The following is a 57421-nucleotide window of genomic DNA, read 5'->3' on the forward strand; positions in this document are numbered from 1 at the left end:
ACGCAACAGGCCCACAAGGGGAGAGGTGGCAACGAACGCGCGACGTCTACGGTCAGCCCCGATAAAGCCCCTTGTCGCGGGCCTGACGGATGGCAAGCGCGGCCATCATGTCGAGCATCGGTGTCGACAATCCGGCTGATCGCGCGAAGGCGGCGGGGGCGCGGACCAGCACATCGATCTCCATCGCGCGGCCGAGTTCGTAGTCCTGCAACAGCGAAGGCTTGTGGTTGGGGGCCGGCCCGTTTCTGGGGACCCGCTTGATGTCAGGGAAACAACTGCGCGCGATGCTGTCGGCCTCGTCGAGCAGCCGCGGCACCACATCGGCCAAAGCAGGATCTTCCCGAACGGCGCGCGCGGTCTGGCCGGTCAACAGGCACAGCACCGACATCGACATGTTGGTCAGAAGCTTCGACCAGATCGCCTCCCGGATACGTGGTACCGGCGGCGACTGCAGCCCGGCTTCCTCAAGCGCCGCTCTTAGTCGGTCAATTCGCTCTGTCGTGCGGTCATCGCATTCGCCGACCTGCAATACGTTCCGATCCGGCGTCAGATTTGCGACGATGCCGGGCGCGACAACCTCGTTCGACGAGAAGATCACGCCGCCGATAATCCGGCCTTGCGACACCGCCGAACGCAACGCGCCGTTGGAATCGAGAAAGGCCAGGTCCGGCGGCCGCGGATGATCGGGCGACAATCCCATATCGTACCACCAGGGAATCCCGTTCTGCGCGAACACCACTGCGGTGTCATCGCGCATCAGGGGCTTCAGCCCGGTTGCGAGGCTGCCTAAGGCGGTTGCTTTCAACGTGCTGATGACGAGATCCTGCGGGCCTAATTTGGCGGGCTCGTCGGCCGCCGTCACATTGGCTGAAAACTCGGTGCTCCCGGCGCGCAGCGTCAGGCCCCGTGCCTTCACCGCCTCGAGATGCGGCCCGCGCATCACGCAGGAGACGTCATGTCCCGCCCGCGCCAGCCGTACCGCCAGATGACTGCCGACGGCGCCGGCGCCGAAGATACAAATGCGCATGAGGTGAGTCCTGTTTGGGGCGGAACGATCAGGACATCAGTTTCCACAAGCTTGCGCCATCGCGCAACCGTGGGGATTTCCGGATACTGCGGGTTTCCGCGGCGGGCACAATTGCCTGATCGACCTTTTGCGGGTGGCCGGAACGCTGTACCAGCGCCAACGTCGGAGCTAAAACCCAACGCCTGCTCGCCCGTACATGACCCTGGAACCCGCTTTGCCCTCTCGCACGATCGAAGAACCCGCACGTCAGGTGCCGCTCTACGGCGAGTATGAAGTCGCGGTGCTCGGCGGCGGGCCTGCGGGGATTGCGGCGGCGGTTGCTGCAGCGCGGGCGGGGCGGCGTGCGCTCCTGATCGAGCGATATGGGTTTCTCGGTGGCATGGGGACTGCCGCCGGGGTGACGAATTTTTGCGGGCTGCATGCCAACGTTCATGGCGAGATGCATCGGGTGGTGCAAGGCATCGCGTCCGAGTTGTTGGAGCGGATCGACCGGCTCGGCGGGCTCAACGCGCCGCATCTCATTCTCGGCAAAATCCTGGCGCAGGCCTATGACACCGCGGCCTACAAGATCGCAGCCGATGATCTCTTGGCGAGCCACAAGGTGGACGTGCTGTTTCACGCGCTCGGCGCCGGCGTGGTCATGCATGACGCGAGGCGCATCAACGCGCTGATGGTCGAGACCAAGGCTGGGCGTCAGGCGGTGCGCGCAGACATCTTCATCGATTGTTCCGGTGATGGCGATCTCGCGGCTTGGGCTGGCGCGCGCTATGAGGTCGGCGATAACAACGGCAGCATGCTCTATCCGTCGATGATGTTCCGGCTCAACGGCATCGATCCCGACAAGGCCGGCGATGCCTGGCGGACGATCCCGGCGCTGATGGAAGCGGCCGAGGCCACCGGCACGCATCGTTTTCCGCGCAAGGCTGCGATCGTGCGGCCGCAGCGCTCGCCGGTCGAGTGGCGGGTGAATTTCACGCAGTTGGCGCGTGAGGACGGCACCGCGATCAACGGACTTGAGCCTGACGATCTGACGCGAGGGGAGATCGAAGGCCGGCGCCAAGCCGTCAACGCCTTCAATTTCCTGCGTACCGTGCCGGGATTCGAGAAATCCTACATCGTCGACCTGCCGCCACAGCTTGGCATCCGTGAGACCCGGCGCATCGTCGGCGGGCATATGCTGTCAGGCGAGGATGTGCTCGGCTGTGCGTCGTTCGATGACAGTATCGGCGTCAATGGCTGGCCGATGGAATCGCATGTCGCGGGCGACGTGATCTTCAAGTTCCCGCCGATCCCGCAGTCGCGCGGGTTCAATCAGCTGCCTTATCGGATGCTGACGCCCGAGGGTCTCGACAATCTGCTGGTGGCCGGGCGCTGCGCCTCGATGACCCATGATGGCCAGTCCGCCGCGCGCGTCTCCGGCGCCTGCTTTGCAATGGGAGAGGCAGCCGGCACCGCCGCCGCCCTCGCGCTCGACGGCAACGCGACGCCGCGTGACATCGCCGTCGATAAATTGCAGAACCAGTTGAAACAACAGGGAGCCTTTATCGGGCGCGATCAGGCTGTTCCCGAGGGGCTTTGAAATCTGACCATGGATTTGAAAATCTTTCGTGTGCTCGGTGCACACCTCTCCCCTTGTGGGAGAGGTCGGATCGCATCGTCAGATGCGATCCGGGTGAGGGGTTTAGCTCCATCGATGGACCTGAACCCCTCACCCCAACCCTCTCCCACAAGGGGAGAGGGGGCTCACCGTCTTTGTTGAGAAACTGCACCTATGCATCAAATAAGAATAAGAAACGGAGAAACTGGATGAATTTGTGGTCTCGCGCCGGTGTGGTGCGGCTGGTGTTCGCGGGTCTATTGGCGATGGCGTCCTTGCACGTCCACGCCGACGAATTGTTAAAGGCAAAAGTCGGCGTGCTCCGGCTGTCGTCGTCGGCGCCGGTGTTCATCGCGCAGGAGAAGGGCTATTTCCGCGACGCCGGTCTCGATATCGATTTGAAGTTTTTTGACGCAGCGCAGCCGATCGCGGTCGCGACCACGTCGGGCGATGTCGATTTCGGGATCACCGCCTTCACCGCCGGACTTTATAATCTCGCCGGCAAGGGCACACTGAAAGTGATCGGCGGCATGAGCCGCGAGAAGGCCGGCTATCCGCTGATCGGCTATTTCGCCAGCAACAATGCCTATGCGGCCGGCCTCAAGACGCCCCGGGATCTCGCCGGCAAGCGCATCGCGGTGACGCAGGTCGGTTCCAGCTTTCACTATTCGCTCGGCCTGCTCGCCGACAGATACGGTTTCAAACTTGCCGAAATCAAATTGCTGCCGCTGCAATCGCTGTCGAACGCCGCCGCCGCGCTGAAAGGCGAGACCGTCGATGCGGCGCTGCTGCCGATCTCGAGCGCGCGCAAGCTGGTCGACGATGGCGGCGCCAAATTATTGGGTTGGGTCGGCGACGAGACGCCGTGGCAGCTCGGGGCAGTGTTCGCTTCGCCGAAAACCCTGACCAACAAGCCGCTGGTGACAAAACTTCTGGCCGCGCTGGAGCGGGCCGACCGCGAATATCACGATGTGATTCTGGCCGGCATCGCCGACGGCAAGGCGCCGATCAACGAAAAGACCAAACCGCTGCTGGAGATCATCGCGAAATACACCAATTTGCCGCTGGAGCAGGTGGTCGGCAATTGCGCCTATATCGATCCCGACGGCAAGCTTGATGTGAAGAACGTCGCCAACCAGATCGAGTGGCTGCAGGCGCAGGGGTTTGTCGACAAGGGATTCGGTGTCGATGCGATTTTGGCCAAGGATTACGTGAAGGTGGATTGAGGGCTTCATCCTTCGAGACGCGGCGAAGACGCCGCTCCTCAGGATGAGGTCGGAGAACCCTCATGGTGAGGAGCGCGAAGCGCGTCTCGAACCATGAGGCCACGGTGTATACGTTCGAGATTCGGCTTAGAGTGCCCCCATGGACCTGATCGCCGACCACATCACCCACCGCTTCGGCGCGCTCGACGTGCTCCACGACGTGTCGTTCACGGTCGGCGCGGGCGAAGTAGTCGCGATCGTTGGTCCCTCCGGCTGCGGCAAGAGCACGCTGCTGTCTATTCTCGGCGGCTTGCTGCAGCCAAGCTCAGGCTCGGCGCAATTGCGTGGCGCACCGCCGCCGGAAAGCTTGAACCCGCTGACCTTCGTGTTTCAGGATTTTGCGCTGTTGCCGTGGTGCACGGTCGAAGAGAATGTCGAATTCCCTCTGTTGCACACCGCTCTCACTTTAACCGCGCGCCAGTCGGTCGTCGCGGATGCGCTGCGTCGCACCAGTCTGACAGATTTTCGTTGCACCTATCCGAAGCAATTGTCCGGCGGCATGCGTCAGCGCGTCGGCATTGCGCGCGCACTCGCGGTGCGGCCGGCAATTCTCCTGATGGACGAGCCGCTGTCGGCGCTGGATTCGCAAACCCGCGAATTGCTGATGGAGGATTTTATCGGCCTGCTCGCCGATGGCTCGATGGGTGCGGTCTACGTGACGCATAATCTGGAAGAAGCGGTGCGGCTGGCGGACCGCATTGTGGTGCTGTCGCGGCGTCCCGGCCGGGTCCGTGAGGTCGTCACCATTCCGATGACGCGGGGCGAGCGTAGCGGCCTCCAGGCCCGCGAAAAGCTGCTCACGCTGCAGAACGATCTGTGGTCGCTGATCCGCGAAGAGGCTGTTGATGCCGAGCGCGAGGTCCAGCATGCTTGACCGCGCCGACGATTCTGCGGGCTCGCCGCCGACCGAAGAGACTGAATTGCGGCCGGTGGCTTTTCGCGGCGCGGGCTTCGCGCCGAAGACAGGCCGCTACGCGAGCTGGATCGCGCTGGTGCTGGCGCTCGGCGGGTGGCAGTTGGCCGGCAGCACCGGGCTTGTGAACTCACTGTTTCTGCCGACGCCGGTCGCGACCGTCAACGCGATCTATCAGCTCGCGCTGTCAGGCGCGCTTTGGCAGCATCTGTCCTGGTCGATCATGCGGATCGGCAGTGGATGGGTTCTCGGCACATTGGCCGGTGTGATCGTGGGCTTCGCGATCGGACTCTCGAGTTTGGCGCGCAGTGTCGGCATCACTTTCATCTCGGCGTTATTTCCGATTCCGAAAATCGCATTGCTGCCGTTGCTGATTCTGTGGCTCGGGATCGGCGAGGAGCCGAAGATCGCGACCATCGCGCTCGGCGTGTTCTTCTCGACCGCGATCTCGGTCTATAGCGGCGTCGATGCCGTGCCGCGCAATCTGATCCGGATGGCGCAGAGTTTTAACGTGCCGTTTCACTCTATTGTGCGCCGGGTGATCTGGCCGGGCGCGCTGCCGTCTATCCTCGCGGGCTTCCGCATCACGGCTTCGATCGCACTCCTGCTGGTGGTGAGTGCCGAAATGATCGGCGCTCAATTCGGCATCGGCGCGTTTGTGTTGCAGGCCGGCAATCTGATGCAGACCGATCAGCTATTGGCGGGAGTCGTGATCCTGTCGCTGTTCGGGTTGGCGGTGGGGCGGTTGATCAACTGGCTGGAGACGAGGCTGTTGCACTGGCGGTAGATAGCAATCGTCATTCCGGGATGGTGCGCCAGCACCAGACCCGGAATCTCGAGATTCCGGGTTCGATGCTTTGCATCGCCCCGGAATGACGGTTCTCACGCATTCCCGCGATCTTCGCGGAACAGATCGAGCTTCTGCTGCACCGGGCGATCCGAGAAGCTGAACAGCACCGCGTCTTCGTCGGCTTCATGGGTGACCCACTGCCAGCTCGGCACCACGAACAGGTCGCGCGGACCCCATTCGAACACCTTGTCGCCGATCCGCGAGCGGCCCTTGCCTTCGATCGCCGCGAATACCGTCGCGTCGGTGGAGCGATAGCGCGCGGTCTTGAAGCCCTTTGGCAGGAGCTGGATGAAAGTGCCGATGGTCGGCATCGCGAAATCGCCGGTCGCGGGATTGGTGTATTTCAGCTTCAGCCCATGGCAGGCATCCCATTCGTCGCTCCGCTTGGCCTTTTCCAGGGCCTCGCGGGTATAGGCGAAAGGATAGTTGAAGATCGGCGAGGTCTTTGACGCACGCTTGACGTCGACCGGCAGCAGATTGTGGCCGTAGCGCGCAAAGCTGTCGCCGGGCGGACGGCTGATCTTCTGCTGGTCTTCCTTGGAGGCTTCCGCAAAGGAGGCATCGAAGAACTGCACCATCGGAATATCCAGGCCGTCGAGCCAGAACATCGGCTCGTTGGTCTGGTTGGCGTGATCGTGCCAGGTCATCGACGGCGTGATCACGAAATCGCCGGGCTCCATCACGGTCTGCTCGCCATCGACTGATGTGGTCGAGCCTCTGCCTTCGAGCACGAAGCGCAGCGCGGACTGGCTATGGCGATGCGCGGGGGCGATGTCGCCGGGGATCACCATCTGCACGCCGGCAAACAGCGAGGTCGTGATTCTCGATTGGCCGCGCAGCCCCGGGTTTTCCAGGATCAGCACCCGCCGCTCGGCTTCCTTGGCCGTGATCAGCTTGCCGGCTTCGGTCATGTAGTCGCGGATCGCGTCGAACTTCCACAGATGCGGGCGGCAGGCGCTGCGCGGTTCCGGGGTGACGAGGTCACCCAGCACGTTCCACAGCGCGGAAAGATTTTCGCCGTCGATTTTCTTGTAGAACGCTTCGCGCTCCGGGGTCTTCTGTACGGCTTCCATGGCCAGCCTCCCGTTAATTTTGTGGTTTCGAATTATTGACAGCATACTTACAAAGTGGATAGCGTCAATGAAGAACACAAGAAAACAATGGCAAGTGAAGGGGAGGTTCCGATGAAGCTGCACGGCTATTTCCGCAGCAGCGCGTCCTATCGGGTCAGAATTGCGTTGAACCTGAAGGGCTTAAGCGCCGACCATCTGCCGCATCATCTGCGCAAGGGCGAACAATGCGCCCCGGCCTATCTGGCGATCAATCCGCAGGGGCTGGTGCCGACGCTGGAAAACGATGCCGGCGCGATCCTCACCCAGTCGCTCGCGATCATCGAATGGCTCGATGAAACCCATCCCGAACCGCCGCTGTTGCCAAAGGATTTGCTGCAGCGCGCAAAAGTTCGCGCCTTCGCGATGGCGCTCGCCTGTGACACTCATCCGGTGCAGAACCTCAAAGTGCTGGCGCGGCTGCGCGAGCTTGGCCTGCCGGAAGAGAAGGTCACGGGCTGGGCCGCGTGGGCGAACCGCGAGGGCCTTTCGGCGTGCGAGACTCTAATTGCGCATGAAGACGGCCCGTTTTGTTTCGGCTCAAAGCCGACGCTGGCCGATCTCTGTCTGGTGCCGCAACTGGCCAATGCGCGGCGCTTTGGCGTCGATCTCGCCGCCTATCCGCGCCTGCTCAGGGCCGAAGCTGCCGCGAAAAATCTCGCGGCGTTCGCGGACGCCGCACCGGAGCGCCAGCCCGATGCCGAGTAAACCGACAGCGATCACGATGGACGCGGTCTATACCGCGCCCGGTTATCTGTTTCGCCGGATGCAGCAGATCGCGGTCGCGATCTTCATGGAAGAGTGCAGGGCGTTCGATCTGACGCCGGTGCAATATGCCGCGCTGATCGCCATCCGCACCCATCCCGGTATCGACGCGACAAGGTTGTCTGCCGTGATCGCGTTCGACCGCTCCACGCTTGGCAGCGTGATTGAACGGCTGGAGGCCAAACAGTTGATCGAGCGCAAGCCTGCCTCCACCGACAAGCGGGTCAAGCTGCTGCATCTGACCAAGGCCGGTACCGCGCTGCTGCGCGAGATCATGTCGTCGGTCGAGCGCGCGCAGGCGCGGATGCTGCAGCCGTTGAAGGCCGCCGATCGCAAAATCCTGCTGGCGCTGATGACGCAACTGGTCGATCTCAACAATGAGGCGTCGCGGGTGCCGTTGCGTGCCGAAGACGCGCTCGAACATCTGGGGAAATCAATCTGATGGTTTTGTCAGTTGCACCGGTCTTGATCGCAGGCGGCGGCATCGGCGGCCTTGCGGCGGCGCTTGGCCTTGCGCAGAAAGGCATACCCTCGATCCTGCTGGAAAAGTCCGCGACGCTCGGCGAGATCGGCGCCGGCATCCAGCTTGGGCCCAATGCGTTTCATGCCTTCGATTATCTCGGGGTCGGAGAGGCCGCCCGCGGTATGGCTGTCTATGTCGACCAGTTGCGCTTCATGGATGCGATGTCGGCCGAGGAAATCTGCCATGTCGATCTGCGTGAGCCATTCCGCAAACGTTTCGGCAATCCCTATGCGGTGGTGCATCGAGGCGATCTGCATGGTGTCCTGTTGAAAGCGTGCCAGGATCATCCGCTGATCGAGTTGCGCGTAAGCTCCGAAGTGCTGAGCTACGACCAGGACGGCGCTTCGGTGACGGCGCGGCTTGCGTCCGGCGACGCCGTGACCGGCCGACTGTTGATCGGCGCCGACGGACTGTGGTCTAACATCCGCAAGAAAGTCGTCGGCGACGGGGCGCCGCGGGTGTCCGGGCACACTACCTATCGCTCGGTGATTCCGACCGAGGAGATGCCGGAAGATCTGCGCTGGAACGCCGCGACCTTGTGGGCCGGGCCGAAATGCCATCTCGTGCATTATCCGCTGTCGGGCTGGAAGGTGTTCAACCTCGCGATCACCTGCCATAACGATGCGCCCGAGCCGGTGGCCGGCAAGCCGGTTTCCGTCGAAGAGGTGATGCGCGGGTTTGCGCATATCCATCCGCATGCGCAGGAGATCATCCACCACGGCAAGAACTGGAAGTTGTGGGTGCTGTGCGACCGCGATCCGGTCGAGAACTGGGTCGATGGCCGCGTCGCGCTGCTCGGCGACGCCGCGCATCCGATGCTGCAATATTTCGCGCAAGGCGCCTGCATGGCGCTGGAAGATTCAGTTTGTCTCTCGCACATGCTGGGATCACATCCCGACGATCACGAGACAGCATTGGCGCAGTATCGCGCGCAGCGCTTTCCGCGCACCGCGCGGGTGCAGATGATGTCCCGCGCGATCGGTGAGCACATCTATCACCCCGACGGCGAGCACGCCCGCCTGCGCAACGCCATCATGGGCGCGAAGAGTTCAGAGGATTATTACCGCGATCTCGGGTGGCTGTATGGGGGCACGGGACTGGGGAGTTAGGTTTCTCCGTCGTCCCGGCTAGGCGAAGCGCGAGCCGGGACCCATACGCCGCGGCCACGCGTTTCGCGAGATGCTTGTTGGCTTTCTTTTTCCACGCAGGCTTCCCGGCGTATGGGTCCCGGCTCAAGGCCGGGACGACACCGAATGTTTGAGGCATTCCCGCGCTCGTCATTGCGAGGAGCGAAGCGACGAAGCAATCCATGGCTGCGTTGCTCAGAAGGTGGATTGCTTCGCTCATCCGGGCTACAGTACCAAAGCTCGTCATGCCCGGCCTTGAGCCGGGCATCCACGTCTTGGCGGCGTGACGACAGTAAGACGTGGATGGCCGGGATGAGCCCGGCCATGACGGGTCAGGGAATCTTTCTACACCCTCAACAACGCCTGCCGATCGATCTTGCCCGTACCGGTCTTCGGCAATTCACCCGCAAACCTGATCTCGCGCGGGTATTTGTAGGGCAAGAGTTTCGCTTTCACAAAATCCTGCAGCAGCTTGGTGGTGCCATCGGCGTCGAAACCGCTGCGGTTCATCACCACCACCGCTTTCAACGTCATGCGCCGGTCCGGCAACTCAGCGGCAAACACCGCACATTCGCGGACATCAGGATGTTCGGCGAGGCACAATTCAACTTCGAGCGGATAGACCCATTGACCGGAGATTTTAATGAGATCGTCGGCGCGGCCGCGGAAGAAATGAAAGCCTTCGCTGTCGCGCACGAAACGGTCGCCGGTATAGATCCATCCGCCGTCGCGGATGGTTTCGGCTGATTTGTCCGGCCGGTTCCAATACAAGGGCGTGTTGGAATCGCCGCGTACCCACAAAATGCCTTCCTCGTCGTCTGCGACGTCGCGGCCGTCCTTGTCTCGAAGCGCGATTTCATAGCCGGGCACGCGAAGGCCGGCGGCGCCGAGCTTTTTCTTCTCGGGCCGGTTGCACAGATAGATGTGCAGCACTTCCGTGGAACCGAGTCCTTCGACGATCTCAAGGCCGGTGAGCGCTTTCCAGCCGTTGAAGACCTCGACCGAGAGCACTTCGGCGGCGGAGAGCGCCAGGCGCAGCGAGGAAAAATCCGTCGCCGCGGCGCCGTCGGCTTTGGTCAGTGATGTATAGAGTGTCGGCAAGCCGAAGAACACGCTAGGCTTGAAGTGCGCGATCGCCTCGAAAATCGCCGACGGTTTCGGTTGGCCCGGCAGCAGCAATGTTGTTGCGCCGGCGGAGAAGGGAAAAGTGATCGAATTGCCAAACCCATAGGCGAAGAAGATTTTCGGCACCGAAAAGCAGATGTCGCCGGGCCTTAGTTTCAGCACATCGCGCGCGAATGCGGTTTCGCTATAGGCCATATCGTGCTGCAGATGGACGATGCCCTTGGGGCGTCCGGTCGAGCCCGAAGAGTACATCCAGAACGCCATCTCGTTGCGATGGGTGTCGGCTTCGGCTAGCTCGGGTGAGATATCCGGCAACCAATGCGCGGCCATCAATGCAGCCGGCACCGCGTGATCGCCGGTGTCGCCATTGACCACGATCAGCGTGCGCAGGGCTGTATCCTTGCAGGCGATGGCGTCGAAACGCGCGCCAAACTCCGCCTCAGTGACCGCGACGGTGGCGCCGGAATCGGCGAGATAAAACTGCAAGAGGTCCGGCGGCGTCAGCGTGTTGATCAATAGCGGCACGAAGCCGGCGCGGACCGCGCCGAAGAATGCCGCCGGATAGGCCGGCGTATCGTCGAGGAACATCAGGATGCGGTCGCCGCGCTTGAGGCCGAGCGACAGGAAGGCGTTGCCCCAGCGTGACGCCTCATCGCACAGCTCCTGATAGCTGCGCGTCCCGGCCGGCCCGGTTAGCGCCGTTCTGCCGCCGTGGCCCTTCGGCAGATTGTCGAACAGAACCCGGCTGGCATTGTAGCGCTCCGGCATCGCAAAGCCGATTTCCTGCGCGCCGGCGCAATTCAAGGGAACGCGATCGTCGATTTCAAGCGTCATGCATTGCGTCCGCGTTGGCGTTTCGACGCCTCATAGCGCGCCATGAAGGCCGGCGACATCGCGCGCAACCGTGCATCGTCGATCCGGCCGGAGCGGGTGATGTAGCTATAGGCGAAATCCATCAAATCGAGTTTCATATGATCCGGGAATGTCTCGTACCAATTGGCGCTGGTGCGCGCGGCCGTCACCAGCTTCTTCACGATCGGCTGGCGCTCGGCCTGATAGCGATGGAGCGCCGCGGCCATATCCGCTTCGGTCTCCAGCGCCTTCACCAGCGCAATCGCATCCTCGATCGCCAGCCGCGTTCCCGATCCGATCGAGAAGTGCGCCGAATGCAGGGCGTCGCCGATCAACACCATATTGCGGTGCGACCAGCGCTCGTTCCAGATCCACGGGAAATTGCGCCAGACCGATTTGTTGGACACCAGCGGATGTCCATCGAGCGTACCCGCAAACACCCGTTCGCATATGGCCTGCGATTGCTCGACTGTCTTGTCGGCAAAACCATAGGCCTGCCATGTCGCCGGGTCGCATTCGACCAAAAAAGTGCTCATCCCGGACGAATATCGATAGTGATGGGCGTTGAACGCGCCGAGTTCGGTGGCCACGAATGTCTGCGACAGCGTTTCGAACCGTTTGGTCGTGCCGTACCATGCAAATTTATTGGCCGAATGCGAGATCGATGCGCCGAATTCATGTTCGAAGCCGCGGCGCACCAGCGAGTTCAATCCATCCGCGGCGACGATCAGGTCGTAGCCGTTCAATTGATCAAGGGATTGAACCAGCGTGTCATATCGCGGCATCACGCCGGCCTCGCGAACGCGCTGCTGCAAGATTTTGAGCAGCTCAAGCCGTCCGATCGAGGAGAAGCCAACGCCGTCGATCGCGACGCTTTCGCCGCGCAGATGGAGCGTGATGTTCTTCCAGCTCTCCATCCGAGGCGCGATGGCGTCGACGGTGTCGGGATCATCGGCGCGCAGGAATTCCAGCGCCTGCTCCGAAAACACCACCCCGAATCCCCAGGTGGCGCCGGCCGCGTTCTGTTCAAACAGGTCGATCTCGGCGTCCGGGTGGCGCCGTTTCCAGAGATAAGCGAAATAGAGCCCGCCGGGGCCTCCGCCAATGACGGCGATACGCACGATGATCCTCCCAGATCGACAGTATGCTGACGAATTAGGCCGAGAATAATCTGCGCCGCGTGAGGGCGCCAGAGGAATTATGCCGCCGGTTTATTGACCGGCGAACTGGCTCAGGACACCTGAGCATGCCGGTGACAACGAAGCCGGCTGCCCGGCCAGACATTGCATGATGCGGCCGCCGCCGGGTGGAACATCGCTGCACAGTGCGCGCGCGTCCTCGCCGCATCCCGACCGCAGCACGAAAATTACTTCGCGAGGCCGCATCGGCCGTAACACCAGCGCCGCCGCTGGCGCAGCGGCAGGCATCGCCGCGGGATCGGCGGTTGCCGCATCCGCCGGTGCGCCGGAACTACCGACTGCATTAACGGCTTTCTGACAACTTGCCGACAGGTTCTCCTTGTTCTTTTGCAGGCAGCTCAATGCTGCAGCGCCTCCAGTCGGCACGCCGGCGCAGTTTTGCTGATAATCGCTGCGGCACGCACTTCGTATCGCGGCCACCTGCGCGCTGCTGGGCTTCTTGGCGGCAGGACTTGCCGCGGGCTTCGGGGCTGCAGCGGTTTTGGGAGTTGCGGAAGTCTCAGCCGCCGGCTTCGCTGGTGCAGTATCGGGAGCGGACTCGGCTTTAGAAGGAGCCGGAGCTTCGACGGCCCGCACGGCCGTCTGGCAACCCGATGAGAGGCTCGACATGTTTTTCTGCAAGCATTGCAGCGACGCCATGCCGCCGGGCGGAACGCTGGCGCAATGGGCCTCGTAGTCGGCACGGCATTGGGCCCGGATTGCGCTGCGCTGTGCATCGGTCGGCGCCTGCGAATGGGCCGATGGGGTCATCGCGAACAGCATGGCCGCGAGCGATGCACAAAATGTCGCACGTCTCAACACATTGATCATTTGAATAAATCCTTCCCGCTGACGCTGGAGCCGCCGCTTCAACCGAAGTGAAATTCAAAAAAAGATTGGTCACAAAACTTTCGCGGATGGATCATTTTCTCTTTCGAGTTCCACCGCAAGCGGATTGTTGCTATCCTCCGGTAAACGGAAAGCCTTCTCAAAAATCTTCCCGGTTCCGAGATGCAGTGGGGGACGGAAATGCAGCCGACGCGTTCCACCGGGTTGAAGGGTCGCGTGAGGCGAGGAGCCATTGCTGGCCGCCGTATTGTTTTCGTGATGCCGGCGTTGCTTGTGTTGGGCGCCTGCGAACAAAACAGTTTTGTCCCGCCGCCACCGCCGAAGGTCGAGGTCGGCGTGCCGGTCCAGCAGGGCATCACGCGTTTCCTTGAGGCTACCGGCAACGCCGCGCCGATTCAAACCGTCGATCTCGTGGCACGGGTGCAGGGTGTGCTGCAATCGATCAACTACAAGGACGGCAGCCTGGTCAAACAAAACACCACGCTGTTCACGATCGAGCCCGACACTTACAAGTTCAAACTGGAACAGGCGCAGGCCGCCGAAGCCGGTGCGCAGGCATCGTTGAAGCAGTCCGAAACCGACTACAAGCGTCAGGTCGATCTGGTGGCGAGGCAGGCCGTTTCGCAGGCGACCCTCGATACTGCGACCTCCACGCGTGACAACGCACAGGCCAATCTGCAACAGGCCCAGGCCAACACCAAGATCGCGGCGATCAATTACGGCTACACCAATGTGGCCGCGCCGTTCGACGGCATTGTCAGTGCGCATCTTGTCTCGGTCGGAGAACTGGTAGGTGCATCCTCGCCGACCCAGCTCGCGACGATCTTTCAGCTTGATCCGATCTATGTGAATTTCAACGTCAACGAACAGGATGTGCTGCGGATCCGCGCCGAAGCCAGGCGGCGAGGGATGACGACGAGCGAGCTCACGCAATTGCCGGTCGAGGTCGGGCTGCAAACCGAAACCGGGTATCCGCACAAGGGTCATCTCGACTATGCGGCGCCGACCATCAACCTGTCGACAGGCACGCTCGCGGTGCGCGGGATACTGCCAAACCCCGACCGTATCTTGCTACCCGGCTATTACGTTCGTGTTCGCGTGCCCTTCGACAAGGAGAATAATGCGTTGCTGGTGCCCGATGTGGCGTTGGGCAGCGATCAATCCGGCCGCTATCTCTTGGTTGTTAATGCCGACAACATCGTCGAACAGCGCAAGGTCCGTACCGGCCAGCTTGAGGGTGATCTGCGGGTCATCGAAGACGGTCTAAAACCCGACGACCGGGTCGTGATCGCCGGCTTGCTGCGCGCCATTCCGGGCCAGAAGGTCGATCCGCAACTGCAGAAAATCGAGCCGAGCCACGCGTCAGCGAATTAGGACCGAGCATGATTTCGAAATTTTTCATCGAACGGCCGGTTCTCTCCAATGTGATCGCGATCCTGATGATCCTGATCGGCGGCGTGGCGCTGTTCAGTTTGGCCGTCGCGCAATATCCCGACGTCGTGCCGCCGACCGTGCAGGTCACGACGCGCTATCCCGGCGCCAGCGCCAAGACCGTGATCGACACGGTGGCGCTGCCGATCGAGCAACAAGTCAATGGCGTCGAGGATATGCTTTACATGCAGTCCTACAGCGCATCCGACGGCACCTACACGCTCACGGTCACGTTCAAGATCGGTACCGATCTGAACTTCGCGCAGGTGCTGGTGCAGAACCGCGTCGCGAGCGCGCTGTCGTCGCTGCCGCAATCGGTCCAGAACCAGGGCGTCACGGTCCAAAAGAAATCGACGTCGATCCTGCTGTTCGTGACGCTGACATCGCCGAACGCGACCTATGACAGTCTGTTTCTCAGCAACTACGCCACCATCAACATACGGGACGAATTGTCGCGCTTGCCGGGCGTCGGCAATGTGACGGTGTTCGGCGCAGGTCAATATTCGATGCGGGTGTGGCTCGATCCGAACAAGCTGCAGGTCCGCGATCTGATGCCGCAGGATATCATTCAGGCGATCCAGCAACAGAGCCAGCAGGTCACGGCGGGGCAAGTCGGCATGCCGCCGACCCCCGCGGGACAGGCGTTTCAATATACGCTGAACGTCAACGGACGGCTCGATGACGCCAGTCAGTTCGAGGACATCATCGTCAAGACCGGCAACAATGGCGACGTGACCCGGGTGCGCGACGTCGGCCGGGTCGAGCTCGGCGCGCAGACCTATAGTCAGGTGTTCTCGCTCAACAAGAAGCCGGCGACCGGCATCGGTGTATTTCAATCGCCCGGCGCCAACGCGCTTCAGGTCCAGACCGCGGTCGAGAAGAAGATGGCGGCGCTGGCGAAGCAATTTCCGCAAGACATGAAATACGACACGCCGTTCGACACCACCAAATTCGTCTCGGCGTCGATCGACGAAGTTTACAAGACGCTGATCGAAGCCGGCCTGCTGGTGCTGGTCGTGATCCTGGTGTTCCTGCAGGACTGGCGCGCGATGCTGGTGCCGGCGACTACCGTGCCGGTGACGATCATCGGCGCATTCGCGGCGATGGCGGCGCTCGGCTTCACCATCAACCTGTCGACCTTATTCGCGATCGTGCTCGCGATCGGCATCGTGGTGGACGACGCCATCGTCGTGGTCGAGGGCGCCGCGCACAATATCGAAAAGGGCATGTCCGGCCATGACGCCGCGATCAAGGCGATGGATGAGCTGTTCGCGCCGATCATCGGAATCACGCTGGTATTGATCTCGGTGTTTCTGCCGGCGGCGTTTCTGCCGGGATTGACCGGCCGCATGTATGCGCAGTTCGCGCTGGTCATCGCAGCGACCGCGCTGTTGAGCGCGATCAACGCCGCGACGCTGAAGCCGACCCAATGCGCGCTATGGCTGCGCCCGTCCGTGCCGCCGGAGAAGCGCAACTGGTTCTATCGCGGTTTCAACTCGATATATAACCGGCTGGAGCGTGCTTATGCCGAATTGATCGGCCGCATGGTCGCGCACAGCAATGTGTCGGTGATCCTGGCCCTGATCCTGATCGGCATCGGCGGCTACGGCCTGTCGCGAGTGCCGACCGGCTTTATTCCGATCGAGGACCAGGGCTATCTCCTGGTCGCGGTGCAATTGCCCGACGGCGCGGCGCTCGATCGCACCCAGAACGTGCTGGATCAGGTCAGCGAAATAGCCGACAAGACCCCCGGTGTCGAACAGGTGGTCAGCATCGCCGGCATCTCCGCGCTCGATGCCAGTTCGAGCCTTGCCAATGCCGGAGTTGCCTATCTGATCCTGAAGGAATGGAGCGAGCGCGGGCCCGGGCAGGATCTGCGATCGCTGTTCGTCGGCCTGAACCAGAAGATGGCGGCGATTGAGGAAGCGCGGATCCTGGTGATTCCGCCGCCGCCCATTCAGGGCATCGGCAACGCTGCGGGTTTTGCGATGCAGGTTCAATTGCGCGACGGCAATTCCGATTTCGGAAAGCTGCAGGCCGTAACCGGCGCAATCGTTGCCAATGCGCAAACCCAAAGCGCGCTGCAGCGCGTCAGCTCGCCGTTCCGTGCGCAGGTTCCGCAGTTCGATGTCGAGGTCGACCGGATCAAGACGCAAACGCTGCATGTCACGACCGATCAGGTATTCTCGACGTTGGCCTCCTATCTGGGGTCGTCCTACGTCAACCAGTTCACCAAGTTCGGCCGCACCTTCCAGGTCTATACCCAGGCGGAATCGCAATTTCGCCTGACCCCGCGCGCCATTGAAAACCTGATGGTGCGCAATCAGCAGGGCGACATGGTGCCGTTGGGGACGCTCGCGACCATCACGCCGTCGGTCGGTCCTTCGCTGATCAGCCTGTATAATCTCTATCCGTCCGCAACCGTCATAGGCCTGCCGTCCCAGGGCTACAGCTCCGGGCAATCGATGGCGCTGATGGAGGAGATCGCGGCCAAGACCTTGCCACCGGGAGCCGGCTTTGAATGGACGGCGATGTCGTATCAGGAGAAGGAGGTCGGCAACCAGATCTACTACGTGTTCGGACTGGCGATGTTATTGGTCTATCTGGTGCTGGCCGGACAATATGAGAGCTGGTACGCGCCGATTTCGGTGATCCTGGCGGTGCCGCTGTCGCTGCTCGGCCCGATGGCTGTGCTGACAGGACTGCGGATCGAGAACAATCTCTATACCCAGATCGGGTTGATCCTGCTGATCGCGTTATCGGCCAAGAACGCGATCCTGATTGTCGAAGTAGCACTTGAACTGCATGGGCGCGACCGCAAGCCACTGCTCGAGGCGGCGGTCGGCGCTGCGCGGGCGCGCTTCCGGCCGATCCTGATGACGTCGTTTGCCTTTATCCTGGGCGTGCTGCCGCTGGTTGTCGCCACTGGGGCCGGCGCCAGCGCGCGCAAGTCGATCGGCATTACCGTGTTCTCGGGAATGATAGCGTCGACCTGCCTCGCGGTGTTGTTCGTTCCGACGTTCTTTGTCGTGGTGCAGCGGTTCGAGAACTGGCTGGCGGAGCGGAAGGCAAAATCAGCCGCTCAGGCAATTCCGTCGTAGGGTGGACAAAGCCACCGGGTCGCGCGAATGCGCGCCCGATGATAAACTCCGCGTGCCCACCACGGTGTATCCGTCGTATATGGTGGGCACGGCGCAAACGCGCCTTTGCCCACCCTACGCTTGCTGCGCTTACACCTTCACCATCCGCTTGCCGCGGTTTTCGCCCGCGAGCAATCCGATCAAGGCCTTCGGCGTATTCTCGAGGCCGTTGATGACGTCTTCCTGCACTTTCAGCTTGCCGGAAGCGACCCAGGACTGCAGGTCGCTCAATGCTTCGTCGCGCTGACCCATGAAGTCCGTCACAATGAAGCCCTGCATGACAAGGCGCTTGATCACGATCAGGCCGGGCACGCCGCGCGGCCCGGTGGCGGAGGGCGCGCCATCATATTGCGAGATCGCGCCGCAGCAGGCGACGCGGCCGCGATTGTTCATCTGCGCCAGGCAGGCCTCGAGAATGTCGCCGCCGACATTGTCGAAATAGACATCGATGCCCTTGGGCGCCGCGGTCCGCAGCGCCTTGAACACCGCGCCGTCCTTGTAATCGACCGCGGCATCGAAGCCGAGTTCCGAGGTCAGCCAGTTGCATTTGTCCTTGCCGCCGGCGATGCCGACGACATGGCATCCTTTTATTTTCGCGATCTGGCCGACGATCGATCCGACCGAACCGGCGGCAGCGGAAACCACGACGGTTTCGCCGGCTTTCGGCTTGCCGACATCGAGCAGTCCGAAATAGGCAGTGAGGCCGGCAATGCCATAGACGCTGAGCAGATGCGTCATCGGTTCGACCTTCGGCATTTTGCTCAGATGCTTTGCGGGCACTGCTGCGTAATCCTGCCAGCCGGTATCGCCGAACACGATGTCACCCGGCGCCAATCCCGGGGCTTTCGATGATATGACCTCCGCAATGCCACCGCCGGCCATTACCGTGTTGGGCTCGACCGCGGCGCGATAGGTTGCGCCGTGCATCCATGCGCGGTTGGCGGCGTCGAGCGAAATATAGCGCACCCGCAGCAAAGCCTCGCCGTCCCTGGCGTCTGGAATGCCAGCCTTGGACATCTTGAAATGCTCCGGCCCAAGTTTTCCGGTCGGCTTTTCCATCAGCAAAATCTGGCGATTGACACCGTCGCTCATGGCATTCCCTCCCATTGGATATGGCTGTTCTTGATGCAATCGGCGCGCACGAAACGCGCAACTGCTTGTATTGTGCATCGCGCGCGAGGCTAATCGGTGGGCGGCCATTCCACAACGAGAACATTGTGGCGTGCCGGCCGGCGGCGGAAGCGTGTTGCGTCGGCCCCGAAATCTGCCAAACTCATCGGCTGGTGGAACTTACGGGGGTAAGAAATGTCTAACAGGTTTACGCAGTACATCCTGATCGCGATGGCGCTTGGCATCGTGATGGGCACACTTGTCTTCAACTACATGCCCGATTCTCGAGTTGAGATCGCGGCAGACGTAAACCTGATTGCGATGCTGTTTTTGCGCCTGATCAAGATGATCATCGCGCCATTGGTGTTCGCAACCCTGGTCGGAGGCATCGCGCATATGGGAAGCGGCTCCAAACTGGGGCGGATTTTCGCCAAGACGATGGGCTGGTTCATCAGCGCCTCGTTCGTCTCGCTGCTGCTCGGACTGGTGATGGTCAATCTGCTGCAGCCGGGCGCCAATTTCCCGGGCGCCTTGCCGGACAAGGCGCAATCGACCGGCCTGCCGGTATCGGCGTTCTCGGTTGAGAAGTTCCTGACCCATCTGATTCCGACCTCGATCGCGGACGCGATGGCGCAGAACGAAATCCTGCAAATCGTGGTGTTCGCGGTGTTCTTCTCGGTGGCGCTCGGTGCTGCGCCGGAGCGCTCCAAGCAAATGCTGTCGCTGATCGATGACCTCGGCCACATCATGCTGAAGGTCACCGGCTATGTGATGAAGTTCGCGCCGATCGCGGTCTGGGCGGCGATCATGGCGACGGTGTCGAAGAACGGCCTCGGCGTATTGTGGAAGCTGATCGTTTTCATGGGCGGCTTCTATCTCTCGCTGATGATCCTGTGGGGCATCCTCGTCATCGTCGGCTTTATCGCCATCGGGCCCAGATACAGTCATCTGCTGCGGCTGATCCGCGAACCGCTGATGATCGCGTTCTCGACCGCGAGTTCGGAAGCCGCCTATCCCAAGACGCTGGAGGGCCTCAACCGCTTCGGCGCCTCGTCGCGGATATCGGCTTTCGTGCTGCCGCTCGGCTATTCGTTCAACCTCGACGGCACGATGATGTACTGCACCTTTGCCAGTATCTTCATCGCGCAGACCTACAAGATCGATATGTCGCTCGGCACCCAGCTGGCGATGTTGGCGACCCTGATGATCACCTCGAAAGGCGTCGCGGGCGTGCCCCGCGCCTCGCTGGTGGTGATCGCTTCGACACTGAGCCAGTTCGGCATTCCCGAAGCGGGTCTGTTGATGATCATGGGTATCGATACATTCCTCGACATGGGGCGCAGCGCCACGAACGTGATCGGCAACTCGCTGGCCACGGCGGTGGTGGCCAAGTGGGAAGGCGAACTGAAGGCCGAACATGAACTCGGCCCCGAGGATGCCGTTCCGTCCGACGCGATCGCCGGTGACGCCGTGCCGGCACATTAAGGGGAGGGATGCATGCATCAATTCCCGATCAGGCCGATCGCGGCCGGCGGCCTGTTGCTGGCCGCATGTCTGCTGGCAACGGCCGCAGGCGCCCAGAGCGGCGGCGAAGGGCTCAGCCCGACGCTCGCCGCGATCAAAAGCACGCATGTCGTGCATCTGGGTTATCGCGAGAGTTCGCCGCCATTCTCGTTTCTCGATCAGTCCAACCGGCCGATCGGTTATAGCCTCGAACTCTGCCAGGCCATCGTCGACGAAATAGGCGTCGAAGTCGACGATTCCGCGCTCAAGATCGACTACGTCAAGGTCACTTCGGATGATCGCATTCCGGCGGTGGTCCAGGGCAAGGTCGACCTCGAATGCGGATCGACCACCGCCAATGCGGAGCGCGCCAAGCAGGTCGCGTTCTCGCCTTTGATGTTCGTGGCCGGCACCAAATTGATGGTACCGAAGGATTCGACGATCTCGGCGCCGAAAGACCTGCAGGGCAAGACCGTCGTGGTGACCAAAGGCACCACCAACGAACAAGCCCTGCATGCGCTCGACAAGAAGTTCACGCTCGGTCTCAATATCGTGGTGTCACCGGATCACGAGCAGTCCTATCAGATGCTCGTGGACAAGAAGGCCGACGCCTTCGCGACCGACGATATTCTGCTGTACGGGCTGATCGCGCGGCACAAGTCGCAGGACAAATTTCGCGTCACTGGCGATTATCTGTCCTATGATCCCTACGGCATCATGTTTCGCAAGGGCGAGCCACAACTGGCCGCGGTGGTGGAGCGCGCGTTCCGCAAGCTCGGCACCAACCACGATCTGATCCCGCTCTATAACAAGTGGTTCACCGCCCGCCTGTCCACCGGCGAGAGGCTCAACGTGGCGATCTCGCCGCAGCTTGAGGACGCCTTTAAGGCGCTCGACGACAGCGAGGGCGCGGGGAATTAGGGATCGGGGAAACTCGCAACAGCGGCAGCGAGTTCTTCGTCATTGCCGGGCTTGACCCGGCAATCCATCTGCTTCGAAATACTTCTCAAGAAGATTGATGGATGCCCGGGTCAAGCCCGGGCATGACGAGCTTCATTCCCTACTTGATATGCAGCGCAGCCTTCGTCGCGTCGATCGTATTGTTGAAGGCGGCCTTGGTTTGGCCCGCGATGGTGTTGGCCTCGTAGGTCGGGCCGGCGGTAAAGCCCGTCTTGGGTTTGACCCCGACTGCGGTCTGGACCTTGTTGAGAGCGCTCGCGAAGCTTGCGGACGTCGCGCTTGCCGCCTTGTTCAGGTCGGAGACCTGCTTTCCGACCGCAGAAGCGGTGGACGATACGATCGAGGATAGTGATATGTCGCTCATGCAAGGCTCCCGGCTTTGCGGAAACCATCGATCCAGTATGGTTAATGACTGGTTAACGGCGATCGATGTGGCCCACTATGGGCTCAGAAAAAATTCAGGTTCTCCGCGCGGCCACCGCGGGCGACAACAGCGAATTCGATCGCGGTGAACAGCCCACCGGCCACATAGATTTTCCGGTCGAGCGAAGCCGCCAGCGTTTGGCTGAGGCTGACGGCTTCGGCGATGGTCGGGGCGACGTGGATGGCGGCTTTCGGATTGATCTTGCGCATCGCGGCGGCAAGGGTTTCAGCGTCCGCGCCCTTGTGACGCGCGCTGGTGCAGATGATCGTATCGAAGGACGGCGCCAGCGCGCCTGCGATCTCCTCCAGCTTCTTGTCGAAGGAAATGCCGGTCACGAGGATCCATTCCTGCGCGCCGTAAATCGCTGCGAGGCCGGCGAGCGATTGCCGGATGCCGTCGGGCGTGTGGCCGACGTCGACAATCGTGAGCGGTTTCTGCTTGATGATCTCAAGGCGGCCGGGCCAGTTGATCTCGCGCAGGCCGGTTCGTACGGCCGCATCAATCGCGCTGCGCGTTTCCGAGAGGTGCACGCGTTCCAGCCACAGCAGAAACAGGGTGACCGCGATCGCGGCGTTGTTGAATTGGAACGTGCCCAGCAAGCCGACATCGAGCGCTCTGAAATCATAGCCGCCCAGTCTGAAATCGAACTGCTGCGCCGAGGGCGAGATGGTTTCTCCGCCGACGCTGATCTGATCTCGCACGAAGAGCGAGGTAACGTCGCGATGACGGTTATATTCGGTCAGATGTGCTTTCAGGCCCAGGCAATTCTCGCCATAGACGATCGTGCCCCCGGCAGCGCAGGCGTCGCTCTTGTCGGAGGCGATCAATTCCAGCGAGTGACCGAGCAGGTCGACATGTTCGTAATCGACGGAAACCACGGTCGTTACGCGCGCGCCGACCAGACGCACCGGATCATAGCGGCCGCCGATACCGGCTTCGAACACCGCGAAAGCGCATTCGCTTTCCTGGAAATACAGGCAGGCCAGCGCGAACATCGCCTCAAAGGCCCCGAAAGTCTCGCCGCGGCGCTGCGAAACCTCGGCAATCGCGGCCGCGATGCGCGAAACCAGCCGTGCGAGATCGTCATCGCCGATATCTGCGCCGTCGACCTGGAAGCGCTCGTTGAAGCGATAGAGATGCGGCGAGGTGAATAATCCCGTCCGCATGCCGTAGGCGCGGCCAATCGCGGCGCAGAAGGCGGCTGTAGAACCCTTTCCGTTGGAGCCCGTCACCACCACCGAGTTGCGCTGCAGTCTGCCCTGATCAACCCCGAGGACATCCAGCGACTCCGCCAGCCGCGCCAGGCAGATGCCGCCGCCATATTTCGGAAGATCGAACACTACAGCAAGCCCATCGCGGAAAATGTGTGGCGCCAGATTTTCAGGATCAGGTCGCCGCGCCCGGAATCTTCCAACAGCCGGATCGACGGGTTGGAATTGACTTCGATGATCCGTATTGCGTCCTGTCCGCCGGTGACATCCGCGAACAGATCGATGGCGGCGACCCGCAGGCCGAGCGTCCGCGCGGCCTGCTTTGCTGTTGTGATCGCCGCCTCGGTGCGCGGTGCTTCAATCCGCATCGTGCCGCCTGCGCTCAGATTCATCCGGCCGGGAATGTCCCATCGCTCGCCCCGGGCGAGCACGGTGTCGAGCGAGGTGTCGCGTTTCGCAGAAGCCGGCGAAAGGCCACGGGCCTGCAGGGCGGCGTTATGCGCGACCAGGAGATCGCGGATCGAGCGCACGCCATCGCCCTCGATAGACGGTGGATATTTGCGCGCGGCATACACCACTTCGTCGTCCAGCAGGAAAATCCGGTATTCGTTTCCGGAGCTGATCGGTTGGATCAATATCGAGTCGTAATACCGTGCCACGTCCTGCAGATATCGGTCGAGTGCTGCCTCGCCATGAATGGCTTGCGCAAAGTCGCCGCGCGATCCCTGCAACGGTTTGACGAACGCCGCCGCGCCCAATTTATGGAAATATTCCGATGCGTCCTGGCGCTCATGGCCCGCGGGTCGGTGGGCGCGATGCCGGTCGTGCAGGAAGAAATATTCGCCGCCCAGCGTTGCGATGCCCTTATCTTCAAGGATTTTGTTGGTGAAATATTTGTCCGATGCCAGCGTCGCCGACGTGGAATTGTTTTGCGGATACCACGCGCATCGCCCGGCGCCGAAATGAATGGTTTTGATTGGCGAGGCGACGCTGAAGACAAGCCCGCTGCCGCCGTCGAGGTCCCGAAATGTCAGGCCGAATTCCGCACAGGCAAAGGCCGCATAGACCGATTGATCCGGATAAGAGCCCGGTCTTCCCGATCGAAATTCACGTAAGCTTCGCATGCATTATCCGGTGGGCAGGGTGGTCGAACGAATTGCTCTTATCCCTAACGATATTTCGGCAGGGTTCGGCAATTAATTGCCGGATCGACGTCGATTTCAGCAAGTTAATTGCGTGAGTGGCGGACTCGCGATGAAACGGCGCCAAACCATTTCGCCGCTTTAATCGACCAACATTTGAACCCTTCAATTCTGCGTCAGGTGCGGTTGACTATCTCCTGTTTTGGCGTAGGTCACGGTTGAAATCCTTGCAAAATCCCAGCGAAATCCGCGGGTATTGCGGGGATTTTTGCTTGTTTCCGGCCCTCGCAACTCAATCCTTCTACATTATCGCAAGCGGAAAAACCAAAACTCATGAGCGCCTTCCATCGAGAGAAAGTTCTTTCTGTCCGGCACTGGACCGATACGCTTTTCAGCTTCACCGCCACCCGCAATTCCGGGTTTCGATTCCTCAACGGACAGTTCGCGATGATCGGCCTTGAGGTCGATGGGCGTCCGCTATTGCGCGCCTACAGCATGGCGAGCGCCAATCACGAGGAAGCGCTGGAATTTTTCTCGATCAAGGTCGCGGACGGCCCGCTGACCTCAAAACTTCAGCAGATCAAGGAAGGCGATACCATCCTGGTCGGCCGCAAGGCGACGGGGACATTGATTGCCGACAATCTGTTTCCGGGCAAGCGCCTGCTGTTGCTGTCGACCGGTACAGGCCTCGCGCCGTTCGCGAGCCTGATCAAGGACCCCGACGTGTATGAGCGGTTTGAAACCATCGTGCTGGTTCATGGCTGCCGGCAGGTGTCGGAACTGGCTTACGGCGAAGAGCTGGTGTCGCGCTTGCGCGACGACGAATTGTTCGGACCGCTGCTCAGCGAAAAGCTTTTGTATTATCCGACCGTGACCCGCGAGCCGTTCCGTAACCGCGGCCGCATCACCGACCTCATCACGTCGGAACAATTGTTCAACGATCTCCATCTGTCTCCGCTGGATATCGAGACCGACCGTATCATGATGTGCGGCAGCCCCGGCATGCTGGAAGAATTGCGCCAGATGCTCGAGACCCGCGGCTTTCTCGAAGGCAACCACAGCGAGCCCGGTCACTTCGTGATCGAGAAGGCGTTCGTCGAGCGGTGACGTCCTGTCGTCCCGGCGCAGGCCGGGACCCATACGCCGCGGCTTCTCGTTGAGGCGAGCTAGCAGTCACTGTCCTCCATCACCAACATTGGTGGTTATGGGTCCCGGCCTTCGCCGGGACGACGGATGAGAGAGATCACTCCGTCTGATTGAGGCCCACTCAATCCACGATAAAAGGCTTCACGCCGGTCCTGGTCGATGACCGGTGGGCGGCGTCGCCGAAGTCAGACACCTGGTAGCTCATGCCATCGTCAACAACCAATGTTGATGGTGCCGTCCGCGCATCGCCTGCTATAAGGCCTGCGAACGCTGCGCGGCTTTTGTGACGCGGCGAGCCCGGGAGCGCTGAACGTTTTGTCCGTATCCAATCATGCCGGGCCTACGGCCTTTGTGTTCGCAGGCGGCGGCAGTTTCGGCGCCATCCAGGTGGGCATGATGCACTCGCTGGCCGCCCATGGCGTTTCAGCCGACATGGTGGTCGGCTCCAGCGTCGGTGCGCTTAATGGCGCCTATTATGCCGGCGATCCGACTTTAAAAGGCGTTCTGCAGTTAGAGACTATCTGGCGCGGATTACAGCGCCACGATGTTTTCCCGGTCACCTGGCGCACCATGCTGGGATTTCTCTGGCGCCGCGATTTCCTGATCCCGCATGACGGGATTCAAAAGCTGCTCGACGATCATCTGCCCTATCGGAATTTGCAGGATGCCAAACTGCCGGTTCATATCGTCACTACCGATATTGTAAGCGGCGACAGCGTCGTCTTGTCGGAAGGGGCGGCGGCGCAGGCGATCATCGCCTCCACCGCGATCCCCGGCGCTTTCGCGCCGGTGCCCTACAAGGATTTCTACCTCGCGGACGGCGCGATCTCTTCCAACACGCCGATCAAGGTCGCGGTGGAGAAGGGCGCGCGGCGCCTGATCATCCTGCCGACCGGCTATGCCTGCTCGGCCCACACGCCGCCGGTCGGCGCCGTGGCCAATGCGTTGCATGCGCTGACGCTGCTGATCGCGCGGCAATTGGTCAGTGAGCTGGAAGACCTCGCGCCCGACATCGAATATTTCGTGGTGCCGCCGCTGTGTCCGCTGGTGGGATCGCCCTATGACTTCTCGCGGACCTCGGAGCATATCGAGCGGGCCATCCAGAGCACCGATGCGTGGCTGGCGCAAAACGGCCTGGAGAAGAGCGGGATTCCCGAGGAGATGCGCCCGCACAGTCATTGAGCGGGCACGCGAAGTCCTCACCATGAGGGACCAGACTGGGCTACGCTGCACTGCAAAAGAGCCGATGGCGCGAGGCGGACTATCTCCATAGCGACAGATTGCTTCCCTGCCGGATGATCCGCTAGCCTTGCGGCCGCCGCTGTCATATCCCTGACTTGTTACGCTCGATATCGTGTAAAGGATTGTTCTGAAACTGGATTAGGCTGCGGCCGATAACAATAAGACTGGCGCAATCTGTCTGAGGGGTCCCATGGAAACGCTGATGATTCCGTTCTCGCCACGCTTCATCGTTCTGACGATTTGCGGCGTCGTCACGGCGTCGCTGATCGGCATCGGGATCGTCGATCACAAGGTGCTCGATCTGGTCGTGATCCCGATCCTGATTTTCGGCGCCCTTACGCTGCTCGGCTTTCGCGATCTCACGCAAAAGAGCCACGCGGTTTTGCGCAACTACCCGATCTCGGCGCATCTGCGCTTTTTGCTGGAAGAAATCCGTCCGGAGATGCGGCAGTATTTCTTCGAGAGCGAGAAGGACGGCATGCCGTTTTCCCGTGACACCCGCGCCGTGATCTATCAGCGCGCCAAGATGGTGTTGGACAAGCGGCCGTTCGGTACCCAGGAGGATGTCTATCGCGAGGGCTACGAATGGATGCATCATTCGGTGGCGCCGAAGGTTCACGCCGACGAGAAATTCCGGGTCACCATTGGCGGGCCTGACTGTGCCAAGCCCTATTCGGCCTCGGTGTTCAATATCTCGGCGATGAGTTTTGGCGCGCTCAGTCCCAACGCCGTGCGGGCGCTGAACGCGGGCGCGAAAAAGGGCGGCTTCGCGCATGACACCGGCGAAGGCGGTGTCAGCCCCTATCATCGCGAGAATGGCGGCGATCTGATCTGGGAAATCGGCTCGGGATATTTCGGCTGCCGCAACCTTGACGGCTCTTTCAATCCGGAAGAATTCGCACGCGTTGCCGCCGACGACCAGATCAAGATGGTCGAACTCAAGGTCAGCCAGGGCGCCAAGCCCGGGCATGGCGGGGTGCTTCCGGCGGCAAAAGTCTCCGAAGAGATCTCGAAGATCCGCGGTGTTGCGATGGACGAAGACTGCATTTCGCCGGCCTCGCACCGGGCATTTTCGACGCCGCTGGAAATGATGGCCTTCATCGGCGAGATGCGCCGCCTGTCCGGTGGCAAGCCCGCCGGTTTCAAGCTGTGCATCGGGCATCCCTGGGAATTCCTCGCGATCTGCAAGGCGATGCTGCAGACCGGAATCTATCCCGACTTCATCGTGGTTGACGGCAATGAAGGCGGCACCGGCGCCGCTCCGCTGGAATTCATGGACCATCTGGGCATGCCGATGCGCGAGGGCGTCAATTTCGTCCACAACGCGCTGGTCGGCATCAATGCGCGAGGTCGCATCCGCATCGGCGCCGCCGGCAAGATCGCAACGGCTTTCGACATGGCGCGTGCGATGGCGATCGGCGCCGACTGGTGCAATTCGGCGCGCGGGTTCATGTTTTCGCTGGGCTGCATCCAGTCGTTGAGCTGCCATACCGATCGATGCCCGACCGGCGTGACCACGCAGGACCCCTCGCGCAACCGGGCGCTGGTGGTGCCGCACAAGATCGAGCGGGTCTACAATTATCACCACGCCACGCTGCATGCGCTGGCCGAACTGATCGCGGCCGCCGGGCTCGACCATCCGCAGGACCTGCGGCCGATTCACTTCTCGCAGCGTTCGTCGACAACGGAGGTGCGAACTTTCGCGCAGCTCTATCCTTCGCTTCGTCCAGGCGAGTTGATCGACGGCACCAGCGACCCGCGTTTTCGCGACGCCTGGGCCATGGCGCGCGCGGATTCGTTTTCGCTGGCGGGGTGAGGGGCGGGCGCACACTCTATCAACACGTCGTCCCGGCGAACGCCGGGACCCATAGCCACCGTCGGTAATTGTTTTAAAAGGTCTCAGACGTCGTGTACAAACGCGGGGCCGCGGCGTATGGGTCCCGGCTCAAGGCCGGGACGACGGGGCAAGGTTCGTCGGATCAGTGCGGATTTTCGAGACTAAACAACTCCGACTGCTCGTCATAGGCGAACAGCTCCGCGTAGCGCCCCCATGAGACGATGGTCTTGAGCGTTTCGTCCGCATAATCCTCGGACATGTAGTCTTCAAGTTCGTTGCGGAAACGCGCGGCGGGCGCGGTGTGCGAGGGCCGCTCGTCCAGCACCCGGCGGATCAGGCCCATCACCGGAACGTAGTTGATCAGATGTTCGGCGAACAGTTTCTTGCGGGCGTCGGTTTCCAGATGGGCGAAGCGCTTGCCGGCATCGGTCAGCATCAAATCGCCTTCGCTCAATTGCGCGAACCGCAGCAATTGCAAGGCTTCGCCGAGATGAAAGATTTCGTCGGCTTCGAGCTGCAAATGGCCCGCGAGGATCGGCAAATCCGCGTGTCCATTGTACGGCGCCCCCGCCAGCGTCTCGATCAGGCCCGACAATACGTTGGACGAGACGTGGTTGAGAACCATGCCGACGCCGGTGCCGTGGATGCCTTCGATCGCCGGCGATTTCGGCTCTGCGCGCTGGGTCATGCGGGCGTAGATGCTGTCGACGAGCTGACGGAAGGTCGGATCGAGACGGTTGCGCGGATGCGGCAGATCGACCTTGATCTCGGCGGCGACGCGGCCGGGGTTGGATGAAAACACCAGGATACGGTCGCACATCAGCACCGCTTCCTCGATATTATGCGTCACCATCAGCACCGATTTGATCGGCAGCCGGCCTTCGATCCACAGATCGATCAGGTCGGTGCGCAGTGTTTCTGCAGTGAGTACATCGAGCGCGGAAAACGGCTCGTCCATCAACAGCAGGTCGGGATGCACGACGAGGGCGCGCGCAAATCCGACGCGCTGGCGCATCCCGCCCGACAATTCCTTGGGGTAGGCCGACTCGAACCCGTCGAGACCGATCAGGTCGATTGCCGCCAGCGCCCGGGTGCGGCGCTCGGTGCTTTCGACGCCCAGCGCCTCCAGCCCCAATTCGACATTCTGCAGCACCGTCAGCCAGGGAAACAGCGCAAAGGATTGAAACACCATGGAGACGCCGTTCGGCGGCCCCACGATGGTTTCGCCGCGGCATTTGGCGTCGCCCGAGGATGGCGAAATAAGACCGGCGATAATGCGCAACAGCGTCGATTTGCCCGATCCGGACCGGCCGAGCAGGCCGACGATCTCGCCGGCGCGCAGCGTCAGATCGACCTTTTCGAGCACCAGCAGATCCTCGCCGCTGCCTTTCGGAAACGACCGGCAAACGCCGCGGATATCGAGCAGGCTGTTCTGGACGGTTTGATCGAGCATGAATTTCTCCTGGTCAGCCGAGACGAAGACGGCGCTCGCCGAAGGCATAGAGCGGCCGCCACAGCAGCCGATTGAAGAGCGTCACCAGAATGCACATGATGGCGATACCGAGAACGACGCGCGGGAAATCGCCGGCCTCGGTCGCAGTAGCTATATAGGCGCCGATGCCCGTCGCCGTCAGATGGGCGTCGCCCCAGCTCGCCACTTCCGCAACGATGGACGCATTCCATGATCCGCCTGACGCGGTGATGGCACCCGTGATGTAATACGGGAAAATGCCGGGCAGAATGACTTTGACCCACCACCGCCATCCCCGCAGATGAAAGCTGCCGGCGGCTTCGCGCAAATCGGTCGGAAATGCGCTGGCGCCTGCGATGACGTTGAACAGGATGTACCACTGGGTGCCCAGGATCATCAGCGGGCTAAGCCAGATATTGGCGTTGAGCCCGTAGCGCACGATGATCACGACGAACACGGGAAACGCGAGATTCGCCGGAAATGCGGCCAGGAACTGCGCCAGCGGCTGGATCCGCTCGGCGAGTTTGGGCCGAAGCCCGATCCAGACTCCGACCGGCACCCAGATCAGCGTCGCAAAGAAAATCAGGACGATGACCCGCAGCAGCGTGATCAAGCCATATCCGATGGCGCTGAGGAAATCCAACGGTCCGAGCGTTGCCGATAGATACTGGTAGATTCGCCAGGCGGCATAGGAGGTGCTGACGACGATCAGCACCAGCCACAGCGCATCGATCACGCGCGATGGCGGACCATTCTTCGCGGGCCGCTTCAGGATGGCCGGGACGGCCAGGTGCCAGTTTGAAATCATCTTGTTCATCGCAGCGAACGGATAGGACAACGCGCGCAGCGCGCGGGTGCGCCGGAACAGATCGAGCATCCAGGAAGTCGGCGCGTTTCCCGACGCGGTCTGCTCGAAGCGGAATTTGTCGGCCCAGGCCACCACCGGGCGGAACAGCAATTGGTCATAAGCGATGATGACCAGCAGCATCGCCAGGATCGCGTAGCCGATCGCAGGCAGGTTCTGCTTTTGAATTCCCAAGGCGACATAGGAGCCGATCCCCGGCAGCGTGACGGTGGTGTTGCCGACCGTGATCGCCTCCGAGGCCACCACAAAGAACCAGCCGCCCGACATCGACATCATCGTATTCCAGATCAGGCCCGGCATCGCGAAGGGCACGTCAAGCCGCCAGAAATGCTGCCATCCCGACAGGTGAAAGCTTTGCGAGGCTTCTTCGAGATCCTTCGGCACATTGCGCATCGACTGGTACATGCTGAAAGTCATGTTCCAGGCCTGGCTGGTAAAGATCGCGAATACACAGGCGAGTTCGGCGCCGAACACGCTGCCCGGAAACAGGTTCATGAAGAACACGACCGTAAAGGTCAGAAAGCCCAGGATCGGAACCGATTGCAGGATATCGAGCAGCGGGATCAGCACCATCTCGGCACGGCGGCTTTTTGCGGCGAGTGCCGCATAGACGAAGGTGAAGATGATCGAGCAGACGATCGCCAGCAACATCCGCAGCGTCGTGCGCAACGCATAGGCGGGAAGATTGGACGGATCGAGCGATACCGGGGTGACATCAAGGGTCGACAGGGGCGCCGTGGTCTGCTCGCCGCCATAGACGATCAGGACCATCGCGCCGATCACCAGGATCAAGGCCACGACGTCCCAGATATTGGGCCGCATCGCCTGTCCCAGGGTCGGTATCCGAAGGTCCTGAAGCGCCATGGATCAGCCTTGTCTCGAGATCGCGGTCGTGCCGGTCCGGGACAATCGGAACGGTTGCGAAATCGCGTTATAGGGGCCGTTTATGATGGGTTGATAGTCGGTGGTTAAGCAGCTTGATCGCGAAGCGCGATCAACTCGTCAAGGATTTTGCGCGATCGCGGATCGTTCAGCCGCTGGCCGGCCGGGCGTGCTGAACTTCCACGGTGACATGCGACAGGTCGGCAAACCCGGCTAATCGCTGCCGATAATGCGCGGCCTCGTAGGGCTTTGTCGTGGCGACCGAGACGATGGCGCCGAGATGTCCCGGCCCCAGCCGCCACAGATGCAGATCGATGACCTGGTCGCCCTCGGTTTCAATGGTCTTGCGCATCTTCTCGGCCATCTGCGGATCGGGCGTGCGATCGAGCAGGATACCGCCGGTGTCGCGGATCAAGGTGTATGACCAATTGGCGATCACGATCGCACCGATGATGCCGGCCAACGGGTCCATCCAGAGCCAGCCGAAGCCGCGCGCCAGCAACAGGCCGGCGATGACCAGGATCGAAACGCCGGCATCGGCTGCCACATGGATGATTGCGGCGCGCATATTGTTGTCGCGGTGATGCGCATGATTGTGGCCGTGATCATGCGCGTGATCGTGGCTGTGCGGATGATCATGACCGTGACCATGATGCTGCCCGCCGGACAACAGCCACGCGCTCGCGATGTTGACCGCGAGGCCAAGGACCGCGATCGGGATCGCTTCGTTGAAGCTGATGGGCACAGGATTGATCAGGCGCGTAATAGCTTCGTAGCCGATCAAGAGCGCGATCATCGCCAGGATGATGGCGCTGCTATAGGCCGCGAGATCGCCGAACTTGCCGGTGCCAAAAGTGAAGTTGCGGTCATTGGCATATTTGCGGGCATAGGTATAAGCCAACGCCGCCAGCAGCAGCGCGCCGGCATGGGTCGACATGTGCAGTCCGTCGGCCACCAGCGCCAGCGAGCCGAACAGCACACCGCCGATGATTTCGGCGGTCATCATCACGCTGCACAGCACGATCACCGCCCAGGTCCGGCGTTCGGCTCTTTCATGGTCATGGCCGAGAAAGACATGGTCGTGTTGGGGAAGCGGATAGGCCGGGTCTGCTTCGCTCATGATTTTTCTCACTTGAGGTAAGTGTGGACCACTTCGATGAGCTGGTCGGCAGCCTCGGCGTTCAGCGCGCCCGGATTCTTTTCGGGGTCGACCAGATGGGTGCGGATGTGGTCTTCGACCACCTCGGCCATCAGGCCCGCGACGCCGCCGCGAATGCCGGCGATCATGTGCATGATGCGCTCGCAGTCGGCTTCTTCGACCAGAGCGCGCTCGATCGCCTCGACCTGGCCGCGGATGCGGCTGACCCGCGCCAGCAGCTTCTTCTTTTCCCGGATGGTGTGTGTCATGTTTTTATATAGGGTACCCCCCTATACTATGTCAATCGGCCGCGTCCGAACCGTGAGCGCGATAAGATCATTTTCAGGAATCAAAAAGATGACCCGCCCGGGGGGACAACCGGGCGGGTCGAGTGCGGCACGGGGGTGGATGAGGCGCCCCGTGCCGGACGCGGAATCCACGATCAGGGATCGGAGAGCCGAAGCTCGGGCTCTAATTGCAGCTACGGACGCGGCCCAAATAATTGTGGTTGATGTCGTACTGGCGCACCCAGCCGCAGTGGCGGTAGCCGTCATCGTAATAGCCGTTGTTGTAGTAGGCGTTGTTGGCGGCGATCGCGCTGCCGACCACCGCCGCGCCGAGCAGGCCGGCGCCAATGCCCCAGCCGAAGCCCCGGGCCTCTGCCTGGGTGGTGGTGGAGGCGACAGCGCCGGTGACGGCGAGTGCGACAAGCGCGGCGGCGGCAATTTTCGATTTCGTCGACATGAAAAACTCCATCCGGTTTGAAGCGGTCCGTAGTGGTCCGCATGCAAGTTGGACGGAGCGCTTTCGAATCCGGTTCGAACCGGCTCGATTAATTCCGGGTAACGTTAGTTTGATTGGGGCTGAGCGTCAGATCTTCGGAACGTTCGACAAGGCTTTCAGATCGAACCTGTCGACATCGCCGAGCAACTCGCAAAAGGCACGCGCACCGCGATCGAGCAGGCGTTCGCCTTTTTCCGCGGTCGCCTGCGTCGCATCGCCGACGGCGCCGCTGGGATGAAGGTCCTGCGCCTGCCAGGCAAACGGCGCCGGCCGGTGTGGCGAAAGCCAGCGATAGTCCTTTTCCATCGCGATCCCCGTGGAGCGAAAATCCGCGATCGCGTCAACGCGCACGTGTTGCGCGTATCGCGCCAGCATGATCGAGGTTTCGGCCGCGCCGCCGTGAATACCGTGCTGCACTTCCGGCGCGCAAAAAAATCCCTCCGGCGCGCTGAGGCGGGACCAGCTCGTGGTCACGACGAGAAGCCCATGCTGCGCGCGCAAATCCTGCGCGACCAGACTCATGGCGGCGCTGTTACCACCATGACTGGTAATGATGACCAGTTTTTTGAGGCCGGCGCGCGCCACACTTTCACCAAGAGCCATCCAGGCCTTCAAAGCGATGTCGGTCGAAAGCGTCAGCGTGCCCGGATAGTCGATATGTTCGGTGGAAATTCCGACCGGTTGAATCGGCAGGAATGTCACGGGAAGGCTGCCGTCAAGCAGCCCGCGCACCCGTTCGATATAGGCCTGCGCAATCATGACGTCGGTGCCGAGCGGCAAATGCGGGCCGTGCTGTTCGGTCGCCGCGAGCGGCAAGACCGCGATCCATCGTGCCGCGGCGTCCCCGGCAAAATCAGGCCAGTGGATATCGGTCCAATCGCGGGGAGGGACGGTTGCGGTCATCGAACGAAAGGTTTCCTCAAAGCTATCCTTGGATAGAGGCCCGGGTAGTTGTATTGGACGCCATTAGCGCCCCATCATGGGCCAGAATGATCGACGGAGTCCAACATGAACCCGGCCCTTTTGCCGCGAGCGTTAACGGCCGGTCTGCTGGCCCTTATGATGTCCCTGGCACCGGGGCATGCCCAGACCGCGCTGGACAAGGTCTCGTTCGGCACCAACTGGGTTGCCGAGGCCGAGCATGGTGGATTTTTCCAGGCTGCGGCCGATGGCACCTACAAGGCTTACGGGCTTGACGTCACCATCGTGCCGGGCGGCCCCAACGACAACAACCGCCTGCTGCTGATCGCGGGCAAGCTCGATTTCTTCATGGCCGCGAACACCCTGATGTCGCTCGATGCGGTCGCCAACAATGTGCCGGTGGTAACGATCGCGGCCATGTTCCAGAAAGATCCGCAGGTTCTGCTGACGCACCCGGAGTCGAAAGTCACCAAGCTCGAGGAACTCAAGCCGCTGACGCTGTTCGTGTCCAAGGAAGGTATTTCGAGCTATTTTCAATGGCTGAAGTCCGAATATGGATTCAGTGAAGAAAAGGTCCGGCCCTACACCTTCAACCCGCAGCCGTTCATCGCCAACAAGCAGAGCGCGATGCAGGGCTATGTGACCTCGGAGCCGTATGCGGTCGAAAAGAGCGCCGCGTTCAAGCCCGGCATCATCCTGCTCGCGGATTATGGTTTCAACACCTACTCCACTTTGATCGAGACCCGCGCCGAGATTATCGACAAGAAGGCGGACATGGTTCAGCGCTTCGTCGATGCCTCGATCGTCGGCTGGTACCATTATCTGTATGGCAACAGCGCGCCAGCCAATGAGATGATCAAGAAGCTCAATCCGGAAATGACCGACGAGTTGCTGGCCTTTTCGATCGCCAAGATGAAGGAATACGGCATCGTCGATTCCGGCGACTCCCTGCGCAACGGTATCGGCGCGATGACCGACGAGCGGATGGCCAGCTTCTTTGACAAGATGGTGCGGGCGCATGTCGTGCGATCGGATGTCGATTATCGCAAGGCCTATACGCTTCGTTTCATCAACAAGGGCGTCGGTCTGGACCTGCGGCCAAAGAACTAGGACGCGGTCATGGCCGGGCCCGCAGCGCTGTCCGAAACAGATTCTGGTTCTGCCGGGCTCGCGGTCAGCTTGCGCGGCGTCACCAAGGTCTATGATCGCGGCGTGAGCGCGCTGGGGCCGTTCGATCTCGATGTGTGCAAGGGCGAATTCGTGTCCCTGCTGGGCCCTTCGGGCTGCGGCAAGTCGACGGCGCTGCGCCTGATCGCTAGATTAAGCGCGCCGACGTCCGGCACCGTGCGGGTGTCCCGTCCTGCCGTCGAGGTCAGCGGCGGGCATTCGATCGGCTTTGTGTTTCAGGAGCCGACCCTGATGCCATGGACCAGCGTGCGGGAGAATGTGCGGCTGCCGCTGAAGATCGCGCATGTGGCGGCCGCCGACGCCAATGCGCGAATCGATCGGGCCCTGGCGCAGATGGGGCTTGCGGAATTCGCCGACGCTTATCCGCGCGAATTGTCCGGTGGCATGAAGATGCGGGTTTCGCTGGCGCGCGCGTTGGTCACCGATCCGGACATCCTCCTGATGGATGAACCGTTCGCCGCGCTGGATGAGATTACGCGCTTTCGGCTCAACAACGACTTGCTCGCGCTGTGGCGCAATCTGCGCAAGACCGTCATCTTCGTGACGCATTCGGTATTCGAGTCGGTCTATCTGTCGCAGCGCGTGGTCGTGATGACATCGCGGCCCGGACGCCTCAGTGCCGAGATACAAATCGACGCTCCCGAACCGCGCGGCGAAGAATTTCGCACCTCGGCCGAATATGCCGGCTATTGCCGCAAAGTGTCGAACGCACTGATCCCGTCCTATGCGGGGCAGCCGGGCGCATGAACTCCCCGCAAGATAGCCCGTTACAGGCCCCGCCACTGTCCGCCGGGCAGACCACGCCTGAGAGCCGCGTGCTGCGGCTTGTCCGGATCCTGTTGCCTGTCGCGGTGTTGGCGATGGGCATCGCGGCGTGGGAACTGGTGGTGCGGCTCAACGAACTTCCGCCCTATGTGCTGCCGGCGCCCTCGGCAGTGTTTCGAACCCTGATCGCCGACTGGCCGGTGCTGTCGCAATCGCTGCTGACCACGCTGGTGACGACGCTTGAAGGGTTTGTGGCCGCGGCTTTGGGCGGCGTCGGCCTCGCGCTGTTGTTCAATCAGTCGAAATGGCTAGAATATTCGCTGTTTCCCTATGCGGTGATTCTGCAGGTCACGCCGGTCATCGCGATCGCCCCGCTGCTGCTGATTTATCTGCCGCAGCAGACCGCCGTCATCGTCTGCGCCTGGATCGTCGGGTTCTTTCCGGTATTGTCCAATACCACGCTCGGGCTGAACTCCGTGGATCGCAATCTGGCAGGCCTTTTCAGCCTGTATGGTGCGTCGCGGTTGCAGACGCTGTTTTATCTCAAATTACCGGCGGCGCTGCCGTATATCCTAGGCGGATTGCGGATCGCCGGCGGGTTGTCCCTGATCGGTGCAGTGGTCGCCGAAATCGCCGCAGGCTCTGCCGGGGCGGGTTCCGGCTTGGCATATCGGATCGCCGAATCGGGCTACCGTCTCAACATTCCCCGAATGTTCGCGGCGTTGTTGTTGCTCTCCGCTGCCGGAATTGTCATTTATGGGCTGCTCGCGCTAACATCGCATCTTGTGTTACGGCGCTGGCACGAAAGTGCGCTTGGAAAGGAAAACTGATGGCCGGAAATATTTCTTCGGAGAAGATCGATTTGCTGGTCTATGGACCGAACAAGCCGATCGTGGACAACGGATTTTCCGACCAGTTCGTGTTGCATCCCGCCGAGACCAGGGCCGATCTCGACCGGTTGAGCCCGGCGGTGGCGGCGAAAATTCGTGGCGCCGCGGTTACCTACAGCACGGCCCGGTGTGATGCCGGTGTGATGGAACTGTTTCCGAAGCTCGAGATCGTGTCCTCCTTCGGCGTCGGTTACGATCACGTCGATGCCAAATATGCCAGCGAACACAAAATCGTCGTGACCAACACGCCGGATGTGCTGACGGAAGAAGTCGCTGATATTGCGCTTGGGTTGTTGATCGCGACCTTGCGCGAATTCATCAAGGCCGATCGCTATCTGCGTTCCGGCCTCTGGACCACGCAGCAATTCCCCCTGAGCGTCGGCTCGCTGCGAGACCGCAAAGTCGGAATGGTCGGCATGGGCCGGATCGGCCAGGCGATCGGACGCCGGCTCGAGGCGTCCAAGGTTCCCGTCGTCTATCACTCACGCAACCCGGCGCCCGGTGTATCGTACCAGCACTATCCTGATTTGATCGAGATGGCCAAAGCGGTGGACACGCTGGTGGTGATCGTGCCCGGCGGTCCCTCGACCGCGAAAATGGTCAATGCCGATGTGATGAAAGCGCTGGGACCGCGTGGCGTAATCATCAATGTCGCGCGCGGCTCGGTCATTGATGAAGTCGCGATGATCGCGGCGTTGAAATCGGGCGCCATTCTGGCCGCCGGGCTCGACGTGTTCGCGAACGAACCGGCGGTTCCGGATGAATTGAAGGCGATGCAGAACGTCGTGCTGCTGCCGCATATCGGCTCCGCCTCCGTGGTGACACGTAATGCGATGGATCAGATGGTGGTTGATAATCTCAAGACCTGGTTCGCCGGCAAGCCGCCGCTGACGCCGATCGCCGAAACCCCGGTGACCAGCCGCTGATGCGCGGCCGCCCAGGCATGGCGATTGCGGCGCTGCTGGCGTCGCTGACCTGCGTTCCACAGGCTTCGTCGCAGGATGCCTCGACCTTGAAGAAGGACATGATCGGCCAGTGGGAGCTCTCGACCACTGAACGCAGCAAGACCTGCGTGGTGACGCTGAAGAACGACGCGACACCGCAGGGCTTCAAGCTCGAACTGGAGCCCTCCTGCGCCGCGGCGCTGCCCTTCACCAAGGCCATTACCGCCTGGAATATCAGGGGGCTCGATATCGTGCGGTTGCAGGATTCCACTGGCGAGTCGGTGATCGACTTCACCGAGGTCGAGAGTGGAATTTTTGAGGGCTTGCGCCAGGGCGAGGGGATTTACATCCTGCAGAATCTGGCCGCGGCGCGCTCGCTGGCCAAATCGATGGATCAGATGATCGGCGACTGGGCGATGGTTCGCGGCAATGGCCAGTCGATCTGTGGCCTGACCCTGACCAATACCGAGGCCACAGCGGATAATTTCCAGGTCTTCCTCAAGCCGCGCTGCGATCCAGCGGTGACCGCATTCGGCCCGAAGCAATGGCGGCTGGAACGCGGCGAACTGCTGCTGCTGTCGGCGGGTGGCGATGTCTGGCATTTCGAGGCCGACGATAACGCGCAGTGGCGGCGGGTGCCTGACGCGGCCGATCCCTTGATCATGCTGCGGCAATAGGCTCGGGCTGGCCGGCCGGGATGGCCCGCCGCTCTATTGGTCCCGGGCACATTTTTTTGCAAAAATGCCTTTTTTACCGAGTGCCTGTCGATCCGCTGCTGGCCCGTTCGTCGTCCTTGATAGCGAGACAGTTCCGCAGGGCATGACGCCGGCGGCTCGCCTCTGAAAGGAGTTTTCCGATGCGCTTCATGTACCTCGTTTCGCACCCCGGTCCTTCGGCACAGCCGACGCCCGAACTGCTGGAAGCCATGCATAAACTCGCTGACCGCGAGATCAAGGCGGGCCGTATGCTGGACAATGGCGGGCTGATGCCGGTTGCCATGGGAGCGCAGGTTCGCATCGTCGATGGCAAGCTCAGTGTCATTGACGGCCCCTTCGTGGAAGCCAAGGAAGTCATCGGCGGTTATGCGGTCTTTGAGCTGCGCGACAAGGAAGAAGCCGTGGCGATGGCCAGGGAATTTATGCAGCTGCACCTCGATTTCATGCCGGGCTGGGAAGGGACGTGCGAGCTTCGCGCGTTTGCCGGCCCTTGAGGCGGGCGTTCTCCGAAAGGAGATCGGTCCTGCGCGGCCGCCGGCTGGGATGGCTGAGAAGACCGCCGAAATGACCGCGAACGATACCGATCGCGCGACGTATCGCACGATTTCGGCGGTCTGGCGGATCGAGCAGCCGCGGCTGATCACCGGTCTTTCGCGGATGCTGCGCGACGTGCCGCTGGCGGAAGAATTGACGCAGGACGCGCTGGTGGCGGCGCTCGAGCACTGGCCCCAAACCGGTGTGCCCGAGAAACCCGGTGCGTGGCTGATGGCGACCGCCAAGCGCCGGGCGCTGGACCATCTGCGCCGGGTTCGGATGCTCGCGCGCAAGCACGAGATGGTGGCGCGCGAGCTGGAAGAAGAGCAGCAGGCGATGCCCGATCTGGACTCCGCGCTCGACGATGAATTTGGCGATGAGCTGCTCCGGCTCATCTTCACGGCCTGTCATCCGCTATTGTCCCGCGAAGGCCGCGTCGCGCTGGCGTTGCGGATGATCTGCGGTCTCACCACCGAGGAAATCGCGCGGGCCTTTCTACTGCCGGCCGCGACCATCGCCCAGCGCATCGTGCGGGCGAAGCGGACGCTGTCGGAATCAGGATTGGGCTACGAGACGCCCCGACGGGAAGAACTCTCCGAGCGGCTCTCTTCGGTGCTGGAAGTCGTCTATCTCATCTTCAACGAAGGCTACACGGCGGCGCGCGGCGAAGAATGGTTGCGGCCGCAGCTCTGTAACGAAGCGCTGCGCATTGGCCGTGTCCTCGCCACGGTCGCGCCGCTGGAGCCCGAAACCCATGGGCTGCTGGCGCTGATGGAGCTCAACGCCTCGCGCACAATGGCGCGCACCGATGCGGCGGGCGAACCGATCCTGTTGCTGGACCAGAATCGCGCGCTATGGGACCGGCTTCAGATTCGCCGCGGGATGCAGGCGCTTGGGCGTGCCCGCGAACTCAGGGGTGCTGATGGATTCTATGCCCTGCAGGCCGCGCTCGTGGCCTGCCACGCGGAAGCGGCGACGGCTGACGATACCGACTGGTCGCGGATTGCCGCGCTCTATGCGCGGCTGAGTGCGCGCGTTCCCTCGCCGGTCATTGAGCTCAACCGCGCGGTCGCGGTCAGCATGGTCGAAGGTCCGCAGGCAGGTCTGGCCATCGTGGACCGCCTGGCGGATGAGCCCGCCCTCAAAACCTATCATTTGCTGCCGAACGTTCGCGGCGATCTGCTTTTCAAGCTGGGCCGCTACGACGAAGCCCGCGCCGCCTTCGAGGCCGCGGCCGGTCTCGCGGGTAACAAGCGCGAGCAGGATTTTCTGAAGCGGCGGGCGGCGGAGGCGGCCGATGCGGCGAAGCCATGGCTCTCAAATCAGCCGTAAGCCCCTCATGCTGGCATGGCCGTTCTTGCCGACGATGATGTGGTCGTGCACGGAGATGCCGAGCGGCGCGGCGATGTCGATGATCGCCTTGGTCATGTGGATGTCGGCCTGCGACGGCGTCGGATCGCCGGAGGGGTGGTTGTGCACCAGGATGATCGCGGTCGCCGATAATTCCAGCGCGCGCTTGATTACCTCGCGCGGATAGACCGGTGTATGGTCCACGGTGCCGACCTGCTGCACCTCGTCGGAGATCAACTGGTTGCGCTTGTCCAGAAACAGGATGCGAAACTGCTCCTTGTCGGCGAACGCCATGCTGGTCCGGCAATAGTCGAGCACCTCGTTCCAGGATGACAGCATGGTGCGCTGCTGCACCTGGCCTTTGGCCACACGGTTGGCGGCCGCCGCGATCAGCTTCAGCTCGGTGATGGTCGCTTCGCCAACGCCATCGACCTCGCGCAGCCGCGTCGGCGGCGCGTGAACCACTTCGGCGAATGAGCCGAATTTCTTGATCAGGGATTTTGCCAGCGGCTTGACGTCGCCGCGCGGCAGCGCGCGGAACAGCACCATTTCGAGCAATTCGTAATCGCTCAGCGCATCGGCGCCGGCACTGCGAAAGCGCTCGCGCAGCCGCTCGCGGTGGCCGTGATAATGCGGCGTCTCGCTCGGCCGGTCGTCGGATTGGGAAGATTTTGCGGGCATCGGCAGCAGCATGCCGCGCCGGTCAGGTTTTGCAACCGGGAAGTGTTGTCGCAGCCAGAATTACGCCGCCGCCGGCGCCTTTTCGGCATGGCGTTGCGACAGCGTGAACACTTCGACACCGGTGGACGTCACGCCGACCGAATGCTCGAACTGTGCCGACAGCGAGCGATCGCGCGTCACCGCGGTCCAGCCGTCGGACAGGATCTTCACATGCGGCTTGCCGAGATTGATCATCGGCTCGATGGTGAAGAACATGCCGGGCTTCAGCGGCACGCCCTCGCCGGGGCGGCCGACGTGAATGATGTTGGGCTCGTCGTGAAACATGCGGCCGAGACCGTGTCCGCAGAAATCGCGCACCACGCTCATGCCCTGCGGCTCGACGAAGCTCTGGATGGCATGGCCGATATCGCCTGTCGTGGCGCCCGGCTTGACTGCGGCGATGCCGCGCATCATGGCCTCATAGGTGACCTCGATCAGCCGCTCTGCCTTGCGGGCGATCGGGCCGATCGCATACATCCGGCTGGAATCGCCGTACCAGCCCTCGACGATGAAGGTCACGTCGACATTGACGATGTCGGCTTCCTTCAACACCCGGTCGCCCGGCATGCCGTGACAGACCACATGGTTGATCGAGGTGCAGGTCGAATAGCGATAGCCGCGATACATCAGGGTGGCGGGATAGGCGCCGTGCCGGAACGCGAAATCGCGGACGAATTCGTCGATCACGGAAGTCGGGATGCCCGGCTTTACGATGTCGGTGAGATCGTCGAGGCACTTGGCCACCAGCGCGCCCGCCTTGCGCATCCCCGCAAAACCGCTGGGACCGTGCAGCTTGATCTGTCCGGTCTTGCGCAAGGAGGTATCGGAGGCTTCGACGTAGCTCATGGGCGGGGGTATCTTTGTGGGAAGGGGTTGATTTGAGGGCCTAATTTAATGATTGGCGCTGTGAGTGCAAGCCAAGGTTGGCCGCCCAAGGCCCCTCCGCCGCATAGGACACAGCCGGAACTGCGGGTATTCCCGGTACGGCTCCAGCCGGAATAAGGGTCTCCGCTCAGCCCGAAACCTCGATGGTTTCGACCGGCAGGGCGCCGCCGCGGACACGGATTTCTCGCACCGGGTAGGGCACCCGGATGCCCTCGCGCTTGAACGTCTCCCACAGCGACAGCATCACGTCGCTCTTCACATTGTCCATGCCGTCAGGATCGGAAATCCAGAAGGTCAGGGAAAACTTCATCCCGGCCTCGGCGAACTCGGTCAGGATGCAGTTCGGCGGCTTGTCCTTGAACGCCCGCGGCGACGCGGCGGCGATGCCGATGGCGAGCTTGCAGACCAGCCGCGGATCGGCCTCGTAATTGGTGCCGAAATTGACCTTCACCAGCGTGTTCTTGTCGGTGTAGGTCCAGTTGGTGACTTTCTGCGTCACCAGATCCTCATTCGGAATCAGGAACTCGCGGCCGTCGCCGGCCGCCACCGAAATATAGCGGGTCTTCATCGCGCTGATGCGCCCCGAACTGTCGCCGATGGTGACCAGATCGCCGGGCTTCACGGACTTGTCCGCCAGCAGGATGATGCCGCTGATGAAATTGGCGACGATTTTCTGCAGGCCGAAGCCGATGCCGACGCCGGCCGCGCCGGAGAAGATCGCGAGCGCCGAAAGATTGATGCCGACCGCGCTCATCACCATCGCCACTGCGAATATCATCAGCGCAAGGCGGATCATCTTGACCAGCAGCACCTGGATCGACGGCGTGAGATCGCTGGAGCGCGTGATCCGGCTTTCGGCAAAATTGCTGGCGATATTCGACAGCCACAACGCCACGGCCAGCAGCACGCCGAGCTTGATCAACAGCAGGGGCGTCAGCCGTAATCCGCCGAGCACGATAGAGACCGAATCCAGCGCATCGATGGTCGGATCGAGCTGGTTGATGATGCTCAGGGCCGCCACCAGCCATGCCGACAGCGACACAAGTCTGACGATGAAGGCGTTACGAATGACCGAAGTGACGAGCCGGATGGCGAGCCAGGCGAGCGCGAGTTTCGCCGCGACGATCAGCAGGTAACTCCGGCTTGGCCATGTCGCGTGATACATAGTGACGCGGGCGGCGATGATTACGATGGCAAAGACCGCGGTGGAGACGCTGCCGATCAATACCCGCACCAACAGCCGCAGCGGCGCGGGCCAGCCCATCGCCAGCGAAGTCGTGTCGATCCGCGACCGAATGGCGGCGTCGCTGGCGAAGGCGATGCCGGTAGCGGCCAGGATCAGCCCGAGTTGCAGATAGAACCATGGCGACGTGACCTCGGCCCCGACCGAACGGGCCGCGGTGTGGAGGAAATCGGTGACGTCAGACATGTCCATCGTCAAATCTCATACTTGGGTGGATCGTCAGGGCGAGTTTGATTCGAAGCGCCGGCAGATTCCCATAACCACGGCGCCGACGCCATCGATACGCCAATATCTGCTGGAGCCGGTGACGTGGACTTAGCCACAGGATCGGGCACATTGCCGCTATCGTCATAAATGGGTTGGCGTCGAGGTGCGGCGACGATAAGGATGCAATTGCAAGGATTTGCACAATTATTTGCAGCGACCTGCGGAGGTTCATGGCTTCTCTCGACTCGGTCAGCATAGCCATTCTTCTCGGCTCCGTTCTGGTGATGGCCGGCATTCTGTCCAGCCTGCTTGCGCTGCGCTTCGGCGCGCCGTTGCTGCTGGTGTTTCTCGTGGTCGGCATGCTGGCGGGGGATTCCGGCCCCGGGCAGGTGCGGTTCGACGATGTCCACACCACCTATCTGGTGGGATCGGTCGCACTGGCGCTGATCCTGTTCGATGGCGGCCTGCGCACGCGGTTTCAGAGCATTCGTGCGGTACTGGCGCCCTCGATGGTATTGGCCACCGTTGGCGTGCTGCTGACGGCATTGATCACCGCACCGGTCGCCAAATATGCGCTCGACCTGAACTGGACCGAAGGGCTGCTGGTGGGTGCGGTGGTCGCGTCCACCGACGCGGCGGCGGTGTTTCTTCTGGTGCACGCGCAGGGCTTGCGGCTGCGTCCCCGTGTCGGCGCGACGCTGGAGGCGGAATCCGGTACCAACGATCCGTTCGCGGTGTTCCTCACGCTGATGCTGGTCGAGCTTATTTCGGTCGGCCAAAGCTCGGCGTCGCATGTGATTTCGGAACTTCTCCGTGAAGCTGTGCTTGGCGGCATTGTCGGCATCATCGGCGGCCGTCTGGTGGTGCTGGCGCTCAATCGCGTGGCGCTGCCGCAGGGCCTGCACGCGCCTTTTGTTACCACCGCCGCGCTGGTGATTTTTGGCGCGGCGCAAATAGGCCACGCCTCAGGGTTTCTCTCGGTCTATCTGGCCGGCATCATCATCGGCAACCGGCCGACCCGCGCGCATAATTCGGTCGTGACGTTTCTCGACGCCGCAACCTGGCTGGCGCAGATCGTGATGTTCGTGATGCTCGGCCTCCTGGTCTCGCCGCAGCGGCTGGTCACCAGCATTGTGCCGGCCGTGATCATCGCGCTGGTGCTGATGCTGGTGGCGCGGCCGCTCGCGGTATTCTTCTGCCTGATGCCGTTTCGCTTCAATTGGCGCGAAAAAATCTTCATCGCCTGGACCGGTTTGCGTGGTGCGGTCGCGATCTTCCTGGCCTCGATCCCGATGCTGGTTGGCCTGTCGAAAGCCTATCTCTATTTCGACGTCGCCTTTGTCGTCGTCATCATCTCGCTGTTGCTGCAGGGCTGGACGCTGGCCGCCGCCGCGAGACGTCTCCACGTCGCGTTGCCGCGGGCTGATCGTGCGCCGCGGCGGGTCGAGCTTGATCTGCCCGGTCAGCTCGAGCAGCAATTGGTCGGCTATTCGGTGCGGCCGAAAAGCCTGTATTTCCGGCGCGGACTCATTCCGTCCTGGTCGAAGCCGACACTGGTGATCCGCGATCAGCATATTCTCTCGCCGGCCGAGGCCGATCCGGTTCGGCCCGGCGACTACATCTATTTGCTGGCGCCGCCGGAAAAGGCCGAAGCGCTGGATCGGTTCTTTGTCGACATGCTGCCGAGTTCGGCGCCCGATCCGCATCTGCTTGGCGACTTCATGGTGTCAGGCGAACACACGCTGGGCGAACTGGCACAGATCTACGGCGTCAACGTCGATGCGGAGCAAGCGAAACTGACACTGGCGGATTATTTCGACATCCATCTCGATCATGCGCCCAAGGAAGGCGCGACGCTGACGCTCGATCCCATCGATCTGGTGGCGCGCAGCCTTAGCGGCGGCCGCGTCAATGTCGTCGGCCTTCGCCTGCCTGAAGAGCAGGAAGCGGCGGCCCCGCTGACGCGGATGGCCGCATTCAAGGCCAGGCTGTCGAAGATATGGGCGTCGGTCGCCGGGATTTAGCGATTGGGTTCAGGCTGGCGACACGGCCGGCGGCAGCACCTCGGCGCCGCCGAAGGCGGTGACGCGTCCGCGCCGGAGCATCACGATCTCGGTCGCAAGCTGGCGCAACTCGGCGGCGTCGTGGCTGACATAGACCATGGGAATACCGGCTTCATCGCGCAGGCGCATCAGATAGGGCAGGATTTCCTCCTTGCGCTCTTCATCCAGCGAACTCAGCGGCTCGTCCAGCAGCAACAACCTCGGCTGCGACAGCAGAGCGCGTCCGAGCGCTACGCGATGGCGCTCGCCGCCGGACAGCCGGCCGGGACGGCGGTCCAGCAAATTGCCGATATCGAGCAGATCGATGACGCGCTTGCGCGCGGCGGGGTCGTCGGCAAGACGGTTCATGCGCCGCCCGTAGTCGAGGTTGTGGCGCACATCGAGATGCGGAAACAGCCGCGCGTCCTGGAATACATAGCCGATCCGGCGGCGATGCACCGGGATATGGATGTGTTCAGCGGTGTTATCCAGCGTTTCGCCATCGATGCTGATGACGCCGCGATCCGGTTGCAGCAGTCCCGCGATCATGTTGATCAGCGAGGACTTGCCGGCGCCGGAGGCGCCGAACAGTCCGGTCACGCGGCCTTCGCTGGCAAACGAAGCCTCCACCGAAAATTCGCCGAGTTGTTTTGAGACATCGACCCGCAGCATGGTCAATTCCCATGCAGGCGTTGGGTGGCGCGTTGCGCGAACCACTCGGAAGCAATCAGCGCGGCCATCGCGATCAGAACCGAAACCACGACCAGCCGCAGCGCTGCGGTATCGCCGTCAGGCGTCTGGATCAGGGAATAGATCGCCGACGAAATGGTCTGGGTCTCGCCCGGAATATTCGAGACAAACGTGATGGTCGCGCCGAATTCGCCGATCGCCTTGGCGAAGCCGAGCACCATCCCGCCGAGCACGCCCGGCAGCGCCAGTGGTAACGTGACGCTCAGGAACACCCGCCACGGCGTCGCGCCCAGCGTTCCCGCCGCCTGCTCCAGCCGCTGATCCACGGCCTCGATCGACAGCCGGATCGGCCGCACCAGCAGCGGAAACGACATGATGCCGCACGCCAGCGCGGCGCCGGTCCAGCGAAACGCGAATACGAGCCCGAGATGGTCGGCAAGCCACGTGCCGACCAGGCCGCGCCGGCCGAATGTCAGCAGCAGCAGATAGCCGGTGACGACCGGCGGCAGCACCAGCGGCAGATGAATAATCGCATCGACGACCGACTTGCCCCAGAATTCACGCCGCGCCAGCAGCCATGCCACCGCGATCCCGAGCGGCGTGGCGACCAATGTTGCGACCGTGGCGACCCGCAGCGAAAGCTGGATCGCCGTCCATTCCGTTGGCGAGATGTCGAACACGCGTTTTAGTTTGTGGGGCTGGCGAGAAACGAGAACCCGTATTTATCGAACACGGCCTTCGCGGCTGCAGTCTGCAGGAAGGTGAGATAATCCTTGGCTTCGGTCTTCGCGGTCGTCGTCGCCGCCACCGGGTAGATGATCGGCGGATGTGAATTGGCCGGGAAGGTGCCGACGATCTTGACGCCAGGCTCGACCTTGGCGTCGGTGGCATAGACGATCCCGAGCACCGCTTCCTGGCGCGCCACCAATGTCAGTGCCGCGCGCACGCTCTCGGCCATTGCGAATTTCGGCGCCGCAGCGTCCCAGGCGCCGAGTTTTTCCAATGCCGCCTTGGCGTATTTGCCGACCGGAACCGAGCTCACATCGCCGGTCGCGATCTTGCCGGCACCGGCCAATTTGGCGAGATCGAAGCCCTGGCCGATCGTGACATTCGCGACGCCGGAGTCCTTCGGGGCGATCAGGACGATGCTGTTGCCGAGCAGGTTGATCCGCGTCGGCTCGTTGATGGACTTCTTGGCAATCGCATAATCCATCCAGTCGGTATCGGCGGAGACGAAAATGTCCGCCGGCGCGCCCTGTTCGATCTGCTTGGCCAGCACCGAACTCGCGGCATAGCTCGCAGTGATCTTGACGCCGGTCTTGGCGGTATAGGCGGCATCAAGCTCGTCGAGTGCATTCTTCATCGACGCCGCGGCAAATACCGTCAGGCTCTTGTCCTGCGCCAAAGCCGGGGATGCGGCAGATCCGCACAGGAGCGTGATGGCGATGAAAAGCCCGGCGAGAGGACGCGTGAAAGGACGATGCGTTAAAAGACGATGCATGAAAGGCGCTCCGCTCCGGCCCGCGGCGCTATTCGCGCGCAAGTCAGGCATGGGTGAAAAATGCGACAGGCGGAAGCGCCGTTCCACTGATCCCGGCGACTTACGGTCGCCGGGGATATCGCGTGCAAAAACAATAGCAGGCTGATGGTCGGGGTAAAGTCCGCAGACGTCAGGGCGCGCGGGATCTGGTCAGGGCAATTCAGACGGCAGGATCGCGACCGATATCGAATTGTCCTTGGTTCCGGTGAGTTGCAGCACGAACGGGCTTGCCGAAAGCTCGAACTTCACGGTCTTGCGGATGCCGTCGCAATCGGTCGCACCGCTGAACGCTTTGGGCTTCAGGTTATGTCCATCCTGCACTAAATCGATCCAGGCACCGGTTGGCATGCTGACGGTGTAAATCCCGGCCTTCACGCTTTTGAAGCCGATGAAGCCGGCGAAGGTGCCTTCCTTGGGCGCGCGTTCCGGCGGCGTGGGCAGCTTGGCCTCGGCTGGCGTGGTCAAGCTCACGGTCATGCCGGTGGCCGGCACGGCCGCAAGCTCAGCGCCCGAGGCCAGCTTGACGCGATCCGGCGCGGTGAGCACCGCGCGCTCGTGATCGATATTCCACTTGAACTTGTCGCAGCCGCTCGGCTCGTCTGCCGCCCATGCGGGCACCGCTCCAAGCAACGTCAAGGCAACGAGAAGCGGTGCGCGCATATTAGTCTACTCCGATCATGACGTCCGAAGCCTTCACGACGACGGTAACGTGGCCCTTGGCCTTGATGCCCAATTCATCGACCGCCTCATTGGTAATCGAGGAGGTGATGGTGTGACCGTTGCCGATATCGACGAGGACGTGCGACGTTGTCGCGCCCTTCTTCACTTCGACGACGGTGCCTTTGATTTGATTGCGTGCACTGATGCGCATGAATCGATCCTTTACAGTGTTCATCCCGTGCATGACGAAGGCCTGCACCGGCATATCGGGATGGAATGGAATCAGTAGCCCTGATCCGAAGCTTCGCCCGCGCTTACGGCGCGGCGAGACCTGAGGATTAGCGCATTTTCAGGCGGAATGAAACGCCGTCATGGTTCGCCATGGCTCGGTTCATTGAGGCTTGGTTCATTAAGGCTTGGCATTCGGGGCAGCCAGCACCTGGCGGCAGGCGGGCGGCAGAGCCGCCATCGTCATCGCCGGCCGCGGTTTCGCAGGCTCGGGCTCAGGCTTGGGATGAAGAACCGAATCCTGGAACCAATAAGTGAAATCTGCCGCATTGCAGCCTTCTTCGTCCGAGGGCGGCGGCTGGGTTTCGCATTCGGTCGCACCCGCGGGGCATTTGATACGGATGTGGAAATGATAATCATGGCCGTACATCGGGCGTACCTTGGAGAGCCAGCTGCGGTCGCCCTTGGCTTCGCGGCACAGCGCCTTCTTGATCGCGGCATTGACGAAGATGCGCTGGACGCTCGGCTCCTGCGCGGCATCACGGATCACGGTCAGATGGTTCGGCGTCCAGACGGTCGGATCGATATCGAGCCGGTCATGGCGCACCATCATGACGGCGGACATTTCCTCGCGTTCATTGCGCGACAACGTCCGGTTGGGCATCGGCGTCAGCCAGATGTCGGCATCGAGTCCGACCTGATGGCTGGCATGGCCGGTGAACATCGGACCGCCGCGCGGCTGCGACATGTCGCCGACCAATATCCCGGGCCAGCCGGCGTCCTTGTGGACCTTGGCCGACAGGCGTTCCAGCAACGCGACCATGTCGGGATGCGCCCAGTTGCGATTGCGTGACAAGCGCATCACCTGCCAGGTGTCGCCGTTGATCGGCAGCGCCTGCGCGCCTGCGATGCAGCCATGGGCGTAGAAGCCGACCACGCGCGTCGGTCCCGTGGTGGGAAGGATCTTGCGGCCGAACAGCTCCTTGGCGCCGAGTTTGGGATCGTTGGGATTGGCCAGTGGCGGTAGCGGCTTTGGATCGACGCTGCCCTTGTCCTGCGCCAGTGCGGCGGAGGCGCTGACGATGGCGGCGGATGCGAGCAGGGAAGTGAGAATCAGACGGAGATTCATGAGGGCACTCTATATCACACGAGGGTAGCACGAAATTACGCATTCGGAATATGACGCGCCCATCGCAATCGCTTGATCCCCAGTGCTTTCGCAAACGCTCAACCAGCGCGCCGTCTTTACAAGCCAGACTGAATTCGCATCATCCGTCGTATTGGGCGGCGGCAGGAGCGCGAGCATGAAGCTGCTGACAGGCGGAAGGTTCGCCCAAGGGATATTTGCCGATGTCGGTATTGTTCGGTTTGGCGCTGACATCCGCCCGCGCCGATGTCGTGGTCCGGATGGACAAATCATCCCGGCGCAGGCGTCAGCGTCGATGGCCCGCAATACACGGAACGGGATTTCGAAGGGATGACGGAACCGGCAATGCAAGCCGCGGTTTTTACCGTTCGATAACCCTATAAATCATTGACGAAATTTCGCGCAGTCTGGATGCAATCCCAACGTGCGTGAACAGAGCTTAGACGATTTGATAAGGGCTGGCGGCTGTGCGACCGCCGCCGGCTGTCTTTCCCTTGTTTATTGGCAAATTCGCCTCTTAAACGGGCAAGGGGAACACCGGCAACACCCGTATTGTGCGCAATCGAGCCCAGCGGCGCGAAGGCGCTGCGGCAAGAGATACCAATTTTTCAGATACTTATCGGAGAACGGTACCCGCAGAATGCAAGTGAGGCGCCAATGCCGACAAGTCCGGCGAAGAAAACAAAAAAGAACAAGCGCGCGGCGAGTACCCGCACAGCGTTGACCAGCCAGGCGGCCAAGCGCAGCCCGAAACGCGCAAATCGCAATCGGCTTGTTTCAGCCGAGGTCGGCGAGATCATGCGCATGCGTGCGGAGGCCGAGGCGGCGGTCGCGGAAGCGCGAAAATCCCACGAGCGGCTGCGCGAGGCGATCGACATCCTGCCGCAGGGCATTGTGTTTCTCGACGCCGATGGCCGCTACATTCTCTGGAACAAGAAATACGCTGAAATCTATAGCCGCAGTTCGGACCTGTTCGTGCCCGGCGCGCGATTGCAGGACACCATCCGCATCGGCGTCGAGCGCGGTGATTATCCCGAAGCGATCGGCCGCGAAGAGGAATGGATCGCCGAGCGGCTGGCCCGGCTTTATCAGCCCAGCGAGCGCCATGAGCAGGTCCTGGCCGATGGCCGCTGCATTCTGATCGAGGAGCGGCTGACCGAGGACGGCGGCGTCATCGGCCTGCGCGTCGATATCACCGAGCTGAAGCAGCGGGAGGCCTCGTTCCGGCTGTTGTTCGACAGCAATCCTATTCCGATGATCGTCTGCGCGCTGGACGATGAACGTATCCTTGACGTCAATGCCGCCGCGGTCGAGCATTACGGCTATAGCCGTGCGGAGTTCGAGAAACTCACCATCCGCAGCGTGCAGGCCTTTGCATCCGATCCGCCATGGATCGGCGAGCATAGCAGCGACGAACAGGCGGCGCGGACCTGGAAGCATGTGCGGGCCGACGGCACATTGATCGATCTGGCGATCTATTCGCGTCAGTTGATGTATGGCGACCAGCCGGCGGTGCTGCTGGCGCTGATGGACATCACGGAGCGCAAGCGCGCCGAAGCGCGGCTCGCCTTCATGGCCCAGCACGACAGCCTGACGGGCCTGCCGAACCGCAACCTGCTGCGTCAGAAGATGGACGAGATCCTGCTGCATACGCGGCGCAGCTCGGACAAGGCGGCGGTGCTCGTGCTCGGCATCGACAATTTCAAGGCGGTCAACGATTCGCTCGGCCATGGCATCGGCGACAAGCTGTTGCGCGCGGTCGCCAAGCGGCTGCGCTCGACGTTGCGCGAGGAAGACACGCTGGCCCGCCTCAACTCCGACGAATTCGCGATCGTCCAGAGCGGGCTGACGCGGCCGGACGATGCGGTATTGCTGGCCAGGCGGCTGCTGGAGGCGATTGGCGACCCCTATTTGTTTGACGGTCATTCCATCGTGATCGGCGCCAGCATCGGGATCGCGATGGCGCCCGGTGACGGTGACGAGTCCGAAAAGCTGCTCAAGAACGCGGATATGGCGCTGTCGCGCGCCAAGAACGATTCGCGCGGTACTTTCAGCTTTTTCGAAGCGGGAATGGACGCGCGTGCCCAAAGCCGCCGCAAGATCGAAGCGGACCTGCGTGATGCGATCCAGAACGAAGTACTGCGGCCCTATTACCAGCCGCTGATCGATCTGGCGACCGGACGCATCACCGGTTTCGAGGTGCTGGTACGCTGGCCGGATCCCGAACGCGGCATGATTTCGCCTGCGGAATTCATCCCCGTCGCCGAGGAAACCGGCCTGATCAACGGCCTCGGTGGCCTGATGCTGCGCCGCGCCTGCGCCGATGCCGTACTGTGGCCGGAGGATGTGCGGGTCGCGGTCAATTTGTCACCGCTGCAGTTCCGCACCGGCAATCTGCTGTCGATCGTGATGGATGCGCTCAAGCAATCCGGCCTGTCGGCCAAGCGGCTGGAGCTGGAAATCACCGAGACCTTGCTTTTGGAAAAAAGCGGCCAGGTGCTGGCCACGCTGCATGCGTTGCGGGCGCTGGGCGTGCGCATCTCGATGGACGATTTCGGCACCGGCTATTCCAGTCTGAGTTATCTGCGAAGCTTTCCGTTCGACAAGATCAAGATCGACCAGTCGTTCGTGCGCGACCTCGCCGCAAATCGCGACGCGCAGGCGATCGTGCGTTCGATCATCAGCCTCGGCGTCGGTCTGGGCGTCACCATCACCGCCGAGGGTGTCGAGACGGAAGCTGAACTGAACTGCCTGCGCAACGAAGGTTGCCACGAGGCTCAGGGCTTCCTGTTCAGCCACGCGCGGCCCAATGCCGAAATCCTCGAAATGTTGAAGATGCAATCCGGCGACCATATCCGCGTGTCCGGGAGCACCGAACGCGTCGCCTGAGATCGGGATCTAGCGCGCGGTTTTACGCCTGGTGAGATGATAGGTCAGCGCCAGCGCCACGCAGTGGCGCAGCGCCGCCTCGGGGACCTCGTCCTGCGCATTCAGCAAGATGCTGCGGTTACCGCCATAGCGCAATTCCTTGGGGTAGAGCTCGCGAAAGGTCTCGACCAGATTGGTCTGGCAGTGGAAGTACACGGCGTATTGGCCGGGGGTGGATTTCACCTGATCGATCCGGATCGTGCTGCCGCTTTTTGTTTCCGGCGTGAGATAGCTCGGCTGGCCCCATTTCAGGGTTTCCTGCAGTGCGCCGACGCCCTTGGTGGTCCTGGCGGTATCGAAGATCAGGCGCCGCAGCGCCAGCAATTTGGTCTTGAGCGGCTTTGGATAGGCGTCGAACACGGCTTCGACCGCGGGGTCCGACGGAGCGGGCGGGCTTTTTTTCGCCACGCGTGTTGTCTTCGCGGCCTTCTTCATCGTGGCCTTCATCCGACTTTCCAAGATTTTAGTCTGACAATCGGTTGCGATTAGAGCATGGTTTAACGCGCGCCGGAATCAGTTACGGCAAAGCATCCATAGCGTTTTCGAGCGAAGTGGACACCGGTTCGCGTGAAGAAAACGCCTTAAAACAAAAGACCAGAGCACGGTTCTGATTCAATCAGAACCGATGAGGCTCTAAGCGGCGTTGCGCAGGCCGGCGAGGAAGGTGTCGACGCTTTCGAACAGCGCGGCCGTGTGCTGGTTGAGCTGGTTGGATGCTCCGAGAACGGTATCGGCCAGTACGCGCGACTGGTCCGCCGCATGGCTGGCGCCGGCGACGTTGACGGCGACTTCGCTGGTCCCGGCGGCGACCTGTTGCACGCTGCGCGCAATCTCGCGCGTCGCCGAGCCTTGTTGTTCGACGGCTGCCGCGATGGTGATCGCAATCCCGCTGATTTCCCGGATGGTGCTGCCGATGCCGCCGATCGCCGCGACGCAATTGCTGGTGGAGGACTGGATCGCGGCGACCTGACCGGCGATCTCCTCGGTGGCCTTCGCGGTCTGGCTGGCGAGATTTTTGACTTCGGATGCGACTACGGCAAAGCCCCGGCCGGCTTCACCCGCGCGGGCCGCCTCGATGGTGGCGTTCAGCGCCAGCAAATTGGTCTGGCTCGCGATCGCGCCGATCAGGCGAAGCACATCGCCGATTTTCTCGCTCGCGGCCGCGAGGCCTCCGACCATTTCGGTGGTCTCACCGGCCTTGGTCACGGCGGCATCGGCGACATCGCTGGAGTGGGTGACCTGGCGGCCGATCTCGGCCACCGACGAAGCCAGTTGTTCGGTGGCCGCGGCGACCGTGCTGACGCTGGCCGATGCTTCCTCGGAGGCGGCAGCGGCCGCCGTGGCCTGTTCGGATGTGCCGTTGACGCTTTCGGTGATCTTCACCGCCGCGCGCTGCATGTCCTCCGTGGCCCGCGCCACGGCGCCCACCACGCTTTTGACGTCGGCCTCGAAACGATCGGCCATCCGGCGCTGTAACGTCTTCTTCTCGTCTTCGGTCTGCAGCTTGGCGGCCTCCTGCGCATCGCGCAGCGTGCGCGCCTCGATTATGTTGCGGCGGAATACATCGACCGCGCCCGCCATCGAGCCGAGTTCATCCTTTCGGTCGCCGCCGGGGATCGTCACATCGGTATCGCCGCTCGACAGGCGCTTCATCACATCGGTAATCGCCGTCAGCGGGCGCGACATGCCGCGGCCGAGCAGGAATGCCAGCAAAGCGGCGGCGGCAAGAATGGCGAGCGCGCCGAAAACGAGATTGCGCTGCGAGCTTGCCGCGGCCGCCTCATAGGCGGTGGTATCCTTGACCAGTTCGATTACCGCGATCGGCTGACCGGCATAATTCTTGACCTGCCCGAGATAGAGCGCGGCGGGATGGCCGTTGAGCATGGCGTCGCGACGCAAGGTGCCGCCATCGAACACGCTTTTGAGTTCGTCCTGGGTAGCCTCCAAGCTGTCGCCCATGGTCGAAGAGATCCTGGCGAAGGCCTTGCCGTCGAAGCGATGCACGGCGAGATCGACACCGAAGCGCTGCTTGGTGCTGTCGACGAATTGCTTGCCAAAGGGTACGCCGATATCGGCGACGGCCAGGCTCTTGCCGTCGCGCATCAGCGGCGTCATCGCGAAGATACTCAGCGAATCCCGTCCGGCCTCGACACCGACGATCGGCTTGCCGGTCTTGTTTGACTCCACCACGGTCGTGCGCCGCACCGAGATGTCCTCGCCGAACGTCTTGGGATCGTGGGCCCGGAAGAAGGCGATGGCCGGCGGCGCGTGGAAGCTGATCAGCGGGATGCCCTGCAGCTTCAACGCCGCCATCGGCGCCGTGAGCAGCGCGGCCAGTGCGTCGCGGTCGCCGTTGGCAACAGCTTCCGCGACCGGCGGCAGATTGGCGACCACGGCGCTGACCGCCATCGCGGCCCGGCCTTCGTAATCGATGGCGGCAATGACGCTGTCATATTGCAGCTTGAGCTGCTGATCGAGCGCCAGCCGCATCAGGGCGCGCTCCTGGATGATCGAGAACGTTCCGAGGATGCCGCAGGCCGCCGCGACGGTCAGCGAGATCGCGAGGATCAGGCGGGCCGCGATCGATCGAAGTTGGAACATGGGAAGTCGGGGCTCCGCGTCAGTATGACTGCGGACGGTCCCAGAAAGTGCTTAACAACTGCTTGCCCGCAGGGTCGCAAGCTTGCGCAAACACAACCCTAGTGGTCGCAGAGAAGCGCCAGCTCAGCGGCCTGTGGAAAGCGCCACCCGTGCGTATTTCTACGCCCCCGCCGGCACGGATGACATCCGGTATCGGACCCGCGGCCATTTGGCGCGGGTATCCTCTTCGCCTGAATACGTCCTAGTTTGTCGGTCCGCGCGGGATAGTGGCGCTGGCATCCAGCAACATTCTGCCGACATCCTCATAATGGGTGTCGCGGGCCTGGATCTGCTGCGCGATCGCGTGCATGTCGCGGAACCGGCGCTCGAACTTGTTGGCGCGGAACACGGCGGTGGCGCCCGCCATGTGATAGGCGGCATCGACCACGGAGGCGGCCTGATGAATGGTCCAGGTCGCGGCCAGACGCAGCGCGAGGCGGCGATCTTCCGAGAGCTTGCCGGTTTGCAGCGCCTCCTCCCAGGCCTCATTGGCGTTGGCATAGATATAGGCGCGTGCGGCGCGTAGATTGCCTTCCATGCGCCCGAGCCCGGCCAGAACCGCATTGTTCTCGCGCATCGCTTTCTGGCCGAGCGACGCCTTGCCCCGCGCCAGATCGATCATGGCATCGAGCGTTGCGCGCGCAACGCCGACCGAGATCGCGGCGAAGCCCAGTCCGAACATCGCGAAGGTCGTGAAGGCGTAGAGCGGGCCTTTTTCGCGCAAGCCGGAGGGATCGTCGCGAAACGCGATGAAATTTTCCGGGATGAACAGATCCTCGACCGAATAGGAGTCGGTGCCGGTGCCGCGCAGCCCGATCACGTCCCAGACGTCGTACATGGTGGCGCTGGTTGCGGGGAATACGATGGTATGCACCTCCGGCGCGCCATTGGCCCTTAGCCGCTTGGTGCCGTCGGGCTGGATGATCTGGACATGGGCGCCGAGCCAATTGGCCTGGCGCGAGCCGCTGGCGAAATCCCAGCGCGCAGAGATGCGATACCCGCCTGGCTCCGCCTGCACCGCGTGGGAGACCGCGCCCCAGGCGAGGACGGCGTCGGGCGCGTCGAATATTTGATGCGCCACATCGAGATCGAGATAAGCCGCCGTCATCCCGCAGACGCTGCACTGGCCGAGGCACCAGGCGGTGGAGGCATCGACCTTGGCGATTTCCTCGATCATCTGCATGAAAATCTGGGGCTGCGCCTCATGTCCCCCGACGCTTTGCGGCAGCAGCGAGCGGTAAAGCCCGTTTTCGAGCAGGGCGGAGACCACCGGCGGCGTGAGACGCCGGGTCCGCTCGATCTCGTCGGCCTCTTGCGCGATCAGGGGTGCGAGCGACTTGGCGCGCTCGATCAGGCCCAACGTTGCGGGCTTATTCATACGGTTTCCTCGCCCTTTATCGAGTGATCAATTAGCGCCATGTTGGTCTATCTGGCGATACGGATCAAGATGAAAGCGAGGGGATAGCGATGCGCGGGCTGCATGTCGGTAATCGCGCCGTTCCCGTGCGACGGGGCGCGTGCGATGCGGCAAAAACGATAGCAAAAGGAAGGCGTTCCCTCAGCTATCCACCTTCAGCGCGGCAATAAAGGCTTCCTGCGGGATGTCGACCTTGCCGAACTGCCGCATTTTCTTTTTGCCTTCCTTCTGCTTCTCCAGAAGTTTTCTCTTCCGCGTGATGTCGCCGCCGTAGCATTTGGCGGTGACGTCCTTGCGCAGT

Annotated in this window: 51 protein-coding genes (1 of these 51 cut by a window edge); 23 read left to right on the forward strand and 28 right to left on the reverse strand. The window is 62.0% G+C overall.

Going from position 1 to position 57421, the window contains the following annotated elements; all coding sequences use genetic code 11:
- Positions 1-52: 52 nt before the first annotated feature.
- On the reverse strand, positions 53-1027 hold the full coding sequence (locus tag HB676_RS18075; RefSeq protein WP_213739213.1) for a ketopantoate reductase family protein: 975 nt from the start codon (positions 1025-1027) through the stop codon (positions 53-55).
- Positions 1028-1241: 214 nt separating this feature from the next.
- On the opposite strand from HB676_RS18075, the gene HB676_RS18080 reads away from it, so the two are divergent.
- From HB676_RS18080 to HB676_RS18095, 4 genes are all read left to right on the forward strand, one after another.
- On the forward strand, positions 1242-2606 hold the full coding sequence (locus HB676_RS18080; protein WP_213739214.1) for an FAD-dependent oxidoreductase: 1365 nt from the start codon (positions 1242-1244) through the stop codon (positions 2604-2606).
- Positions 2607-2890: 284 nt separating this feature from the next.
- Entirely contained in the window at positions 2891-3850 is a 960-nt protein-coding gene (locus tag HB676_RS18085; RefSeq protein WP_249780336.1) for an ABC transporter substrate-binding protein, read from the forward strand.
- A 139-nt stretch (positions 3851-3989) separates the two neighbouring features.
- Positions 3990-4763 carry an ABC transporter ATP-binding protein gene (locus tag HB676_RS18090; protein WP_213739216.1) on the forward strand — a complete coding sequence of 258 codons (774 nt, stop codon included), beginning with the start codon at positions 3990-3992 and terminating at the stop codon, positions 4761-4763.
- Positions 4756-5589, forward strand: coding sequence for an ABC transporter permease (locus tag HB676_RS18095; protein ID WP_213739217.1), 834 nt, complete (start codon positions 4756-4758; stop codon positions 5587-5589). Before HB676_RS18090 ends, HB676_RS18095 begins: the two co-directional genes overlap by 8 nt.
- Positions 5590-5684: 95 nt before the next feature.
- Here the strand turns inward: HB676_RS18095 and gtdA are convergent, their stop codons facing one another.
- Complete coding sequence (gtdA, locus tag HB676_RS18100) at positions 5685-6725, reverse strand: gentisate 1,2-dioxygenase (RefSeq protein ID WP_213739218.1); 1041 nt, start codon at positions 6723-6725, stop codon at positions 5685-5687.
- Positions 6726-6836: 111 nt separating this feature from the next.
- Here gtdA and maiA point away from each other — a divergent pair, with 111 nt between their 5' ends.
- From maiA to HB676_RS18115, 3 genes are read left to right on the forward strand one after another with little or no spacing between them, the layout of a single operon-like run.
- Positions 6837-7469 carry a maleylacetoacetate isomerase gene (maiA, locus tag HB676_RS18105; protein ID WP_213739219.1) on the forward strand — a complete coding sequence of 211 codons (633 nt, stop codon included), beginning with the start codon at positions 6837-6839 and terminating at the stop codon, positions 7467-7469.
- Positions 7459-7968 (forward strand): MarR family transcriptional regulator, encoded by a 510-nt coding sequence (locus HB676_RS18110; protein ID WP_213739220.1) that lies wholly within the window; start codon positions 7459-7461, stop codon positions 7966-7968. The genes maiA and HB676_RS18110 overlap by 11 nt, the downstream gene beginning before the upstream one ends.
- A complete protein-coding gene (locus HB676_RS18115) occupies positions 7968-9158 on the forward strand; it encodes a 3-hydroxybenzoate 6-monooxygenase (protein ID WP_213739221.1) in 1191 nt (396 codons plus the stop codon). Before HB676_RS18110 ends, HB676_RS18115 begins: the two co-directional genes overlap by 1 nt.
- A gap of 363 nt (positions 9159-9521) precedes the next feature.
- On the opposite strand, the gene HB676_RS18120 is transcribed toward HB676_RS18115, so the two are convergent.
- From HB676_RS18120 to HB676_RS18130, 3 genes are all read right to left on the reverse strand, one after another.
- Complete coding sequence (locus HB676_RS18120) at positions 9522-11135, reverse strand: benzoate-CoA ligase family protein (protein WP_213739222.1); 1614 nt, start codon at positions 11133-11135, stop codon at positions 9522-9524.
- A complete protein-coding gene (locus HB676_RS18125; protein WP_213739223.1) occupies positions 11132-12274 on the reverse strand; it encodes an FAD-dependent monooxygenase in 1143 nt (380 codons plus the stop codon). The genes HB676_RS18120 and HB676_RS18125 overlap by 4 nt, the downstream gene beginning before the upstream one ends.
- A gap of 90 nt (positions 12275-12364) precedes the next feature.
- Positions 12365-13162, reverse strand: a complete 798-nt coding sequence (locus HB676_RS18130) for a cysteine rich repeat-containing protein (protein ID WP_213739224.1) — start codon at positions 13160-13162, stop codon at positions 12365-12367.
- A gap of 276 nt (positions 13163-13438) precedes the next feature.
- Between HB676_RS18130 and HB676_RS18135 the strand changes: the two genes are divergently transcribed.
- Positions 13439-14554 (forward strand): efflux RND transporter periplasmic adaptor subunit, encoded by a 1116-nt coding sequence (locus HB676_RS18135; protein ID WP_249780337.1) that lies wholly within the window; start codon positions 13439-13441, stop codon positions 14552-14554.
- 8 nt (positions 14555-14562) lie between these two features.
- Positions 14563-17712: a multidrug efflux RND transporter permease subunit gene (locus HB676_RS18140; RefSeq protein WP_213739226.1), complete on the forward strand. Its 3150-nt coding sequence runs from the start codon at positions 14563-14565 to the stop codon at positions 17710-17712.
- Positions 17713-17841: 129 nt separating this feature from the next.
- Here HB676_RS18140 and HB676_RS18145 read toward each other — a convergent pair whose 3' ends face one another.
- The gene (locus HB676_RS18145; RefSeq protein ID WP_213739227.1) at positions 17842-18843 is read right to left on the reverse strand and encodes an NADP-dependent oxidoreductase; all 1002 of its coding nucleotides are present in this window, start codon (positions 18841-18843) and stop codon (positions 17842-17844) included.
- 213 nt (positions 18844-19056) lie between these two features.
- Between HB676_RS18145 and HB676_RS18150 the strand changes: the two genes are divergently transcribed.
- Both HB676_RS18150 and HB676_RS18155 read left to right on the forward strand, forming a co-directional pair.
- The gene (locus HB676_RS18150) at positions 19057-20346 is read left to right on the forward strand and encodes a dicarboxylate/amino acid:cation symporter (protein ID WP_213739228.1); all 1290 of its coding nucleotides are present in this window, start codon (positions 19057-19059) and stop codon (positions 20344-20346) included.
- Positions 20347-20358: 12 nt separating this feature from the next.
- Positions 20359-21285 (forward strand): amino acid ABC transporter substrate-binding protein, encoded by a 927-nt coding sequence (locus HB676_RS18155; RefSeq protein WP_213739229.1) that lies wholly within the window; start codon positions 20359-20361, stop codon positions 21283-21285.
- A gap of 139 nt (positions 21286-21424) precedes the next feature.
- Here HB676_RS18155 and HB676_RS18160 read toward each other — a convergent pair whose 3' ends face one another.
- From HB676_RS18160 to HB676_RS18170, 3 genes are all read right to left on the reverse strand, one after another.
- Positions 21425-21688 (reverse strand): hypothetical protein, encoded by a 264-nt coding sequence (locus HB676_RS18160; RefSeq protein WP_213739230.1) that lies wholly within the window; start codon positions 21686-21688, stop codon positions 21425-21427.
- An 83-nt stretch (positions 21689-21771) separates the two neighbouring features.
- Positions 21772-23088, reverse strand: a complete 1317-nt coding sequence (locus HB676_RS18165; RefSeq protein WP_213739231.1) for a cyanophycin synthetase — start codon at positions 23086-23088, stop codon at positions 21772-21774.
- Positions 23088-24083: a hypothetical protein gene (locus HB676_RS18170; RefSeq protein ID WP_213739232.1), complete on the reverse strand. Its 996-nt coding sequence runs from the start codon at positions 24081-24083 to the stop codon at positions 23088-23090. Before HB676_RS18170 ends, HB676_RS18165 begins: the two co-directional genes overlap by 1 nt.
- Before the next feature lie 351 nt (positions 24084-24434).
- On the opposite strand from HB676_RS18170, the gene HB676_RS18175 reads away from it, so the two are divergent.
- The 3 genes from HB676_RS18175 to HB676_RS18185 all read left to right on the forward strand — a co-directional run bounded on the left by HB676_RS18175 (position 24435) and on the right by HB676_RS18185 (position 28305).
- Positions 24435-25208: a ferredoxin--NADP reductase gene (locus HB676_RS18175; RefSeq protein WP_213739233.1), complete on the forward strand. Its 774-nt coding sequence runs from the start codon at positions 24435-24437 to the stop codon at positions 25206-25208.
- Between the two features lie 354 nt (positions 25209-25562).
- Positions 25563-26429 (forward strand): patatin-like phospholipase family protein, encoded by an 867-nt coding sequence (locus HB676_RS18180; protein WP_213739234.1) that lies wholly within the window; start codon positions 25563-25565, stop codon positions 26427-26429.
- Between the two features lie 250 nt (positions 26430-26679).
- Positions 26680-28305, forward strand: coding sequence for an FMN-binding glutamate synthase family protein (locus HB676_RS18185; protein WP_213739235.1), 1626 nt, complete (start codon positions 26680-26682; stop codon positions 28303-28305).
- A gap of 163 nt (positions 28306-28468) precedes the next feature.
- On the opposite strand, the gene HB676_RS18190 is transcribed toward HB676_RS18185, so the two are convergent.
- From HB676_RS18190 to HB676_RS18215, 6 genes are all read right to left on the reverse strand, one after another.
- Positions 28469-29779: a nitrate/sulfonate/bicarbonate ABC transporter ATP-binding protein gene (locus tag HB676_RS18190; RefSeq protein ID WP_213739237.1), complete on the reverse strand. Its 1311-nt coding sequence runs from the start codon at positions 29777-29779 to the stop codon at positions 28469-28471.
- A 13-nt stretch (positions 29780-29792) separates the two neighbouring features.
- Positions 29793-31526, reverse strand: coding sequence for an ABC transporter permease subunit (locus HB676_RS18195; protein ID WP_213739239.1), 1734 nt, complete (start codon positions 31524-31526; stop codon positions 29793-29795).
- A gap of 166 nt (positions 31527-31692) precedes the next feature.
- Positions 31693-32664 (reverse strand): CDF family Co(II)/Ni(II) efflux transporter DmeF, encoded by a 972-nt coding sequence (gene dmeF / locus HB676_RS18200; RefSeq protein ID WP_213739241.1) that lies wholly within the window; start codon positions 32662-32664, stop codon positions 31693-31695.
- An 8-nt stretch (positions 32665-32672) separates the two neighbouring features.
- The gene (locus tag HB676_RS18205) at positions 32673-32951 is read right to left on the reverse strand and encodes a metal/formaldehyde-sensitive transcriptional repressor (protein WP_213739242.1); all 279 of its coding nucleotides are present in this window, start codon (positions 32949-32951) and stop codon (positions 32673-32675) included.
- A gap of 202 nt (positions 32952-33153) precedes the next feature.
- Entirely contained in the window at positions 33154-33426 is a 273-nt protein-coding gene (locus HB676_RS18210) for a hypothetical protein (RefSeq protein WP_213739243.1), read from the reverse strand.
- Between the two features lie 126 nt (positions 33427-33552).
- Complete coding sequence (locus HB676_RS18215) at positions 33553-34368, reverse strand: creatininase family protein (protein ID WP_213739244.1); 816 nt, start codon at positions 34366-34368, stop codon at positions 33553-33555.
- 105 nt (positions 34369-34473) lie between these two features.
- Here HB676_RS18215 and HB676_RS18220 point away from each other — a divergent pair, with 105 nt between their 5' ends.
- From HB676_RS18220 to HB676_RS18250, 7 genes are all read left to right on the forward strand, one after another.
- Positions 34474-35496, forward strand: coding sequence for an ABC transporter substrate-binding protein (locus tag HB676_RS18220; protein ID WP_213739245.1), 1023 nt, complete (start codon positions 34474-34476; stop codon positions 35494-35496).
- 9 nt (positions 35497-35505) lie between these two features.
- Positions 35506-36321, forward strand: coding sequence for an ABC transporter ATP-binding protein (locus HB676_RS18225; RefSeq protein ID WP_213739246.1), 816 nt, complete (start codon positions 35506-35508; stop codon positions 36319-36321).
- Positions 36318-37169 (forward strand): ABC transporter permease, encoded by an 852-nt coding sequence (locus HB676_RS18230; protein ID WP_213739247.1) that lies wholly within the window; start codon positions 36318-36320, stop codon positions 37167-37169. Before HB676_RS18225 ends, HB676_RS18230 begins: the two co-directional genes overlap by 4 nt.
- Positions 37166-38155, forward strand: a complete 990-nt coding sequence (locus HB676_RS18235; protein WP_213739548.1) for a 2-hydroxyacid dehydrogenase — start codon at positions 37166-37168, stop codon at positions 38153-38155. The genes HB676_RS18230 and HB676_RS18235 overlap by 4 nt, the downstream gene beginning before the upstream one ends.
- A complete protein-coding gene (locus HB676_RS18240) occupies positions 38155-38850 on the forward strand; it encodes an AprI/Inh family metalloprotease inhibitor (RefSeq protein WP_213739248.1) in 696 nt (231 codons plus the stop codon). The genes HB676_RS18235 and HB676_RS18240 overlap by 1 nt, the downstream gene beginning before the upstream one ends.
- A gap of 179 nt (positions 38851-39029) precedes the next feature.
- Positions 39030-39383 carry a YciI family protein gene (locus tag HB676_RS18245; RefSeq protein WP_213739249.1) on the forward strand — a complete coding sequence of 118 codons (354 nt, stop codon included), beginning with the start codon at positions 39030-39032 and terminating at the stop codon, positions 39381-39383.
- A gap of 70 nt (positions 39384-39453) precedes the next feature.
- Positions 39454-40755: an RNA polymerase sigma factor gene (locus HB676_RS18250; RefSeq protein ID WP_213739251.1), complete on the forward strand. Its 1302-nt coding sequence runs from the start codon at positions 39454-39456 to the stop codon at positions 40753-40755.
- On the opposite strand, the gene radC is transcribed toward HB676_RS18250, so the two are convergent.
- The 3 genes from radC to HB676_RS18265 all read right to left on the reverse strand — a co-directional run bounded on the left by radC (position 40741) and on the right by HB676_RS18265 (position 43813).
- Complete coding sequence (gene radC, locus HB676_RS18255; protein ID WP_213739252.1) at positions 40741-41454, reverse strand: DNA repair protein RadC; 714 nt, start codon at positions 41452-41454, stop codon at positions 40741-40743. The genes HB676_RS18250 and radC overlap by 15 nt on opposite strands.
- Positions 41455-41514: 60 nt before the next feature.
- Positions 41515-42339: a type I methionyl aminopeptidase gene (gene map / locus HB676_RS18260; RefSeq protein ID WP_213739254.1), complete on the reverse strand. Its 825-nt coding sequence runs from the start codon at positions 42337-42339 to the stop codon at positions 41515-41517.
- Between the two features lie 166 nt (positions 42340-42505).
- On the reverse strand, positions 42506-43813 hold the full coding sequence (locus tag HB676_RS18265) for a mechanosensitive ion channel domain-containing protein (RefSeq protein WP_213739255.1): 1308 nt from the start codon (positions 43811-43813) through the stop codon (positions 42506-42508).
- Between the two features lie 245 nt (positions 43814-44058).
- Between HB676_RS18265 and HB676_RS18270 the strand changes: the two genes are divergently transcribed.
- On the forward strand, positions 44059-45852 hold the full coding sequence (locus tag HB676_RS18270; RefSeq protein WP_213739256.1) for a potassium/proton antiporter: 1794 nt from the start codon (positions 44059-44061) through the stop codon (positions 45850-45852).
- A gap of 9 nt (positions 45853-45861) precedes the next feature.
- On the opposite strand, the gene modC is transcribed toward HB676_RS18270, so the two are convergent.
- From modC to mepA, 6 genes are all read right to left on the reverse strand, one after another.
- Positions 45862-46542: a molybdenum ABC transporter ATP-binding protein gene (gene modC / locus HB676_RS18275; protein ID WP_213739258.1), complete on the reverse strand. Its 681-nt coding sequence runs from the start codon at positions 46540-46542 to the stop codon at positions 45862-45864.
- 2 nt (positions 46543-46544) lie between these two features.
- Positions 46545-47240, reverse strand: coding sequence for a molybdate ABC transporter permease subunit (gene modB, locus HB676_RS18280; protein ID WP_213739260.1), 696 nt, complete (start codon positions 47238-47240; stop codon positions 46545-46547).
- 5 nt (positions 47241-47245) lie between these two features.
- Positions 47246-48061, reverse strand: a complete 816-nt coding sequence (gene modA / locus HB676_RS18285; RefSeq protein ID WP_213739262.1) for a molybdate ABC transporter substrate-binding protein — start codon at positions 48059-48061, stop codon at positions 47246-47248.
- Between the two features lie 189 nt (positions 48062-48250).
- Complete coding sequence (locus tag HB676_RS18290; RefSeq protein ID WP_213739264.1) at positions 48251-48760, reverse strand: hypothetical protein; 510 nt, start codon at positions 48758-48760, stop codon at positions 48251-48253.
- A 1-nt stretch (position 48761) separates the two neighbouring features.
- Complete coding sequence (locus tag HB676_RS18295) at positions 48762-48971, reverse strand: TOBE domain-containing protein (RefSeq protein WP_213739265.1); 210 nt, start codon at positions 48969-48971, stop codon at positions 48762-48764.
- Between the two features lie 198 nt (positions 48972-49169).
- Positions 49170-50117 (reverse strand): penicillin-insensitive murein endopeptidase, encoded by a 948-nt coding sequence (mepA, locus tag HB676_RS18300; protein WP_213739266.1) that lies wholly within the window; start codon positions 50115-50117, stop codon positions 49170-49172.
- Positions 50118-50933: 816 nt separating this feature from the next.
- Here mepA and HB676_RS18305 point away from each other — a divergent pair.
- Entirely contained in the window at positions 50934-53024 is a 2091-nt protein-coding gene (locus HB676_RS18305; RefSeq protein WP_249780339.1) for an EAL domain-containing protein, read from the forward strand.
- A 9-nt stretch (positions 53025-53033) separates the two neighbouring features.
- On the opposite strand, the gene HB676_RS18310 is transcribed toward HB676_RS18305, so the two are convergent.
- The 4 genes from HB676_RS18310 to lepA all read right to left on the reverse strand — a co-directional run.
- Entirely contained in the window at positions 53034-53510 is a 477-nt protein-coding gene (locus HB676_RS18310) for a DUF1801 domain-containing protein (protein ID WP_249780320.1), read from the reverse strand.
- A 186-nt stretch (positions 53511-53696) separates the two neighbouring features.
- On the reverse strand, positions 53697-55664 hold the full coding sequence (locus HB676_RS18315; RefSeq protein ID WP_213739270.1) for a methyl-accepting chemotaxis protein: 1968 nt from the start codon (positions 55662-55664) through the stop codon (positions 53697-53699).
- A 241-nt stretch (positions 55665-55905) separates the two neighbouring features.
- The gene (locus HB676_RS18320) at positions 55906-57081 is read right to left on the reverse strand and encodes an acyl-CoA dehydrogenase family protein (protein ID WP_213739271.1); all 1176 of its coding nucleotides are present in this window, start codon (positions 57079-57081) and stop codon (positions 55906-55908) included.
- A 180-nt stretch (positions 57082-57261) separates the two neighbouring features.
- A protein-coding gene (gene lepA, locus HB676_RS18325) for a translation elongation factor 4 (protein ID WP_213739272.1) crosses the window boundary here: on the reverse strand, positions 57262-57421 show its 3' end. 1646 nt of this gene lie beyond the right edge of the window; the window shows 160 of its 1806 coding nt (coding positions 1647-1806); its start codon lies off the right edge, out of view; the stop codon is at positions 57262-57264.

Source organism: Bradyrhizobium sp. dw_411 (assembly GCF_018449695.1).
In the GTDB taxonomy this organism is placed as follows: Bacteria; Pseudomonadota; Alphaproteobacteria; order Rhizobiales; family Xanthobacteraceae; genus Bradyrhizobium.

Excerpts from the sequence above, each read along its gene's own strand:
- HB676_RS18075 (WP_213739213.1), bottom strand. The coding sequence starts at position 1,027 with ATGCGCATTTGTATCTTCGGCGCCGGCGCCGTCGGCAGTCATCTGGCG.
- HB676_RS18085 (WP_249780336.1), top strand. The coding sequence starts at position 2,891 with ATGGCGTCCTTGCACGTCCACGCCGACGAATTGTTAAAGGCAAAAGTC.
- HB676_RS18090 (WP_213739216.1), top strand. The coding sequence starts at position 3,990 with ATGGACCTGATCGCCGACCACATCACCCACCGCTTCGGCGCGCTCGAC.
- HB676_RS18095 (WP_213739217.1), top strand. The coding sequence starts at position 4,756 with ATGCTTGACCGCGCCGACGATTCTGCGGGCTCGCCGCCGACCGAAGAG.
- gtdA (WP_213739218.1), bottom strand. The coding sequence starts at position 6,725 with ATGGAAGCCGTACAGAAGACCCCGGAGCGCGAAGCGTTCTACAAGAAA.
- maiA (WP_213739219.1), top strand. The coding sequence starts at position 6,837 with ATGAAGCTGCACGGCTATTTCCGCAGCAGCGCGTCCTATCGGGTCAGA.
- HB676_RS18110 (WP_213739220.1), top strand. The coding sequence starts at position 7,459 with ATGCCGAGTAAACCGACAGCGATCACGATGGACGCGGTCTATACCGCG.
- HB676_RS18115 (WP_213739221.1), top strand. The coding sequence starts at position 7,968 with ATGGTTTTGTCAGTTGCACCGGTCTTGATCGCAGGCGGCGGCATCGGC.
- HB676_RS18120 (WP_213739222.1), bottom strand. The coding sequence starts at position 11,135 with ATGACGCTTGAAATCGACGATCGCGTTCCCTTGAATTGCGCCGGCGCG.
- HB676_RS18130 (WP_213739224.1), bottom strand. The coding sequence starts at position 13,162 with ATGATCAATGTGTTGAGACGTGCGACATTTTGTGCATCGCTCGCGGCC.
- HB676_RS18135 (WP_249780337.1), top strand. The coding sequence starts at position 13,439 with ATGCCGGCGTTGCTTGTGTTGGGCGCCTGCGAACAAAACAGTTTTGTC.
- HB676_RS18140 (WP_213739226.1), top strand. The coding sequence starts at position 14,563 with ATGATTTCGAAATTTTTCATCGAACGGCCGGTTCTCTCCAATGTGATC.
- HB676_RS18145 (WP_213739227.1), bottom strand. The coding sequence starts at position 18,843 with ATGAGCGACGGTGTCAATCGCCAGATTTTGCTGATGGAAAAGCCGACC.
- HB676_RS18150 (WP_213739228.1), top strand. The coding sequence starts at position 19,057 with ATGTCTAACAGGTTTACGCAGTACATCCTGATCGCGATGGCGCTTGGC.
- HB676_RS18155 (WP_213739229.1), top strand. The coding sequence starts at position 20,359 with ATGCATCAATTCCCGATCAGGCCGATCGCGGCCGGCGGCCTGTTGCTG.
- HB676_RS18160 (WP_213739230.1), bottom strand. The coding sequence starts at position 21,688 with ATGAGCGACATATCACTATCCTCGATCGTATCGTCCACCGCTTCTGCG.
- HB676_RS18170 (WP_213739232.1), bottom strand. The coding sequence starts at position 24,083 with ATGCGAAGCTTACGTGAATTTCGATCGGGAAGACCGGGCTCTTATCCG.
- HB676_RS18175 (WP_213739233.1), top strand. The coding sequence starts at position 24,435 with ATGAGCGCCTTCCATCGAGAGAAAGTTCTTTCTGTCCGGCACTGGACC.
- HB676_RS18185 (WP_213739235.1), top strand. The coding sequence starts at position 26,680 with ATGGAAACGCTGATGATTCCGTTCTCGCCACGCTTCATCGTTCTGACG.
- HB676_RS18190 (WP_213739237.1), bottom strand. The coding sequence starts at position 29,779 with ATGCTCGATCAAACCGTCCAGAACAGCCTGCTCGATATCCGCGGCGTT.
- HB676_RS18195 (WP_213739239.1), bottom strand. The coding sequence starts at position 31,526 with ATGGCGCTTCAGGACCTTCGGATACCGACCCTGGGACAGGCGATGCGG.
- dmeF (WP_213739241.1), bottom strand. The coding sequence starts at position 32,664 with ATGAGCGAAGCAGACCCGGCCTATCCGCTTCCCCAACACGACCATGTC.
- HB676_RS18205 (WP_213739242.1), bottom strand. The coding sequence starts at position 32,951 with ATGACACACACCATCCGGGAAAAGAAGAAGCTGCTGGCGCGGGTCAGC.
- HB676_RS18210 (WP_213739243.1), bottom strand. The coding sequence starts at position 33,426 with ATGTCGACGAAATCGAAAATTGCCGCCGCCGCGCTTGTCGCACTCGCC.
- HB676_RS18215 (WP_213739244.1), bottom strand. The coding sequence starts at position 34,368 with ATGACCGCAACCGTCCCTCCCCGCGATTGGACCGATATCCACTGGCCT.
- HB676_RS18220 (WP_213739245.1), top strand. The coding sequence starts at position 34,474 with ATGAACCCGGCCCTTTTGCCGCGAGCGTTAACGGCCGGTCTGCTGGCC.
- HB676_RS18225 (WP_213739246.1), top strand. The coding sequence starts at position 35,506 with ATGGCCGGGCCCGCAGCGCTGTCCGAAACAGATTCTGGTTCTGCCGGG.
- HB676_RS18230 (WP_213739247.1), top strand. The coding sequence starts at position 36,318 with ATGAACTCCCCGCAAGATAGCCCGTTACAGGCCCCGCCACTGTCCGCC.
- HB676_RS18240 (WP_213739248.1), top strand. The coding sequence starts at position 38,155 with ATGCGCGGCCGCCCAGGCATGGCGATTGCGGCGCTGCTGGCGTCGCTG.
- HB676_RS18245 (WP_213739249.1), top strand. The coding sequence starts at position 39,030 with ATGCGCTTCATGTACCTCGTTTCGCACCCCGGTCCTTCGGCACAGCCG.
- HB676_RS18250 (WP_213739251.1), top strand. The coding sequence starts at position 39,454 with ATGACCGCGAACGATACCGATCGCGCGACGTATCGCACGATTTCGGCG.
- radC (WP_213739252.1), bottom strand. The coding sequence starts at position 41,454 with ATGCCCGCAAAATCTTCCCAATCCGACGACCGGCCGAGCGAGACGCCG.
- map (WP_213739254.1), bottom strand. The coding sequence starts at position 42,339 with ATGAGCTACGTCGAAGCCTCCGATACCTCCTTGCGCAAGACCGGACAG.
- HB676_RS18265 (WP_213739255.1), bottom strand. The coding sequence starts at position 43,813 with ATGGACATGTCTGACGTCACCGATTTCCTCCACACCGCGGCCCGTTCG.
- HB676_RS18270 (WP_213739256.1), top strand. The coding sequence starts at position 44,059 with ATGGCTTCTCTCGACTCGGTCAGCATAGCCATTCTTCTCGGCTCCGTT.
- modC (WP_213739258.1), bottom strand. The coding sequence starts at position 46,542 with ATGCTGCGGGTCGATGTCTCAAAACAACTCGGCGAATTTTCGGTGGAG.
- modA (WP_213739262.1), bottom strand. The coding sequence starts at position 48,061 with ATGCATCGTCTTTTAACGCATCGTCCTTTCACGCGTCCTCTCGCCGGG.
- HB676_RS18290 (WP_213739264.1), bottom strand. The coding sequence starts at position 48,760 with ATGCGCGCACCGCTTCTCGTTGCCTTGACGTTGCTTGGAGCGGTGCCC.
- HB676_RS18295 (WP_213739265.1), bottom strand. The coding sequence starts at position 48,971 with ATGCGCATCAGTGCACGCAATCAAATCAAAGGCACCGTCGTCGAAGTG.
- mepA (WP_213739266.1), bottom strand. The coding sequence starts at position 50,117 with ATGAATCTCCGTCTGATTCTCACTTCCCTGCTCGCATCCGCCGCCATC.
- HB676_RS18305 (WP_249780339.1), top strand. The coding sequence starts at position 50,934 with ATGCGCATGCGTGCGGAGGCCGAGGCGGCGGTCGCGGAAGCGCGAAAA.
- HB676_RS18310 (WP_249780320.1), bottom strand. The coding sequence starts at position 53,510 with ATGAAGGCCACGATGAAGAAGGCCGCGAAGACAACACGCGTGGCGAAA.
- HB676_RS18315 (WP_213739270.1), bottom strand. The coding sequence starts at position 55,664 with ATGTTCCAACTTCGATCGATCGCGGCCCGCCTGATCCTCGCGATCTCG.
- HB676_RS18320 (WP_213739271.1), bottom strand. The coding sequence starts at position 57,081 with ATGAATAAGCCCGCAACGTTGGGCCTGATCGAGCGCGCCAAGTCGCTC.